The organism is Kineococcus xinjiangensis, assembly GCF_002934625.1.
Classification (GTDB): Bacteria; Actinomycetota; Actinomycetes; order Actinomycetales; family Kineococcaceae; genus Kineococcus_A; species Kineococcus_A xinjiangensis.
In genome coordinates, this window is sequence record NZ_PTJD01000001.1 from 169,276 (window position 1) to 226,946 (window position 57,671).

Below are 57,671 nucleotides of genomic sequence, written 5' to 3' on the forward strand. Positions count from 1 at the left end.
CCGGGAGCTCATCGCCCTGCGCAACGACCACCCCGCGCTCCAGGAGGGCGGGATGCGCTGGCTGCTCGTGAGCCAGGACGCCCTCGCCTACCTGCGCGAGGACGAGAGCGAGTCGCTGCTGGTGCTCGCCGCGCGCGCGGAGTGGGAGGGCGCAGAGCTGCCCGCGGACCTGCCCGGCCTCGACTCCGCCGTCCTGCTGCGGGGCGGGCCCGACCTGCAGCGCGACGGGACGGCGGTGCGGCTGCCCGGGACGGGCCCGGCGCTGTCGGTGTGGCGGCTGCGGTGAACGTCACCCCGAACCAGGTCGTCACGGCGACGTCGCTGACGGAGGACCTGCGCCGCCTCGGCGTGCAGCCCGGCTCCGTCCTCCTCGTGCACGCCTCCCTGTCCGCGCTCGGCTGGGTCGCCGGCGGCGAGCAGGCCGTGCTGGAGGCCCTGCGCACCGCCGTCGGCCCCGAGGGCACCCTCGTGATGCCGGCGCAGTCCTGGCAGCTGTGCGACCCCGCCTACCTCAACGACCCGCAGGTCCCCGAGCGGTGGTGGCCCGCCGTGCGCAACAACCTGCCCGTCTTCGACCGCCACCGGACGCCGACGCGCACGATGGGCGCGGTGGCCGAGCTCTTCCGCAGCCAGCCGGAGAGCCTGCGCAGCGACCACCCGCACCGCTCCTTCGCGGCCGCCGGTCCGCACGCGGAGACCGTGGTGGCCCGGCACGAGCTGGCCGAGCCCGTCGGCGAGGGGTCCCCGCTGAAGCCCCTGTACGACCTCGGCGCGCAGGTGCTGCTGCTGGGCGTCGGCTACGGCAAGTGCACCGCGCTGCACCTGGCCGAGGAGCGCTGCGACTACCCGGGCAAGCACCGGGTCCGCAACGGCGCCGCCCTGAAGCGCGAGGGCCGGCGGGTGTGGGTGAGCTGGGAGGAGCTCTGGGTCGCCGACGACGACTTCACCGAGGTCGGCAGGGCGTTCGCGGAGGCGACCGGCCTGGAGCGCCGCGGGGCGGCGGGGCGGGCGGAGGCGGTGCTGGTGCCGATGCGCGACCTCGTCGACTTCGCCGCCTCGTGGTTCCCCGCCACCCGCTCCGCGGAGGTCTTCGGCACCGACCCCACGGCGAGCTGAGCCCGGCGGCGAGCTGCGGCGCAGTGCCGGTCAGCGGCGCTTCGGCCGCTCCCGGCCCCACCGCCGCTCCGCCGGCACGTCCATGGCCTCGCAGAGGGCGAACCACACGTCCCGGGGCTCCAGGCCGTCGGAGAGGGCCTGCGCGGGGGTGCGGTCCCCCAGGGCGAACAGCACCTGGTCGACGGTCAGCGAGCGCCCGTAGGCGGGCCCGAACTCCTCGTCCACCAGCCGCCAGAAGTCGCTGAGCCGCATGGGAGGAGCCTCGCACGCCGCGGCGCGGGCGGCGGCGGGCGGGTGTCGGGGGCGCGTGCTTCCATGCAGGAGTGCCAGCCCGCCCCCGCCGCGAGGAGCCGCCCCGACCGGCCGGCCCCGACCCCGAGGCCGTCCTCGCGCGGTTCTCCCCCGCCACCCGCGCCTGGTTCACCGGCGCCTTCGCCGCCCCCACCGCCGCCCAGCTGGGGGCCTGGGACGCCGTCAGCCGCGGCGAGCACGCCCTCGTCGTGGCCCCGACCGGCTCCGGCAAGACGCTCTCGGCGTTCCTGTGGGCGCTGGACCGCATCGCCAGCGAGCCGGTGCCGGAGGAGCGCGCCCACCGCTGCCGCGTCCTCTACGTCTCGCCGCTGAAGGCGCTGGCCGTCGACGTGGAGCGCAACCTGCGCAGCCCGCTGATCGGCATCCGGCAGGCCGCGCACCGCCTCGGCGAGCCGCAGCCGGACGTGCGCGTCGGGGTCCGCTCCGGCGACACCCCCGCCGACGAGCGCCGCGCCTTCGCCAAGACGCCGCCCGACGTGCTCATCACCACGCCCGAGTCGCTGTTCCTGCTGCTGACGTCGAAGGCCCGCGAGCAGCTCGCCGGGGTGCGCACGGTCGTGCTCGACGAGGTGCACGCCATGGCCGGGTCCAAGCGCGGCGCCCACCTGGCGCTGTCGCTGGAGCGCCTCGACGCCCTGGTGGCCGCCGCCGGGGGCGCCCCGACCCAGCGGGTGGGCCTGTCCGCGACGGTGCGGCCGGTGGAGGCGGTGGCGTCCTGGGTCAGCGGCGGGCGGCCCGTGACGATCGTGCAGCCGCCGTCGACGAAGGAGTTCGACCTGCGGGTCGTCGTGCCCGTGCCCGACATGAGCGACATCGACGCCGGGACGACCGACCCCGCGGTGGACGACCTCACGGGCCTCGCGGCGGGAGAGCCGCGCCGCGCGAGCATCTGGCCGCACGTGGAGGAGCAGGTCGTCGACCTGGTCGCGCAGCACCGCTCCACCATCGTCTTCGCCAACTCCCGGCGGCTGTCGGAGCGGCTGACCGCCCGCCTCAACGAGGTGTGGGACCAGCGGCTGAACCCGCCGGAGGACGCGGCGGCGCCGCCCGACCCCGGCTCCGTCCAGCCGGCGCAGGTGATGGCCTCGGGCGCGGCCACCGGCGCGGCCCCCGTGCTGGCCCGCGCCCACCACGGCTCGGTGAGCAAGGAGCAGCGCGCCCTCATCGAGGAAGACCTCAAGGCCGGGCGCCTGCCCGCCGTGGTCGCCACGTCGAGCCTGGAGCTCGGCATCGACATGGGCGCCGTCGACCTCGTGGTGCAGGTGGAGTCCCCGCCCAGCGTCGCCAGCGGCCTGCAGCGCGTCGGCCGCGCCGGCCACCAGGTGGGCGCCGTCTCCCGCGGGGTGCTGTTCCCCAAGTACCGCTCCGACCTCGTGCAGACGGCGGTCGTCGTGGAGCGCATGCGCGACGGGCGGATCGAGTCGCTGCGGGTGCCCACCAACCCCCTCGACGTCCTCGCCCAGCAGATCGTCGCCATGGTCGCCATGGACGAGTGGACCGTCGACGACCTGCACGAGACGGTCCGGCGGGCCGCGCCCTTCGCACAGGTCAGCCGCGCGGTCCTGGAGGCCGTGCTCGACATGCTCTCCGGCCGCTACCCCAGCGACGAGTTCGCGGAGCTGCGGCCGAGGCTGGTCTGGGACCGCGTCACCGGCACGCTCACCGGCCGCCCCGGCGCCCAGCGCCTCGCCGTCACCAGCGGCGGCACCATCCCCGACCGCGGCCTGTTCGGGGTGTTCCTCGCCGGCGGCGAGGGGCCCGGCCGCCGCGTCGGCGAGCTCGACGAGGAGATGGTCTACGAGTCCCGGGTGGGCGACGTCATCACCCTCGGCTCCACGTCGTGGCGCATCGAGGACATCACCCACGACCGGGTGCTCGTCACCCCCGCGCCGGGCCTGCCCGGGCGGCTGCCGTTCTGGCACGGCGACGCCCTCGGCCGCCCCGCCGAGCTCGGCCGCGCGCTCGGCGCCTTCGTCCGGGAGCTGGGCACCCTGGACGGCGGCTTCGGCGGCGAGGCGGCCCGCGAGCGTGCCCGGACGGCGGGGCTGGACGAGTGGGCCACCGACAACCTCCTCGCCTACCTCGGCGAGCAGCAGGAGGCCACCCGCCACGTGCCGGACGACCGCACGATCGTCGTGGAGCGCTTCCGCGACGAGCTGGGCGACTGGCGGGTGTGCATCCACTCGCCCTTCGGCGGGCAGGTGCACTCCCCGTGGGCGCTGGCCGTCGCCGTGCGGATGCGGGAGCGCTACGGCGTCGACGTGCAGGTGATGCCCGGCGACGACGGCATCGTGCTGCGCCTGCCCGACGTGGAGCTGCCCGAGGGGCAGGCCCCGGACGTCTCCGACCTGGTGCTGCTGGAGCCGGACGAGGTCGAGGAGCTGGTGACCGCCGAGATCGGCGGCTCCGCCCTGTTCGCCTCCCGCTTCCGCGAGTGCGCCGCCCGCGCGCTGCTGCTGCCGCGGCGCACCCCCGGCAGGCGCCAGCCCCTGTGGCAGCAGCGGCAGCGCTCCGCCCAGCTGCTGGAGGTCGCCAGCCGCTACGCCAGCTTCCCGATCGTGCTGGAGACCGTGCGGGAGTGCCTGCAGGACGTCTTCGACGTGCCGGGGCTCGTGCAGCTCATGCGCGACCTCGCCGGCCGCAGCGTGCGGGTCGTCGAGGTGGAGTCGCAGCAGCCCTCCCCCTTCGCCCGGTCGCTGCTCTTCGGCTACGTGGCGCAGTTCCTCTACGAGGGCGACTCCCCCCTCGCCGAGCGCCGCGCCGCCGCGCTGGCACTCGACCCGAGCCTGCTCTCGGAGCTGCTGGGCCGCGGTGAGGGGGCCGCGCTGCGCGACCTCCTCGACCCCGACGCGGTGCAGCGCACGGAGGACGAGCTGCAGCGGCTGGCCCCCTCCCGCCGCTGCCGCGACGGCGAGGACGTCGCCGACCTCCTGCGCGTCCTCGGGCCGCTGAGCACGGCGGAGGTCCACGCCCGCAGCGGCCCGGACCCCGAGCAGCCGGTCGCCGAGGGGGAGGTGGCGCGCTGGCTGGTGGCGCTGGAGGACGCCCGCCGCGCCATCCGGGTGCGCATCGCCGGGGAGGAGCGCTGGGCGGCGATCGAGGACGCCGGGCGGCTGCGCGACGGCCTCGGCACCCCCCTTCCCGTGGGCGTGCCGGAGGCCTTCACCGAGCCCGTTCCCGACCCGCTCGGGGAGCTGCTCGGCCGCTACGCGCGCACCCGCGGGCCGTTCGGCGCCGACGACGCCGCGCGCCGCTTCGGCCTCGGCCGGGCCGTGGTGACCGACGCGCTGGCACGGCTGGTGCGCTCCGGCCGCCTCGTCGAGGGGGAGCTGCGCCCCGGCGGAGCCGGCACCGACTTCTGCGACGCCGACGTCCTGCGGATCCTGCGTCGCCGCTCCCTGGCCGCGCTGCGCGCCGACGTCGAGCCGGTGCCGCCGCGCGACCTCGCCCGCTTCCTGCCCGCCTGGCAGGGCGTGGGCACGGGACTGCGCTCGCGCTGGCGCGGCACCGACGGGGTGCTGCGGGCCGTGGAGCAGCTCGCCGGTGCGGTGCTGCCCGCGAGCGCGCTGGAGACGCTCGTCCTGCCCGCCCGGGTGGACGGCTACTCCCCCGCGATGCTCGACGAGCTGACCGCCGCCGGCGAGGTCCTCTGGGCCGGGCACGGCAGCCTCCCCGGCGACGACGGCTGGGTCTCGCTGCACCCCGCGGACGTCGCCCCGCTCACCCTGCCGCTGCCGGGCGAGGCCGCCCCCGGAACCGATGGCCCGGACGGCGAGGGCGAGGCCGGCGGCGGGCACCGCGACGTGCACCGGGCGGTGCTGGACGCCCTCGGCGGCGGCGGGGCGTACTTCTTCCGCGCGCTGGCCGACGGGGTCGGCAGCACGGACGACGCGGAGCTCACCGCCGCGCTGTGGGACCTGCTGTGGGAGGGGCGCGTCACCAACGACACCCTCGCGCCGCTGCGGGCGCGCCTGGCCGGCGGGAAGGGCGCCCACAAGGCCCGGGCGAGCGCGCCCCGGGCGCGCTACGCCCGCTACGGCGCCCGACCGGGGCGCGGCGGGATGCGGGCGGCACGCCTGGAGCTGCCCAGCCGCAGCGGCCCCCCCACCGCCGCGGGGCGCTGGTCGCTGCTGCCCCAGCCGGAGGAGGACGCGACGCTGCGCGCCCACGCCGGCGCGGAGATCCTGCTGGACCGGCACGGCGTCGTCACCCGCGGGGCGGTGGGCGCCGAACGCGTCCCCGGCGGGTTCGCCGGCGTCTACCGGGTGCTGGCCGCGTTCGAGGACGCAGGCCGGGCCCGGCGCGGCTACTTCGTCGAGGGCCTCGGCGCCTCCCAGTTCGCCACGACCGGCGCCGTGGACCGGCTGCGGGAGGCCGCGCGCCCGGTCGGCGGCGGCAGGGCGCGCGACGCGGCCGGTCCGGGGGCCGTGGTGCTCGCCGCGACCGACCCGGCCAACCCCTACGGCGCGGCCCTGCCGTGGCCGGAGCGACAGGTGGCCGGACAGGACGGTCCGGCGGTCCCGGCGGCTGCGGACGGCCCCGGCACGAAGCCGGCGCGCGCCGCAGCGTCCGGGCACAAGCCGGGGCGCAAGGCCGGCGCGCTCGTGGTGCTGGTGGACGGCGAGCTGCTGCTCTACGTCGAGCGCGGCGGGCGGACCCTGCTGTCCTGGCCGCCGCAGCCGGAGGAGGCCGAGGAGGCGGGCACCGGCGGAGCCCCGGCGGCGCTGCAGGCGGCCGCGGACGCCCTGGCCCTCGCGGTGCGCGACGGGGCGCTGGGGCGGCTCACCGTGGAGAAGGCCGACGGGGAGCAGGTGCTCGGCTCCGACTCGGCGCTCGGGCGGGCCCTCGCCGCGGCGGGCTTCCACGCCACCCCCCGCGGGCTGCGCATCCGCGCGTGAGGCGCGGATCCGGCGGGCGGGGGATGCTGCCACCGGCACGACGCCGGCAGGACCCACGACGAAGGAGGGCAGTCGGTGCCCGAGGGTGACACCGTCTGGCGCACCGCCCGCCGCCTGCACCAAGCGCTCGCGGGGCGGGAGCTGACGGGCTGCGACCTGCGCTGGCCGTCGCTGGCCGCCTCCGACCTGACCGGCTGGCACGTCGGGGAGGTGGTCAGCGCGGGCAAGCACCTCCTGATGCGGGCCTCGCCCCCCGCCGGTTCCCCCGAGCCGCCGCTGACCCTGCACAGCCACCTGCGCATGGAGGGGTCGTGGCACGTGCACCGCACCGGCCAGCCGTGGGCCACGCGCCGCGCCGAGCACGGCGTGCGGGCGGTCCTCACCACGGCGGAGTGGACGGCCGTCGGGCACCTGCTGGGGATGCTGGACCTCGTGCCCTCGGCGGAGGAGGACCGCCTCGTCGGGCACCTCGGCCCGGATCTGCTCGGCCCCGGCTGGGACGCCGAGGAGGCGCTGCGCAGGCTGCTGGCGGAGCCGGACCGCGAGGTCGGCCAGGCGCTGCTCGACCAGCGGGTCCTCGCCGGTGTCGGCACGCTCTACATGGCCGAGGCGCTGTTCCTCGCCAAGACCACGCCGTGGACGCTCGTGCGGGACCTGACCGACCCGGCCGCGCTCATCGCCCTGCTGCACCGCCTGCTCGACGTCAACAAGGACCGGGCCGCGCAGGTCACCACCGGGGACCTGCGCCCCGGGCGCCAGCACTGGGTGCACCCGCGCTCGGGCAAGCCGTGCCTGCGCTGCCGCGGCACCATCCGGGTCGCGCGGCTCGGGGAGCCGCCGCAGGACCGGGTGGCCTTCTACTGCCCCGGCTGCCAGCGCGGACCCGCCCCCACCGACGACGGGCGACGCCAGACGCCGCTGGGGCACGCGCGGCCGCGGGCGTCCGGGCCGCGCTACCGCTGAGCGGATCGGCAGCGCCGATCAGGCAGCGCCGCTGAGGCAGCGCCGGTCAGGAAGCACCGCTGAGGCAGCGCCGGTCAAACAGCCCCGGTCAGGCGACGGAGACCAGGCGACGACGGCGGCGGCACTCCAGGGCCCGGCTGAGCTCGTGGGGGTCCAGCTCGGGCAGGACCTCCACGAGGGCGTCCAGCACGTCCGCAGGCAGCCCCGCGGGCATCAGCTCCGCGACCAGCTCGTCCGGCAGCACGTCCGGCACCACGCCGGAGACGTCGTCCGACGCCCCGCCGGACGCCACGACCGCGGGGTCGGCGACCGCCGCAGCGGCCTCGGACGTCACCGGCACCACGCCCTCGGCCGCGTAGGGAGCGCGGGCGCTCTCCGCGTCGGCGACGCGCTGGGTGACCTCGTGCAGCACCAGCGAGAGCGGCAGGTCCAGGGCGGAGCAGATCGACGCCAGCAGCTCGCTGGAGGCTTCCTTCTGGCCGCGCTCGACCTCGCTCAGGTAGCCCAGGGACACCCGCGCGGTGGACGAGACCTCGCGCAGGGTGCGGCCCTGACGCCGGCGCTGGTCGCGCAGCACGTCACCGATCTCGCGTCGCAGGACGACCATCCGGTGCCCCCCTTCCCCTGCCCGCGCCGGCGGCCGCTGCACGGCCGCTGTTGAGCGCTCCCCCACTGCCGCTCGGTGGCTGCTTGTGACGGGGTGACTACCGTACATCGAGGAGAGCGTGAGGGTCGGGGTGGAACGAGGGCTGAGCACAACTGGCTCAACTCCCCGGGGCGGGCGCCTGTTCCGCCGGGGCCCGCTCCACGGCCACCGCCAGCAGCGCCAGCGCCGCCGCAACGGCCCCCGAACGCACGGCCGCCCGGTCCCCCGCGAGGTCGCAGTGGCGCACCAGCCCGGCGGGGCCGAGCCAGTCCGCCGCCACCGCCACGAACACCGTCCCCGGCGCCTGCCCGTCCTGCGGGTCGGGGCCCGCCACGCCCGTGGTCGAGACGCCGACGGCCGCGCCGAGCAGCGTCCGCACCCCGGCGCACATGCCCGCCGCGACGTCCGCGTCCACCGCGCCGCGCTCCGCCAGCAGGTCCTCCCGAACCCCGAGCACCTGCGCCTTCAGGTCCGTCGCGTAGGCCACGACGGCGCCGCGCAGGACCCGCGAGGCGCCGGGGACGTCCACGAGCGCCGAGGACAGGGCACCCCCGGTCAGGGACTCCGCCACGGCGACGGTCAGCCCACGGCGCGCGCAGGCCTCCACCACGGCTGCCGCCGCCGGGGCCCCCGTCCCGCTCACGGGGTCAGCGCGCCGTCGTGCCCGGACGCCACAGGCGGTAGGCGGCGACGAAGTACTCCCACGCCGTCACCAGGGTCAGGACCACCGCCGCCAGCATGATCGCCGTCGCGACCGGCTCCAGCACCTGCGGCAGCGGCAGGACGTAGGCGCCCAGCGCCACCGACTGCACGACCGTCTTGATCTTGCCGCCCTTGCCGGCCGGGATGACGCCGCGCCGGATCACGAGGAAGCGCACGAGCGTCACCAGGCCCTCGCGGGCCAGGATCAGCCCGGTCGCCCACCAGCTCAGCTCCCCCAGCCAGGACAGCACCACCAGGCCGCCGCCGATGAGCGCCTTGTCGGCGATCGGGTCGGCCATCTTCCCGAAGTCGGTGACCCGGTTCCACCGCCGCGCCAGGTAGCCGTCGTAGCGGTCCGTGATGATCGCCGCGAGGAAGACCGCGAACGCCCCCAGGCGCCAGCGGACGTCGTCGCCGCCGTCGTGGGCGAGCAGCCACACGAAGAGCGGCACCGCCACGATCCGCAGCACCGTCAGGGCGTTGGGCAGGTGGTACCAGTGGGCCGTGCGCCAGTCCCGGGACTGCCGGCGCGCCGCACCGGCGGTCACGCGCCACCCCCCGCCACGGACGCGGCGCCGGCGGGGAGCAGGTCCGCCACCAGGTCCACGCCCTCGGACCCGACGACCTCCGCCGCCAGCAGGTCCCCCACGGCTGCCCGGGCACCGGCGGGCAGCCGCACGCGCGTGGTGCCGTCGACCTCCGGGCCCTGGTGGTCCGCGCGCCCGAGCGCCGAGCCGTCCTCCTCCAGCGACTCCACGAGCACCTGCAGCCGCTCCCCGAGGCGCTCCTCCGCCCGCTGGGCGACGAGTTCCTCCACGAGGCGGCCGACGTGCTGGACGCGGGCGGCGACCTCGTGCTCCGGCAGGTGCCCGTCGAGGTGCTCGGCCTCGGTGCCGTCCTCGTCGGAGTAGCCGAAGACGCCCACCACGTCCAGGCGGGCCTGCTCCAGGAAGGAGCACAGCTCCGCCACGTCGTCCTCCGTCTCCCCGGGGAAGCCCACGATGACGTTGGAGCGGACCCCCGCCAGCGGAGCGCGGGCGCGGACCTGCTCCAGCAGTCCCAGGAAGGGCTCCGTGCCCCCGAAGCGCCGCATCCGGCGCAGCACCTGCGGGGCCGAGTGCTGGAACGACAGGTCGAAGTAGGGCACCACGCCGGGGGTGGAGGTGAGGGCCTCCAGCAGCCCGGGACGGACCTCCGCCGGCTGCAGGTACGAGACCCGCACCCGCTCGACGCCCGGCGCCGCGGCGACCTGCGGCAGCAGCGCCTCCAGCGCCCGCACGTTGCCGAGGTCCTTGCCGTAGGAGGTGGTGTTCTCGCTGACCAGGAAGAGCTCCTTCACGCCCTGCTCGCCCAGCCAGTGCGCCTCGGCGAGCACCTCCTCCGCGGGGCGGGAGAGGAAGGAGCCGCGGAAGGCGGGGATGGCGCAGAACGTGCAGCGCCGGTCGCAGCCGGAGGCGATCTTCAGCGGCGCCCAGGGGCGGCCGTCGAGGCGACGGCGCACCACGCGCGGCCCGGAGGCCGGGGCGATCCCCTCGGGCAGGTCCGCCACCGCCTCGGCGGGCGGCTGCGCGGCGGGTCGGGTCGAGCGGCCGCGCTGGCGCTCGGCCGGGGCCAGCGGCAGCAGGGAGCGGCGGTCGCGCGGGACGTGGGAGGCGGGCCGCTCCCCGCGCAGGATCCCGTCGAGGTGGCCCGCGAGGTCGGAGTAGGAGTCGAACCCGAGCACCGCGTCGGCCTCGGGCAGCTCCTCCGCGAGCTGCGTGCCGTAGCGCTCGGCGAGGCAGCCGACGGCCACGACCGCCTGGGTGCGGCCGGTCTCCTTGAGGTCAGCGGCCTGCAGGACCGTGTCGATGCTGTCCTTCTTGGCCTGCTCGATGAAGCCGCAGGTGTTGACGACGGCGACGTCGGCCTCCCCCGCGTCGTCGACGAGGGTCCAGCCGGCGTCGGACAGCCGCCCGGCCAGCTCCTCGGAGTCGACGTCGTTGCGGGCACAGCCCAGGGTGATCAGCGCGACGGAGCGGGGAGGCACCTGGTAAGGGTACGCATCGCGCGAGCCACCCGTGCGCGATGCGTACCCGCGCCTCTCGCGCGGCGGGACGGCGGCGCCCACGGGTCAGGGTTCGGCGCGCGCCGGGAGCGGCCGGGGGGCGGCCGGGCGGCCGTTGAGCCCCGGCTGCGGAACGGCCGCGACCGGGGTGACCGGGGTGACCGAGGTGGCCGGGGTGACCGTCACGCCCACCTCGGTCCCGGCCTCGCTGAGGTCGACGTGCGCGGTGACGCTCGCGTGGGTGGTGATCCCCGTGGGGGCGACCGGCGCCTCCTCCAGCAGCGCGCGCATCGGCCGGGTGGGCCGGAACCAGCCGCCACCGGGCGGCAGCGACGTCAGGCGGGTGCGGCCCAGCGGCATCTGGAAGGCGCCGGGGACGTCCTCGAGGTCCACGAACTCGATGAGCTCGGACTCCTGGGCGTAGCCGGCCACCTCGGAGAACGACAGGACGGTGCAGTGCACGCCGGCGCGGGCCAGGGCCTCGAGCGGCTGGTGGAAGTTGCGCCCGTCACCGCTGGCCACGACGAGGCGGCGCAGCCGGTGCGTCTCCTGGCGGGTGGCGATGTGCTGGAGCATGTCGGCGTCGACGTCGTCGTCGGCCTGCAGCTTGGGCCGGGCGAAGACCGCGTAGCCGAAGTTGCGCAGGGCCTCGATCCAGCCGCGCATGGTGACGGCGGAGCTGGGCTGGACGTTGGTGAAGACGCACCCCTCCACCTCGCGATCCCCGGCGCCGGAGAGGAACCAGCGGGCGATCGCGTCGAAGCGGGGCCGGGAGGCGGGCGAGGGTCGGCTCCCGAGGATGGTGGAGAGGGTCATGTCGATGTTGGGCGCATCCCAGACGAGCAGGTCGAGCTCAGCTCCGCTGCCGTCCGTGCCCTGCTGCTCCGCCATGCGCACATAGTTGCACCCAGAGTCACCAATTGCGACGCAACGCTCGCACTGTGTGACACCTCGCGTGTCGCGGAGACACCCTCGCCGCAGTGTTCCCGCTGGTCACAGGCGTGCGAGGGTGGCCGCCACCGCTGCGACGGGTCCGGATCAGGCGCGGTCGGTCAGGTCCCAGGCGTCCTCGGAGCCCTCGTCGTCCTCGACGACCTCGTCGGCGCGGGAGACGTCCAGCTGCGCCGTCGGCGGGTCCTCGCCGCGGATCTGCGCCAGGGTGGCCGCCAGGTCCTCCGGCTTCACCAGCACGTCACGCGCCTTGGAGCCCTCGCTGGGGCCGACCACCCCGCGCGACTCCAGCAGGTCCATCAGCCGGCCGGCCTTCGCGAAGCCGACCCGCAGCTTCCGCTGGAGCATCGACGTGGATCCGAACTGCGTGTTCACGACCAGCTCGGCCGCGGCCAGCAGCACCTCCAGGTCGTCGCCGATCTCCTCGTCGACCTGCTTCTTCTCCGCCGGCGCGATGACGTCGAGGCGGTACGACGGCTTGAGCTGCTCCTTGACGTGGGAGACGACCGCCTCGACCTCCGACTCCGAGACCCAGGCCCCCTGCACGCGCATCGGCTTGCTGGAGCCCATCGGCAGGAAGAGCGCGTCGCCCTGCCCGATGAGCTTCTCCGCGCCCGGCTGGTCCAGCACGACGCGGGAGTCGGCCAGCGAGGAGGTCGCGAAGGCCAGGCGGCTGGGCACGTTGGCCTTGATGAGGCCGGTGACGACGTCCACGCTCGGGCGCTGGGTGGCCAGCACCAGGTGGATGCCGGCGGCGCGGGCCAGCTGCGTGATGCGCTGGATCGAGGCCTCCACGTCGCGGGGGGCGACCATCATCAGGTCGGCGAGCTCGTCGACGATCACGAGCAGGTACGGGTACGGCTGCAGCACCCGCTGGCTGCCCGGCGGGACGCTCACGTTGCCGGCGCGCACCTCGCGGTTGAAGTCGTCGATGTGCTTGAACCCGAACGCGGCGAGGTCGTTGTAACGGGTGTCCATCTCCTTCACCACCCACTCCAGGGCCTCCGCGGCCTTCTTGGGGCTGGTGATGATGGGCGTGATCAGGTGCGGGATGCCCTCGTAGATCGTCAGCTCGACCCGCTTGGGGTCCACCAGCACCATCCGCACCTCCTCGGGCGTGGCCCGCATCAGGATGGAGGTGATCATGGAGTTGATGAAGCTCGACTTGCCCGCGCCGGTGGCCCCCGCCACGAGCAGGTGGGGCATCTTCGCCAGGTTCGCGACGACGAAGCCGCCCTCGACGTCCTTGCCGACACCCATGACCATCGGGTGCTCGTTCTTGCGCGCCACGCCGCTGCGCAGCACGTCGCCCAGGGAGACGGTCTCCCGGTCGGTGTTCGGGATCTCGATGCCGATCGCGGACTTGCCGGGGATCGGGGACAGGATCCGGACGTCGGCGCTGGCCACGGCGTAGGCGATGTTCTTCGACAGCGCCGTGACCCGCTCGACCTTGATGCCGGGACCCAGCTCCACCTCGTAGCGCGTCACCGTCGGCCCGCGCATGAAGCCGGTGACCTTCGCGTCGATCTCGAACTGGGTCAGCACCGTCGTCAGGGCCTCCACGACCCGGTCGTTGGCGGCGCTGCGGGTCTTGTGCGGCGTGCCCGGCGTGAGCACCTCGTCGGAGGGCAGCGTGTAGGGCACGTCCCCGGCCAGGGCGAGCTGCTCGACGCGGATGGGCAGCGGCTCGGACGGAGGGTCGGGGTCCTTGGGGGCGGCCGCGGGCACCCGGGCGGCGGGCACGGGCGCCGCAGCGGCCCCCGCGACCTCCGCCTCGTCGGCGGGCGCCTCGTCCGCGGCCTGGGCCTTCGGGCGCGGCCGGCCCCGCTCCCGCCCCGTCGCCACGGCCTGCTCGAACGCCTCGTCGCCGGGGCGAGCCTCGTCCGCCTCGGCCTCCGGTGCCCGCCGGCGCTTGCGGGCCCGGGCGAGCGCGGCCGCAGCGGCGTCCCTGGCGCCGCCGTCCGCCTCGTCCTCGCCGCTGTGCCCCGAGTGGTGCGTCAGCCACTCGTAGAGCTCCCGCAGGCGGCGGGGGATCGCGTGGACGGGGGTCGCGGTGAGCACGAGGACGCCGAAGAAGGCGAGCAGCGACAGCAGCGGCACCGTCACCCAGGCGGTGAGGGCGCTGGTCAGCGGCGTCGCGGCGAGGAAGCCGAGCATGCCGCCCGCCCCGCCCACCCACGGGTCGTCGGGCTCGGTCGGGCTCGGCGACCCCGAGCCCAGGTGCACCAGGCCGCACGCCGCCAGCACGAGGGCGCCGCTGCCGATGACGGCGCGGGCGGTCGTGCGGGTGCGGTCGGGGTGGCGCAGCAGGTGCACCGCCAGCCCGAGCAGGACCAGGGGCAGCGCGAGGGCCACCTTGCCGAACGTGCCGGCGGCGACGACGTGGATGACCTGGCCGGCCGCGCCGCGCAGCCCCCACCACTCCCGCGCGGCCACCACGAGGGCCAGGGCGAGCAGCAGCAGCCCCACCCCGTCGCGGCGGTGCGCGGGGTCGAGCTCGCGGGCACCGTCCCCGATCCGGCGCGCGGCCCCGCCGACCAGGTGGGCCACGCCCATGTAGCAGGAGGTGACGGCCCGCACGGGCCAGGAGGGGCCGCTGGGCCGGGCGGCGCGCACGGGTCCCCGGGTCGGGGCCGGCCCGCGGGCCGGGGTGCGCGCGGCCGGGCGACCGCCCTTGCCTGCTCCCGCCCGGCTCCCGCCCCCCTTCGCGGGGGTCCTGCCCCGCTCGGACGTGGTGCGGGAGCTCGTCCGAGTGGCCATGGGCACACCGTACCCGGGCGCACCCCGCCCGCCCGGCTGCTGCGCCCGCGGCGCGTCCCGCCCCACCCGCCCCGCCGGCCCCGCCGGCCCCGGCGCTCCCACCACCGCCGGCGTCCCGCGCCACCCGGGGGCCCGTGGCGCCCGGCGCGCGGCCGGGGCAGCAGACTGCGGGCATGACGGCGAACGCTGCGGCGGCCGGGCGGCTCGCCGGTGTGGACCTGGCGAGGGCGCTGGCGATCGTGGGCATGATGACCGCGCACATCGTGACCGCCTCGACGCCCGGCCTGCCCGGCCTGGCCTACGAGCTCTCCTCCGGCCGCGCCTCCGCGCTCTTCGGGGTGCTCGCCGGGGTCTCGCTGGGGCTGCTGACGCGGCGGGAGCTGCGGCTGCCCCCGGGGCCCGCCGCCCGCAGGGAGCGCGCCGCCGCGGCACTCGGGGTGCTGGTGCGCGCGCTGCTCATCACCCTGCTGGGGCTGTGGCTCGTGGGCCGGCAGTCGGTGGTCGCTGTGATCCTGCCCTACTACGGCCTCGCGTTCCTGCTGCTGCTGCCGGTGCTGTGGTGGCCGCTGCGCCGCCTCGCGGTGCTGGCCGGGGCGTGGCTGCTGCTGGCCCCCGTCGCCGGTCACGCCCTGCGACGGGACCTGCCCATGGGGCCGGGGCCCCAGCCCGGGCTGGCGGCGCTGGCGGAGCCGGTGGACCTGCTGACCACACTGCTCCTCACCGGGTACTACCCGGTGATCGTGTGGGCGGGCTACCTGCTGCTCGGCCTGGCCGTCTCCCGCCTCGACCTGCGCTCCGGGCGGATCGCGCTCGGCATGGCCGGGGCGGGTGCGGTCCTGGCGGCGGGCGCCGACCTCGCCGGCCGCCTGCTGCTCGGCCCCGCGGGCGGGGCCGCCGAACTGGTCGCCGCGGACAGCCGGGCCGCGGCGCTGCTCGCCCAGCCGCACGGCTTCTACGGCACCACGCCGGCCACCTCGTGGTGGTGGCTGGCCGTGGGCGCCCCCCACTCGGGCACCCCGGTGGACGCGGTCGGCACCGCGGGCGCGGCGCTGCTGCTGCTGGCGGCCGCCCTCGCGCTGCCGGCGGCGGTGACGCGGTGGCTGGTGCCCCTGACGGCGGTGGGCAGCATGCCGCTGACCGTCTACACGGCCCACGTCCTGGCCATCGGCCTGCTGTACGTGCAGGCGGCCTGGCTGCTGGGGCTGCACCTGCTGGTGGCGCTCCTGCTGGCCACCGCCTGGCGGATGGCTCTGGGGCGCGGGCCGCTGGAGGAGGTCGTGGGCGCTGCCGCCCGGGGTGCGGGCGCCCTGCTGCGGCGGGGGTGGGCCGGACCCGGACAGCCCGGCCCTCCCCCGCACGCTCCGCTCAGGCGGTGACGACCACCGGGATGATCATCGGGCGGCGGCGGTGGACCTGGGCGACCCAGGTGCCCACCGTGCGGCGCAGCACCTGCTGCAGCCGGTAGGCGTCCACGTTGCCGTCGGAGGTGGCCTCCGTCAGGGCGTTGACGATGCGGGTGCGCACCTGCGCGAAGCGCTCCTCGCCCTCGCCCGGGAAGCCGCGCGTGTTGAACTCCGGACCGGCCACGACCTTGCCGGTGGCGGCGTCGACGACGACGAAGACGGAGATGAACCCCTCCTCGCCGAGGATGCGCCGGTCCTTCAGGTCCGCGTCGGTGATCTCCCCGACGGTGGAGCCGTCGACGTAGACGTAGCCGCAGGGGACGTTGCCCGCGATGCGCGCGACGCCGTCGACGAGGTCCACGACCACGCCGTCCTCCACGATCACGACGCGCTCGCGCGGGACGCCGGTCTGCACCGCCAGCTCGGCGTTGGCGACCAGGTGGCGGTACTCCCCGTGCACCGGCATCACGTTGCGCGGGCGGATGATGTTGTAGCAGTACAGGAGCTCCCCGGCGCTGGCGTGGCCGGAGACGTGCACCTTGGCGTTGCCCGAGTGCACGACCTTGGCGCCGAGGCGGATGAGGCCGTTGATGACGCGGAAGACGGCGTTCTCGTTGCCCGGGATGAGCGAGGAAGCCAGCACGACCGTGTCACCCTCACCGACGACGATGCGGTGGTCCCGGTTCGCCATCCGCGACAGCGCCGCCATCGGCTCACCCTGCGAGCCGGTGCACATGAGCACGACCTGGTCCTCGGGCAGCTCGTCGACGCGCTTGACGTCCACCAGCACCCCCGGCGGCACGTTGAGGTAGCCCAGCTCCGCGGCCACGCCCATGTTGCGCACCATCGAGCGGCCCACCAGCGCCACCTTGCGGCCGTGGCGGTCGGCGGCGTCGAGGACCTGCTGCACCCGGTGCACGTGGCTGGCGAAGGACGCGACGATGACGCGCCGCTCCGCGCGGCCGAACACCTGGTCCAGCACCGGGCCGATGCCCCGCTCCGGGGCGGTGAACCCCGGGACCTCCGCGTTGGTGGAGTCGACCATGAACAGGTCCACGCCCTCCTCGCCGAGGCGGGCGAAGGCGCGCAGGTCCGTGATGCGCCCGTCCAGCGGGAGCTGGTCCATCTTGAAGTCGCCGGTGTGCAGCACCAGGCCGGCGCTCGTGCGCACCGCCACGGCGAGGGCGTCGGGGATCGAGTGGTTGACCGCGATGAACTCGCAGCCGAAGGGCCCGATCTGCTCCACCTGCCCCTCGCGCACGGGGAGCGTGTAAGGCGTGATGCGGTGCTCCTTCAGCTTCGCCTCGATGAGCGCGAGGGTCAGCTGGGAGCCCACCAGCGGGATGTCCGGCTTCAGGCGCAACAGGTAGGGCACGGCGCCGATGTGGTCCTCGTGGCCGTGCGTGAGCACGATGGCGACGACGTCGTGGAGGCGGTCCGCGATCGGCGAGAAGTCGGGCAGGATCAGGTCGACGCCCGGCTGGTTCTCCTCCGGGAAGAGGACCCCGCAGTCGATGACGAGCAGCTTGCCGCGGTGCTCCAGGACGGCCATGTTGCGGCCGACCTCGCCCAGGCCGCCGAGCGGCAGCACGCGCAGCGCACCGTCCGCGAGCGGGGGCGGCGGTGCGAGCTCCGGGTGGGGATGACTCATGCAGTTCCTCCTGGCGCGGCGCTCGCCGCGCGGGTCCGGGCCTCGAGCAGACCGGCGGAGTCGAGGTCGGCGCGAAGGGCGGCGACCTCCTCCTCCGTGGCGTCGATGAGCGGCGGTCGGGTGGTGCGGGTGCTGAGGGCCCCGGTCAGCTCCAGGGCGGCCTTGACGGCGATGACCCCCTGCGTGCGGGTCATCACGGCGCGCACCGCCAGCAGGAGCCGGCGGTGCAGTGCGACGGCGGTGGCGAGGTCGCCCGAGTCCACGGCGCGCACCATGGCGGCGTACTCGGGACCGGCGACGTGGCTGACGACGCTGACGAGCCCCGCAGCGCCGGAGGTCAGGAACGCGAGGTTGAGGGCGTCCTCACCGCAGTAGTAGGCCAGGTCGGTGCGGGCCTGCACCCAGGACGTGGCGTACAGGTCGCCCTTGGCGTCCTTCACCGCCACGATCCGCGGGTGCTCGGCGAGGCGCACGAGCGTCTCGGTCTCGATCGGCACGCCGGAGCGGCCGGGGATGTCGTAGAGCATCACGGGCAGGCCCGTGGCGTCCGCCGCCGCGACGAAGTGCCGGCGCAGCGCCTCCTGCGGCGGCTTGGAGTAGTACGGGGTGACGACCAGCAGGCCGTGGGCGCCGACGCGCTCGGCGGCCCGGGCCAGCTCCACGGTGTGCTCGGTGTCGTTGGTGCCGACCCCGGCGAGCACGCGCGCCCGGTCGCCGACGGCCTCCAGCACCGCGGCCAGCAGCCGCTCCTTCTCCGTGTCGGAGGTGGTCGGCGACTCCCCCGTCGTCCCGCTGACGAGGATGCCGTCGTGGCCCTCGGACACCAGCCGCTGCGCCAGCGACTGCGCCGCGTCGACGTCCAGCTTCCCGTCCACCGAGAAGGGGGTGACCATGGCGGAGCAGACCGCGCCGAAGGGGCGCGCGGGAGGCAGGGCGGGCGCGACGGGCATGGGGGTCACGCTACCCCTGTGGAGCCCACCACCCCGTCAGGAGGCGCGGCGGCGGCACCGCGGGTGCCGACCCGCCCGCATCCGGACGTGGATGGACCCGGTGCCCGCCCGCTCGGGGTTCGGGCCGGCACCGGGTCCGCCTGCTCCATCGCCGCGTCCGGCGGGGGCGTTACACCGCTGCAGACGGCCGCCCTGCCCCCGTCGGCGGGACGAGGCGCACGCCCGCCCGCGCGACCTCCACGGCGACGTCGGCGAGGGACGCCACGATCGCGTCGGCGACCAGCTCGCCCGGCGCGTGCGTGGTGGTCACGGCCAGCGTCGCGCAGCCGGCGGCGCGGCCCGAGAGCAGCCCCGCGGGGGCGTCCTCCACGACGAGGCAGCGGGCCGGGTCCACACCCAGGCGCCGCGCCCCGAGCAGGTACGGCTCCGGGTCGGGCTTGCCGCGGCGCACGTCGTCGAAGGTGACCCAGGCGCCGGGCTCGGGCAGCCGCGCCGCGCCCGCGCGGGCCCGCGCCAGCGGCAGCGTGCAGGACGTGACGATCGCCCAGCGCTCCCGCGGCAGCGCCGCCAGCAGCTCGGCCGTGCCCGGCAGGCGCACGACCCCCTCGACGTCCTCGACCTCCAGGTCGGTGATCCGCTGGGTGCCCGCCGCCACCAGCTCCGGCGGCAGCAGGTCGGCGACGATGTCGGCGGCCGGGCGGCCGTGGCCGTGGGCCCTCGCGAACGCCTCCTCGCCCACGGCGTGCTCGATCGCCCAGCGCGTCCAGCACCGCACGATCGCGGCGGTGGAGTCGATGAGGGTGCCGTCCATGTCGAAGAGGACGGCGTCGAAGGAGGAACCGGCCAGGGTCTCGAGGGTGCTGTCCACCCACCGACCTTAAGCAGCCGGCGTCGGGCCCGGGTCGGCGGGACCGGAGCGGTGCAGGCGCACGGCGTGGCGGGCCGCGGCGCGCCCCCGCCTGCGGTCGCCGGCGGCGTCGTAGGCCAGCGCCAGGCGGTACCAGGCGCCCGCGTCGTCCGGGCGGCGCTCCACCTCCGCACGGTGCACCTCGAACATCGCCCGCCCCGCGGCGCGGTCGATGCGACCGCCGGGCGTGCGCTCCAGCTCGTCGGCGGGCAGCTCGCCGCGGGCGGCGAGCTCTCGGCCGAGGCGTTCCGTGGCCGCCCCGAAGCTCAGCTCCCGGGCCACCGCCCACGCCGCCACCAGCGGCAGCACCAGCAGCGCCAGGCCGTAGGCGACAGCGACGAGGCCGCCCTCGCGGATCAGCTCCACGCCCACCCGCCCCAGCGTGACGCCGTAGAAGGCGATGACCAGCACACCACCCGCGACGAGCAGCTTCGTGCGCACGCGGACTCAGTCCCCGGCGCGGCGGGGGGCGCCGTCGAGGTCCAGGTAGTTCTCCAGGCCGACGGTCAGACCCGGGTGGTCCGCCACCTTGCGCACGCCCACGAGGACCCCCGGCATGAAGGAGGCCCGGTCGTAGGTGTCGTCGCGCAGGGTCAGGGTCTCCCCCGGCCCGCCGAGCAGCACCTCCTGGTGGGCCAGCAGGCCCCGCAGGCGCACCGCGTGGACGCGGACGCCGTCGACGTCGGCGCCGCGGGCGCCCTCCAGCGCCTCCACCGTCGCGTCGGGCACCGGGTCGAGCCCGGCCTCGGCCCGCGCCGCCGCGATGAGCTGCGCGGTGCGGACCGCCGTGCCGGAGGGGGCGTCGAGCTTGTCCGGATGGTGCAGCTCCACGACCTCGACGGACTCGAAGAAGCGGGCCGCCTGCTGCGCGAACCTCATGACGAGGACCGCGCCGATGCCGAAGTTCGGCGCCACGAGCACGCCGAGAGCCGGCGCCTGCGTGCACCACTGCCGCACGGTGTCCAGGCGGTCCGCGGTCCAGCCCGTCGTACCCGTCACCACGTGCACGCCGTGGCTGAGGCACCACTCGACGTTGCCCATCACCGCGGCGGGGACGGTGAGGTCCACCGCGACCTGCGCGCCGGCCTCGGCGAGCGCGTCCAGGCGGTCGCCGCGGCCGATCTCCGCGACCAGCTCCAGGTCCGGCGCGGCGTCCACCGCGGCGCACGCCTGCCGGCCCATCCGCCCGCGGGCGCCGAGCACCGCCACCCGCAGCGGCTCCTGCCCGCTCCCGGCGCTCACGAGAGGACCTTCGAGAAGTCGTGGTCGGTGTCGAACGGGCCCACGGCGACGATCGAGCGCGGCCGGGAGACGAGGTCCGCCGCCAGCGCCTGCACGTCCCGCGCCGTCACGGCGCGCAGCCGGGCCAGGGCGGTGTCCAGGCCGGTGAACTCCCCGTGCACGAGCTCCGCCTTGCCCAGGCGGCTCATCCGCGACCCGGAGTCCTCCAGGCCCAGGCAGAGCCCGCCGGCGAGCTGCCCGATGCCCCGGCGCAGCTCCTCCGCGTCCAGCCCGTCGTCCGCCAGGCGCACCAGCTCGGCGAGCATCAGCTCGGCCACCTGGTCCGCCTTCGCCGGGGAGCACCCCGCGTAGAGGCCCACGTAGCCGCCGTCGGAGTAGTTCGCGTTGAAGGAGTACACCGAGTACGCCAGGCCGCGCTTCTCCCGGACCTCCTGGAAGAGGCGGCTGCTCATCCCCCCGCCGAGGACGGCGTTGAGGACCGACAGCGTGAAGCGACGCCCGTCGGTGGCGGTGACCCCCGTGCAGCCGAGCACGAGGTGCGCCTGCTCCGTGGGCCGGGAGACCACGAGGCTGCGCCCGGCGCCGCCGGGCACGGGGCCCTGCACCGCCGCCCGCCGCTCCGCCGGGGCCGCCGAGGGCAGCGCCCCGGCCGCGCGCTCCAGCTCCGCCTGCACGCGGGCGCAGACGTCCTCGTGCTCCAGGCCGCCGGCGGCGGTGAAGACGAGGTGGCGCGGCTCGTAGTGCTGCCGGTAGTGCGCCCACACGTCGTCGCGGCCGACGCCCCGGATGGCTTCCGGGGTGCCGCCGATCGGACGGCCCAGCGGGTGGTCGCCGAGCACGACCTCCGCGAAGCGCTCGTGCGCGACGTCCGCGGGGTCGTCGTCGTTCATCGCGAGCTCCTCGAGGATGACCTCGCGCTCGGAGTCGAAGTCCTCGGGGTCGAGCACCGCCGACGTCACCATGTCCGTGACGACGTCGATGGCCATCGGCAGGTCCTCGTCGAGGATCCGGGCGTAGTAGGTCGTGTGCTCCTTGCCCGTCGCCGCGTTCGCCTCGCCACCGACCGCGTCGAAGGCGGTGGCGATGTCCATGGCGTCGCGCCGCGACGTGCCCTTGAAGAGCAGGTGCTCGAGGAAGTGGGTCGAGCCGTGCTGCCCGCGCGTCTCGTCGCGGGAGCCGACCCCGACCCAGCAGCCGAAGCTGACGGAGCGCTGACCGGGCATCGACTCGGTCAGCACCCGCGCCCCGCTGGGCAGGACGGAGCGGCGGACGACCGCGCCGCCACCCTCGTCCTCGACGGTGGTGGTGCGCGGTCCGTCCGTCGCCGGACCCAGCGGGAGCGGGATGCCCGTCACGTCAGGCGTCGGCCCCGACGGCGTCCTCGGACGCGCCCTCGGCCCCGTCCTCGGCCGCACCCTCGCCGGCCTCGTCCTCGGCCACGACCGGCACCAGGGACAGCTTGCCGCGGGGGTCGATCTCGGCGATCTGGACCTGGACCTTCTGCCCGACCGAGAGGACCTCGTCGACGTTGTCGACGCGCTTGCCGCCCACCAGCTTGCGCAGCTGGGAGATGTGCAGCAGACCGTCCTTGCCCGGCAGCAGCGAGACGAACGCGCCGAAGGTCGTGGTCTTGACCACGGTGCCCATGTAGCGCTCGCCGACCTCCGGCATCGTCGGGTTGGCGATGGCGTTGATCGCGCTGCGCGCGGCCTCGGCCGACGGACCGTCGACGGCGCCGATGTAGACGGTGCCGTCGTCCTCGATGCTGATGTCGGCCCCGGTGTCCTCCTGGATCTGGTTGATCATCTTGCCCTTGGGGCCGATGACCTCACCGATCTTGTCGACGGGGACCTTCACCGTGATGACGCGCGGCGCCGTCGGCGACATCTCGTCGGGGGCGTCGATGGCCTCGTTCATCACCGCGAGGATGTGCAGGCGCGCGTCGCGGGCCTGCTTCAGCGCGCCGCCGAGCACCGAGGCCGGCAGGCCGTCGAGCTTGGTGTCGAGCTGGATCGCGGTGACGAACTCCGGGGTGCCCGCGACCTTGAAGTCCATGTCACCGAAGGCGTCCTCGGCGCCGAGGATGTCGGTGAGCGCCGCGTAGCGGGTCTCACCGTCCACCTCGTCGGAGACGAGACCCATCGCGATGCCCGCGACGGGCGCGCGCAGCGGCACGCCGGCGTTGAGCAGGGACAGCGTGGAGGCGCACACGGAGCCCATCGAGGTGGACCCGTTGGAGCTGAGGGCCTCGGAGACCTGCCGGATCGCGTAGGGGAACTCCTCGCGGGCGGGCAGCACCGGCATGAGCGCGCGCTCGGCGAGCGCCCCGTGGCCGATCTCGCGGCGCTTCGGCGAGCCGACCCGGCCCGTCTCACCGGTGGAGAAGGGCGGGAAGTTGTAGTTGTGCATGTAGCGCTTGCGCGTCACCGGGGACAGGGTGTCGAGCTGCTGCTCCATGCGGAGCATGTTCAGCGTCGTGACGCCGAGGATCTGCGTCTCGCCGCGCTCGAAGAGGGCGGAGCCGTGCACGCGGGGCAGGACCTCGACCTCCGCGGACAGCGTGCGGATGTCGGCCAGGCCGCGGCCGTCGATGCGGACGCCGTCGGTGAGGATGCGCTGGCGGATGAGCTTCTTCTGCAGCGAGCGGTAGGCCGCGGAGATCTCCTTCTCGCGGCCCTCGAACGCCTCGCCCAGCTTGTCCTTGAGCTCCGCCTTGATGGCGTCGATGCGGTCCTGGCGCTCCTGCTTGCCGCCGATGGTCAGCGCCTCGCGCAGGTCGGCCTCGCCGGCCGCGGTGACGGCCTCGAGGACGTCGTCGGCGTAGTCGGGGAAGACCGGGAACTCGGCGGTCGGCTTGGCCGCGCGCGAGGCGACCTCCTGCTGGGCGCGCACCAGGGCCGCGATGTGCGGCTTGGCGGCCTCCAGGCCCTCGGCGACGACCTCCTCGGTGGGGGCCTGCGCGCCGTTCTCCTTGATCAGGACCCAGGCGTTGTCGGTCGCCTCGGCCTCGACCATCATGATCGCGACGTCCTCGGTGCCGTCGGCGCCGGTGATGACGCGGCCGGCGACGACCATCTCGAAGACGGCGCGCTCGGACTCGGAGTAGCGCGGGAACGCCACCCACTGCCCGTCGATGAGGGCGACGCGCACGCCGCCGATGGGGCCGGAGAAGGGCAGGCCCGCGAGCTGGGTGGACAGCGACGCGGCGTTGATCGCGACGACGTCGTAGGCGTCGTCGGGGTGCAGCGCGAGCACGCTGACGACGACCTGGACCTCGTTGCGCAGGCCCTTGACGAAGCTCGGGCGCAGCGGCCGGTCGATGAGGCGGCAGGTCAGGATCGCCTCGGTGGACGGGCGGCCCTCGCGGCGGAAGAACGAGCCGGGGATCTTCCCGGCGGCGTAGCTGCGCTCCTCCACGTCCACCGTGAGCGGGAAGAAGTCGAACTGCTCCTTCGGGGACTTGCCGGCGGTCGTGGCGCTCAGCAGGAAGGACTCGCCGTCGAGGTAGACCCCGGCGGAGCCGGCGGCCTGGCGGGCGAGGCGCCCGGTCTCGAAGCGGATGGTGCGCTTGCCGAACGCGCCGTTGTCGATGACGGCTTCGGCGGCGGTGATCTCAGGACCCTCCACGGGTTCCTCCGTTCGTCTCTCGGAGGACCGCGCACTCGGGGACTGCCCGGCCTTCGATCGAGGCCCTCGGGGGCGCTTTCGCGCGTACCCGGGAGCCACTACCGAGGACCGGCCGGTGCTGCAGGTCGCTCCTGGTCTTCGCGGCCCTCGTGGCCGCGGAGTCGTGCTCGTACGTTCGTGCGGGTGGTGCCGTGCCGGTGGTGCTGTGCCGGCGGGTGCCGGGTGGCGCCCGCCGTCCCCGGCGGGCGCCTCGTGGGGGCCGGCGCGTGCCGGCCACCACGAAGGACGGGGCGGCCCCCCGGTGGGGAGCCGCCCCGCGGGGTCAGCGACGGATGCCGAGCCGCTCGATGATCGAGCGGTAGCGGTTGATGTCCTTCTTCGCCATGTACTGCAGCAGGCGACGACGCTGGCCGACCAGGAGCAGCAGGCCCCGACGGCTGTGGTGGTCGTGCTTGTGCTGCTTCAGGTGCTCCGTCAGGTCACGGATCCGCTGCGTCAGCATCGCGACCTGGACCTCCGGCGAGCCGGTGTCGCCCTCGACCGTCGCGTACTCGGTCATGATCTGCTTCTTCGTGGCAGCGTCGAGCGGCATCTGCTCTCCTCGGTGTCGTTGCGCGGTGCCTCGGGGCAGGTCCACCCGGGCGCTCTGGAGTCCGCGGCCGATCGAACGGCGAGATCAGGCTAACAGGCGCCGGCACTGCTCCACATCCCGGGCCATCTGCGCCACGAGGGCCTCCACGCCGTCGAAGCGCAGCGTCGGGCGCAGCCGGTGCGTGAACTCCACCGCCACCCGCTCCCCGTAGAGGTCCAGGCCGGTGCGGTCCAGGGCGTAGGCCTCCACGCGCCGCTGCACCCCGTCGAACGTGGGGTTGGTGCCCACCGACACCGCCGCGGGCAGGCGCGCGTCCGGGCCCTCCGCGTCCAGGCGCACCAGCCAGCCGGCGTAGACACCGTCGGCGGGCACGACCCCCTCCGCCTCGGCGGACAGGTTGGCCGTGGGGTAGCCGAGCTCCCGGCCGCGGTGGTCGCCGTGCACGACCGTGCCCACCACGCGGTGCGGACGGCCCAGCACCGCGGCGGCGTGGTCCACCGCCCCCGCGCCGAGGTCGCGGCGCACCCGCGTCGAGGACCACGGGCGCACGCCGTCGCCGCCGTCGGCGGGCTCCGGGGAGACGTCGTCCAGCGCGGTCACCGCGAAGCCGCAGGAGCGGCCGAGCTCCTGGAGGGTGCCCAGGTCCCCGGCGTTGCCCCGCCCGAAGCGCACGTCGCGCCCGACGACCACCTCCACCACGCCCAGGGTCTCCACGAAGACCGTGCGCACGAAGCGCTCCGGGGTCCAGGACGCCAGCTCCCGGGTGAAGTCCATGACGAGCACCCCGTCGAGGCCCGCCTCGGCCATCCGGTGCAGGCGCTCCTGCAGGCCGCACAGCAGCTCCGGGGCGCGCTCGGGGTGCAGCACGGCCAGCGGGTGCGGGTCGAAGGTCACCGCGACGGCACGCGCTCCCCGTCGCCGGGCCGCGGCCACGACGGTGGCCAGCACGGCGCGGTGGCCGCGGTGGACGCCGTCGAAGTTGCCGAGCGCTGCGACGGTCCCCGCCTCGGCGGGGGGGACCTCGTCGAGGGAGTTCCAGCGGTGCACGACGCCACTGTGCCAGCACGGGCGGTGCGCCCCCGCACCCGCCTCACCCGCTCAGCGCGGGGGCAGCACCAGCAGCGGCCGGGCGCGGCCGTCGGCGGCGTGCAGCAGCGCCAGCAGCTGCCCGCCGGGCGAGATCGCCGCCGTGGGGCTGCCGGGCACCTCCGCGCGCAGGTCCAGGGCCCGGCCGTGGCCGAGCGCCGCGGCCTCTTCCCCGTCCACCTCGCGGACGGGGAAGAGCAGCCGCGCCGCCTCCGCCAGGGGAAGGGCGCACGGCCGCGCGGCCAGGTCCTCCAGCGTGCTGGTCGCCGCCACGGGGAACGGGCCCGAGCGGGTGCGGCGCAGCGCCGTGAGGTGCCCGCCGACCCCCAGGGCGCGCCCCAGGTCGCGCGCCAGGGCCCGCACGTAGGTGCCCGCCGAGCACTCCACGACGACGTCGACGTCCAGCACCGCGGAGCCGTCCGCGCTTCCGCGGCGCACGTCCAGCACGTCGAAGCGGCTGACCGTGACGGGGCGGGCGGCCAGCTCGACCTCCTCACCACCGCGCACGCGGGCGTAGGAGCGGCGGCCGTCGACCTTCACCGCGCTGACGGAGCTGGGGACCTGGAGCTGGGGCCCTCGCAGGGCCGCGACCGCCGCGCGCAGGTCCTCCTCCGCGACGTGCGCGGCGTCGGCCCGGCTGACGACCTCCCCCTCGGCGTCGTCGGTGACGGTCGCCGCACCGAGGCGGACGGTGGCCGCGTACTCCTTGTCGTGGCCCACCACGTACGTCAGCAACCGGGTGGCGCGCCCCGTCCCGAGCACCAGGACACCCGTCGCGGCCGGGTCGAGGGTCCCGGCGTGCCCGACGCGACGGGAGCCGACGATGCGCCGGCAGCGGGAGACGACGTCGTGCGAGGTCATGCCGGCGGGCTTGTCGACGAGGAGCAGGCCCTCCAGGTGCTCGGCGACCGGAGCGGCGCCCCTGCTCACGAGTGCCCGGAGGCGGGGCCGTCCCCGTCGACGTAGTCCTGCTCGAGCTCCTCCTCGGAGGCCTCGTCGGAGTCCTCGTCGACGGCGCCGGAGTCGGCGCGGAAGTCGTCGTCCAGGTCGTCCGCCGCGTCGTCCTCGTCCTCGTCGACCTCCTCGTCCCCGAGGTCCTCGTCCTCCGCGGGCTTGCGGTAGGGATCGGCGTCCCCGGCGGGCCGGGCGGTCGCAGCGAGGGCGGCGACGCGGGCGTCCTGCTCGGAGGCCACCCGCAGCAGGTCCTCGATGTGGGCGGCGGTCTCCGGCACCACGTCGGCGGAGAAGGTGAGCGTCGGGGTGAGGCGGACGCCGGTGCGCCTGCCCACCTCGGCGCGCAGGACGCCCTTGGCGCTCTCCAGCGCGGCGGCGGTGGCCGCGCGCTCCTCGTCGTCCCCGAGGACGGTGTAGTAGAGCGTCGCGTGCTGGAGGTCGTTGGTGACGCGCGCGTCGGTGATGGTGATGAAGCCCAACCGGGGGTCCTTCACGCGCTTCTCCAGCGCCTCCGCGACCACGACCTTGATGCGGTCGGACAGCTTGCGGGCGCGGGTGGGGTCGGCCACGGCGTGCTCCTCACGTCGGGCGGCGCCCCGCAGGGCACCGGAGGGTGGTCGCTCCGCCCGGCCGGGACCCGGCAGGGCGGAGCGTGCGGGCAGGCGCCCGCACGGGGTGCGGTTCGTTCCCGCTCGGGATCAATCCTCGTCGCTGTGCAGCACCTGGCGAGCCGAGAGCAGCTGGAACTCCGGGTGGGCCGCCACGGCCCGCTCGCAGCGGTCCAGGACGTCGCGGCAGTGCGCGGCGTCGGCGGCCACGACGGCTACCGACACCTCGGCGCGCCGGTGCAGGTCCAGGTGCCCCGTCTCGGCGGCGGCCACGTCGAAGGTCCTGCGCAGCTCGGCCACCAGCGGCCGCACGATGCTGCGCTTGCCCTTGAGGGAGTGGACGTCGCCGAGGAGGAGGTCGACGGTCAGCGTTCCTGCGTGCATGTGTGGGGTGCGCCCTCCCGCGCGGAGTGAGTGTGCCGCCGCCGCCCGCGGTCGCGGGCACCGGCTGGAGCCGGCGGCGGGAGGGAGGTCCCGCCGCCGGCCGGGGACGAGCGGGCCCGGCCGGGCGACCCCTTCAGGTCGCACCGGCCGGGCCGGTCAGCCGCTCAGCCGCGCGGCTTCTCCTGCATCTCGTACGTCTCGATGACGTCGTCGATCTGGATGTCGTTGTACGACCCGAGGCCGATACCGCACTCGAAGCCCTCGCGGACCTCCGTGGCGTCGTCCTTGAACCGGCGCAGCGACTCGATCGCCAGGTTGTTGCCGTGCACCACCCCGTTGCGCAAGACGCGCGCCCGGGAGTTGCGGCGGATGAGCCCGGAACGGACCAGGCAGCCGGCGATGTTGCCGAACTTGGAGGAGCGGAACACCTCGCGCACCTCGGCGCTGCCGAGCTGCACCTCCTCGAACTCCGGCTTGAGCATGCCGCGCAGGGCGCTCTCGACCTCTTCGATCGCCTGGTAGATGACCGAGTAGAACCGGATGTCGACGCCCTCGCGCTCGGCGTAGTCCCGCGTCTGCCCCTCGGGGCGGACGTTGAAGCCGATGATGATCGCGTTGGACGCGACCGCGAGGTTCACGTTGTTCTTCGTGATGGCGCCGACGCCGCGGTCGATGACGCGCAGCTCGACCTCCTCGCCGACGTCCAGCTGCAGCAGCGCGTCCTCGAGGGCCTCGACCGAACCGGCCACGTCGCCCTTGAGGATGAGGTTGAGCGTCTCCACCTTGCCCTGCTTGAGGGCGTCGGTGAAGTCCTCCAGGCTGATGCGCCGGCGGACCTTGGCGAGCAGCGCGTTGCGCTCCGCGGCCTCGCGCTTCTCGGCGATCTGACGGGCGGTGCGGTCGTCGGGAGCCACGATGAACGTGTCCCCGGCGCCCGGCACCGACGTGAGGCCGAGGACCTGCACCGGACGGGCCGGCGTGGCCTCCTGGACCGTCTCGCCGTACTCGTCGAGCATCGCGCGGACGCGGCCGTAGCCCGTGCCGGCGACGATCGCGTCGCCGACCCGCAGCGTGCCGGACTCGACGAGGACCGTCGCGACGGGGCCGCGGCCCTTGTCGAGGTTGGCCTCGATCGCGATGCCGCGGGCGTCCTTGTTGGGGTTGGCCCGCAGGTCGAGTGCCGCGTCGGCCGTCAGCAGGACGGCCTCCAGCAGCTGGTCGAGCCCCATGCCCTGCTTCGCGGACACGTCGACGAACATCGTGTCGCCGCCGTACTCCTCGGCCACCAGGTTGTACTCGGTGAGCTGCTGCCGGACCTTCGCCGGGTTCGCGCCCTCCTTGTCCACCTTGTTGACCGCGACGACGATCGGCACGTCGGCCGCCTGGGCGTGGTTGAGCGCCTCGATCGTCTGGGGCATCACGCCGTCGTCCGCCGCGACCACGAGGATCGCGATGTCCGTCACCTTGGCACCGCGGGCTCGCATGGCCGTGAAGGCCTCGTGACCCGGGGTGTCGATGAAGGTGATGGCGCGCTCGACGCCCTCGTGCTCCTTGTGGACCTGGTAGGCACCGATGTGCTGGGTGATGCCGCCGGCCTCCTTCGCCACCACGTCCGTGGAGCGGATGGCGTCGAGGAGCTTGGTCTTGCCGTGGTCGACGTGGCCCATGACGGTCACGACCGGCGGGCGGGGCTCCAGCTCGTCGTCGCCCTCGGCCTCGAGCTCCGCGTCCAGGTCGATGGAGAACGACGCGAGCAGCTCGCGCTCCTCGTCCTCCGGGGAGACGACCTCGACGACGTAGCCGAGCTCCGAGCCCAGCAGCTGGAAGGTGTCCTCGTTGAGGGACTGGGTGGCCGTGGCCATCTCGCCCAGGTGGAAGAGCACCGTGACCAGCGACGCCGGGTTGGCGCCGATGCGGTCGGCGAAGTCGGTCAGCGACGCACCGCGGCGCAGCCGCAGCACGGTCGTGCCGTCCCCGCGGGGGACCTGCACGCCGCCGACGCTCGGCGCCTGCATCGCCTCGTACTCCTGGCGCTTCGCACGCTTGGACTTGCGCCCGCGGACGGGACGCCCGCCCTGACGGCCGAACGCACCCTGGGTGCCGCCGCGACCACCGCGGCCACCGGGACCACCGGGGCCACCACCGGGACGGCCGGCGAAGCCGCCGCCACCGCCACCGGGACCGCCGGGGCCACCACCGGGCGCGCCGGGGCGGCCCGCGAAGCCACCGCGACCACCGGGGCCGGGACGGCCCGGCGCACCGGGACGACCGGCACCCGCGCCGGGCCGGTTGACCGAGGGGCGCTGCGGCATCATCCCCGGGTTGGGACGGGGACCGCCCGCGCCCGGCGCACCGGGACGGGGACCACCCGGACGGGGACCACCGGGGCCCGCCGCACCGGGACGGGGACCACCGGGACCGGCCGCGCCACCGGGACGGGGACCGCCCTGCGGGCGCGGCATGCCCTGGTTGGGAGCGAACGGGTTGTTCCCCGGTCGCGGGGCACCCCCGCCGGGACGCGGCATGCCCTGGTTGGGGGCGAAGGGGTTGTTGCCGGGGCGCGGGGCGCCGGGACGACCGCCCGGGGCGCCGCCCGGGGCGGGACGGCCGGGGCCAGCGGAGCCACCGGGAGCGGGACGCTCGCCGGGACGGCCCTGCGGACGGGGACGCTCACCGGGGGCGGGGCGCTCGCCGGCGCGCTCGTCGCGAGCAGGACGCTCGTCGCGAGCAGGGCGCTCGCCGGGAGCGGGGCGCTCGCCGGGAGCGGGGCGCTCGCCGGGGCCGGGACGCTCACCGGGGCCGGGACGCTCGCCGGGACGGCGCGCGGCCGGACCGGGAGCACCGGCACCGGGACCACCGGGGCGGGAGCCCGGGCGGGTGGGAGCCGGCGCGGGGCCGGGACGCACCGCCGGGCGCTGCTCGGCGGCGGGGGCCTCGGCCGCACGCTGCGGAGCGGCCGGAGCCTCCGGAGCGGGCTGCGCGGCGGGGGCCTGCCGCTCGGGCGCGGGCCCGGGGCGGACGGGTGCCTGGAACGCCGGGCTCGGGGCGGCCGACGGGGCGGGGCGCTCGGCAGGTGCCGACGCGGGGTCGGGGGACGGCGTGGGAGCCGGACCCGGACGTGCGCCGGGCGTGGGAGCCGCGGCGCGCGGCCCCGGCTTCGCCGGCGGAGGGGTGGGCCGACCGGCGCCACCCGGCTTCGCGGACCCACCGGCGGTGGGGAACTTGTCCTTCAGCCGCCGCACGACGGGGGGCTCGATGGTCGACGATGCCGACCGGACGAACTCACCCATCTCCTGCAGCGTCGTGAGGACGACCTTGCTCTCGACCCCGAACTCCTTGGCGAGTTCGTAGACCCGGACCTTTGCCACATCTCTCCTGTCTCGGTCCGGGCCATCCTGGGCGGCTCGAACCGTCGTTACTGGGGGGTGCTCATCGCTGCGAACTCATCGGGTGCTCATCAGCTGCTCGACCCGCTTCCATCGGTGACGGTGGTGTTCTGAGAATCCTCGACGTACGCGCGGAGCCTCGAGAGGTCGAGGTCCGCCGTGCGCCGCAGTGCCCGTCCGAGCGCCTTCCGGCGTTCGGCGGTGTCGAGGCACGCAGGTCGCGGATGCAACCACGCGCCTCGGCCAGGCTGCCGGGCTCGAGGATCCGGAGCGGCGGAGAGGACTCCACCGGCCTCCTCGGCCACGACCCGCAGCAGTACCGACCGGGTGTCCCGTTGACGGCAACCCACGCACGTGCGCACGCATTCCGTCGGGAGCCCCGAGGACTCCGCGCCGGTCCCGGTGCGGGACCGGTCACGCGGTGCGGTGGATCGCCGGTCACGGGGACCGGGCGGCGTCAGTGTAGCGATGGCGCAAGTCTAGCCCTGATCGCCGCCGGCACGCTCGGACGGGGCCCCGGACGCGCACCGGACGGGCGGCGGGGCCCGCCGCACGGGACGAGCGGGGATCCGGAAGGGCGTCGGCTCAGCGACCTGCGCCCTGCCCTCCGCCCTGCCCTCCGCCCTGGGTGCCCTCCGCGTCGGAGCGGATGTCGATGCGCCAGCCCGTCAGCTTCGCGGCGAGGCGGGCGTTCTGCCCCTCCTTGCCGATGGCCAGGGAGAGCTGGTAGTCGGGCACGACGACGCGGGCCGCGCGCGCCGCGGCGTCGACGACCTCGACCTTCGAGACCTTCGCCGGCGAGAGGGCGTTGCCCACGAAGGCCGCGGGGTCGTCGCTGTGGTCGACGATGTCGATCTTCTCCCCGCGCAGCTCAGCCATCACCGAGCGCACGCGCTGCCCCATCGGCCCGATGCAGGCGCCCTTGGGGTTGATGCCGGGCACGGTGGCCCGGACCGCCATCTTCGTGCGGTGCCCCGCCTCCCGGGCCAGCGCGGAGATCTCCACCGACCCGTCGGCGATCTCCGGGACCTCCAGGGCGAACAGCTTGCGCACGAGGCTGGGGTGGGAGCGGGACAGCACGATCGCCGGCCCCTTGGCCCCCTTGCGCACCGAGACGACGAAGCAGCGCAGGCGGCTGCCGTGCACGTAGGTCTCCCCCGGCACCTGCTCCTGCGGGGGCAGGACCGCCTCCACCGAGCCGAGGTCCACCTGCACCATGCGCGGGTCGCGACCCTGCTGCACCACGCCGGAGACGATGTCGCCCTCCTTGCCGGCGAACTCGCCCAGGACCTGCTCGTCCTCGGCGTCGCGCAGCCGCTGCAGGATGACCTGGCGGGCCGTCGTGGCCGCGATGCGGCCGAAGCCGGTGGGCGTGTCGTCGTACTCGCGGAGGACCTCGCCGTCCGCGCCCCGCTCCTCCGCCAGGACGGTGACCTCGCCCGTGGAGCGGTCGAGGCGGACCCGCGCGTGCTTCTGCGAGCCCTCCTCGCGGTGGTAGGCGATGAGCAGCGCCTGCTCGATCGCCCGCACCAGGGTCTCGAAGGGGATCTCCCGCTCGCGCTCCAGCATGCGCAGAGCGGCCATGTCGATGTTCACGTCAGTCCTCCTCGCGAGGGGCCGCAGCCGTCTCGCCGTCAGCGGTGGGCCGGGCGCCCTCGTCGTCGTCCGCGCCGTCCTCGTCGTCCCACGCGTCGTCCCAGCCGTCCTCGGGGTCCTCCTCGGAACCGTCGTCGAGGTCGTCGTCAAGGTCCTCGTCCAGGTCGTCCTCGCCCGGGCGGGAGAACTCCACCTGGACCTCCCCGCGCACCAGGTCCGCCCACGCGAGCAGGTGCTCCCCGCGCGGCGCCGACTTCGACGGCGGGCGGCCCTTGACGGACTGCGGCTGCACGTCGAGGACCACGCCGTCGTCGCCGACGTCGAGCACCCGGCCCACGAGCACCCTGCCGTCGGCCAGCACCGCGCGCACCAACCGGCCGCGGGCGCGGCTCCAGTGCCTGCGCTCCACCAGCGGGCGCTCGACCCCCGGGGAGGTCACCTCGAGCACGTAGGGGGTGGCGCCGAGGACGTCGGAGGAGTCCAGCGCCTCGGAGACCGCGGTGGAGGCGGCGGCCACGGCGTCGAGGTCGACCTCACCGGCCCGGTCCTCGGGCAGGTCCACGACGACGCGCACGATGCGGCGGCGGCCCGCGGTGGTGATCTCGACGTCGTCGAGGACGAGCCCCACCCCGGCCACGGCGACGGAGAGCACCCCGGCGACCTCCTGGGTCAGCGGGGGCTTCGCGGACGGTCCCGACGGCGGCACGGGGGTGCTCCTCTCCTGGCGGTCGGCTGCGCGGCGCAGCACGTGCGCGAGCACGCTCCCGACCACGGGAGCGGCTGGGGCGCGCGGGCGCCGCGGCGACTGCCCAGCCTAGCCGTGCGGCGGGGAGCCGAGGGCCCGCCCGTCCCGCCCCGGACCCCGTGCGACGATCACCGCGTGCCAGCACCACCGCCGCGGGAGGAGCCCCCCTCCCCGCCGGGCCCCCGGGGCGTGAGCCGGCGCACCGCGTTGCGCCACGGCCTGGCGGGCACTGCGCTGCTGGCGGCGGCCCTGCTCGGCGGCTGCGGCGTGCGCTGGGTTCCGCACCCGGAGCCGACCCCGACCCTGACCCCGGGCCCCGACGACCTGGCCCGGGAGCAGGCCGTGGCCGACGCCCGCGAACTGCTCGCCCTGTCCCTGGCGCTGGCGGCGGAGCCGGTTCCGCAGCCCCTGGCCGCGGCGCTGGAGGAGGCCGTGCAGGAGAGCCGGGCCCACCTGCGCGCCCTGGGCGCCGAGCCGGCCGCGACGCCGGGCCCGGCCGAGGCAGGGGCCGGGGAGCCGTCCCCGACCGGCCCGGTAGCGACTCCCCCACCGCCGTCGCCCGCCCCGCCGCCCGCACCGGCGGAGGTCGTGGCGGTCGCAGCCGACGGCGCCCGGCGGGCCCTGGAGGCCACCGCGGACACCGGCCCCGGGACGGCGCGGCTGCTGGGCTCCCTGGCCACGGCCCGCGCCACCCGGGCCCGCGCGCTGGCCGCCGCCGCCGGCCTGCCGCTGCCGGAGCCGCCGCGGCCCCCCGCCCCCGGCTTCCCCGGCGCGGCCTCCGGCCCTCCGGCGCCCGGCGCAGGAGCGGCTCCGGACGCGGTGCCCGACGCCCTGCAGCGGGCACTGGCCGGGGAGCACTCCGCGGTGCACGCCTTCGGCCTCATCGCAGGGCGCCTGCCCCCGGAGCAGCGCCCCGCCGCGCTCGCGGCCCGGGAGGCGCACCTGGCCGCACGGGGCCGGCTCGCGGCGCTCGTCGCCGCCGGCGGCGCCGTGCCCACCCCCGCCGAACCCGGCTACGACGTGGAGGTCGCGGACCCGGGGGCGGCCGCCGCGCTGGCCGTCGGGGTGGAGCAGCGCCTCGCCGCCGCCTACGCCGACCTCGTCGCCACCCCCTGGCCCCTGCGCGGCGCCGGGCTGGACGGGCTGCTGCGGGCCTGGGCCGCGTCGCTGGACTGGGGCGGCATCCCCCACGCCTTCCCCGGTCTGCCGGAGCTGCGGGGCTGAGCGGCCCGGTGGCGCGACCCTGCGCCGCTGCGGGCGGCGGGGGCTGCCACACTCCGGGAGCCATGAGCAGCGCATCGCCCGGTCCCCTCCCGAACCCGCGGGGATCGCTGCGGGTGCTGACCTGGAACCTGTGGTGGCGCTTCGGGGACTGGCGCGCCCGCCGGGAGGCGATCCTGGCGGTGCTGGCGGAGCTGCGCCCGGACGTGTGCGGCCTGCAGGAGGTCTGGGGCACCGACGAGGAGGACCTCGCGGGCTGGCTCGGGGAACGGCTGGGGATGCGCTCGGTCTTCGCCGCGTCCCCCTCCCCGGGCCGCTGGCAGCAGCGCCTGGCCGGCGGGGAGGCCGAGGCGGCCTTCGGCAACGCCGTGCTGAGCCGCTGGCCCATCCTCGCCAGCAGCGTGACCCACCTGCCCGAGGGCCCGCGCCCGGAGGGCCGCACCGCGCTGCACACGCTGCTCGACGTGCCCGGCGGGCCGCTGCCCTTCACCACGACCCACCTGAGCTCCTCCCCGGCGGAGTCGGCGCTGCGGGTGGCGCAGGTGCGGGCGCTGGTCCCCGCCGTCGCACGGCACGCGGCGGACGTGCCGGGCGCGCGCCGGCCGGTGCTGACGGGCGACTTCAACGCCGAGGCCGGCTCCGACGAGATGCGCCTGGCCGGCGGCTACGAGACCGCGTCCGTGGTGGACGGCTTCGTCCTCGTCGACGCGTGGCGCTACGCAGCCGACGGCGCGGAGGGGCGCACCTGGGACCGGCGCAACCCGCACGTGGCGCGGGTGCACCAGCCGAGCGCGCGCATCGACCACGTCCTCGTGGGGCTGCCCGAGTTCAGCGGGCGCGGCGCCGTGCTGGACGTGCGGCGGGTGGGGGCGGAGCCGGTCGACGGCGTCTGGCCGTCGGACCACGCGGCGGTGTGCGTGGACCTGGCGCTCTAGGGACCGCGGGGACGCACCGCCCGGCTGCGGCGCCGGGCGGTGGGTCCCTGATCAGCCCCGGACGGTGGAGACGACCGAGGCCACCACGTCGGCCAGCGGAACCTGCTCGCTGTCGCCGCTGCGGCGGTCCTTGACCTCCACCACGCCCTCGGCGAGGCCCTTGCCCACCACGACGATCGTCGGCACGCCGATCAGCTCGGCGTCCTTGAACTTCACCCCGGGCGAGACCTTGCGGCGGTCGTCGTAGAGGACGTCGAGGCCCTGGGCGCCCAGCTCGGCCGCGAGCCGCTCGGCCTCGGTGAAGACCGCCTCGTCCTTGCCGGTCGCGACGAGGTGGACGTCGGCCGGCGCCAGCGAGCGGGGCCAGACGAGGCCCTTGTCGTCGTGGTTGCCCTCGGCCACGGCGGCCAGCGCCCGGGTGACGCCGACCCCGTAGGAGCCCATCGTCACCACGACCTGCTTGCCGTTCTCGTCCAGCACCTTCAGGTCGAGGGCCTGCGCGAAACGGCGGCCCAGGGCGAAGATGTGCCCGATCTCGATGCCGCGCGCCAGCTCCAGCGGGCCGGAGCCGTCCGGCGCGGCGTCGCCCTCGCGGACCTCGGCGGCCTCGATGACCCCGTCGGCGCCGAAGTCGCGACCCTTGACGAGGTCGAAGACGTGCCTGCCCTCCTCGTTCGCGCCGGTGATCCAGCGCGTGCCGTCCACCACGCGCGGGTCCAGCAGGTAGCGGATGCCCGAGTCGGACTCCGCACCGAGGACCTGCGGGCCGATGTAGCCCCGCACCAGCGCGGGGTGCTTCGCGAAGTCCTCCGGCCCGAACGCCGCCACCTCGGCGGGCGAGACGGCCGCCTCCAGGCGCTTGGCGTCGACCTCCCGGTCCCCGGGCAGCCCGATCACGAGGGGCTCGCGGGTGCCGTCGGGGTGGACGAGGGTGACGACGACGTTCTTCAGCGTGTCGGCGGCCGTCCAGGGGCGGTCCGCGCGGGGGAAGCGCTCGTTGGCGCAGGCGACCAGCGACTCGATGGTCGGGGTGTCCGGGGTGTCCTCGACGTGCGCGGCGGGGGCGTCGTCGAAGGGCAGCGCGTCGGGCACGGGGGTGGTGACGGCCTCGACGTTGGCGGCGTAGCCGCCGGGCGAGCGCACGAACGTGTCCTCCCCGATCTCGCTGGGGTGGAGGAACTCCTCGCTGCGGGAGCCGCCCATCGCCCCGGACATCGCCGAGACGATGACGTACTCCAGGCCGAGGCGGTCGAAGAGGCGGACGTAGGCGTCGCGGTGCGCCTGGTACGAGCGCTCGAGCCCGGCGTCGTCCACGTCGAAGCTGTAGGAGTCCTTCATGATGAACTCCCGGCCGCGGATCAGGCCGGCGCGCGGGCGGGCCTCGTCGCGGTACTTCGTCTGGATCTGGTAGATCGACAGCGGCAGGTCCTTGTACGAGGAGTACAGGTCCTTCACCAGCAGCGTGAACATCTCCTCGTGGGTCGGCGCGAGGAGGTAGTCGGCGCCCTTGCGGTCCTTGAGGCGGAAGATGCCGTCGCCGTAGTCCGTCCAGCGGTTGGTGGCCTCGTAGGGCTCCCGCGGCAGCAGCGCCGGGAAGTGGACCTCCTGGAAGCCCGCGCCGTCCATCTCCTCGCGGACGATGTCCTCCACCCTGCGCAGCACCCGCAGGCCCAGCGGCAGCCACGTGTAGATGCCCGGGGCGGCGCGGCGGATGTAGCCGGCGCGCACCAGCAGCTTGTGACTGGCGACCTCCGCGTCGACCGGGTCCTCCCGGAGGGTCCGCAGGAACAGGGTCGACATCCGCAGCAGCACGCGGGGAGCCTACCCGCGGCCGGGACCCCGCCCGCGCCGCGCCCGCCCCGACCGCCGTGGTCCGCCGGGGGACACCGGGGAACGCTCAGAAGAGGACGGTCGCGAAGGTGCCGACGTCGCGGAAGCCCACGCGGCGGTAGGCGGCGATGGCGCGCGCGTTGTAGTCGTTGACGTAGAGGGACACGTACGGCGTGCCGCTGTCCCGGGCGAGGGCGACGACGGCGGCCATCCCCGCCACGCTGAGCCCCTCCCCGCGCCGGTGGGGGGCCACCCACACGCCCTGCACCTGGGCGACCTTGGAGGCCACGGCGCCCAGCTCGGCCTTGAACACGACCTCCGGCCCGCGCGGGCCGGGGTCGATGCGCACGAACGAGCGCCCTGCGGCCACCAGCTCCGCCACTCGCGCGCGGTAGGTCGTGCCCCCGTCGGGCGGCGAGGGCGCGTAGCCGATCTCCTCGGTGAACATCGCCACGCACGCCGGCACCACGACGTCGAGCTCCGACAGCCGCGAGCGGCGCACCGCCGGGTCCGGCGCGACGGCGGGCGCGGTGTCGCACAGCATCAGCGGCTGCCGCGCGCGCACTTCCCGCACACCCCGCCAGTGCGGCTCCAGCCGCTCCCACAGGCCGAGCACCGCGTCCGCGGGCCCCACGATCGACGAGCAGCGCCGCCCCTCGACGCGGGCGCGGGCGGCGAAGGCGTCCAGGGCCTGGGGCGTGGCCTCGATGGGCACCAGGTTGGCCCCCGCCCAGCAGGCGGAGACGAGGTCGTCACCCTCGAACCAGCCCCACACCTGCCCGCCGACCTCCGCCCCGGGGCGGGCCAGCAGGCCGAGCAGGCGGGCGGAGACGAAGACGTTGCCCACGGGGTCGCGCTCGCACAGCCTCAGCAGCGCGGGGCCGTCGCGCCCGTCCAGCACGCGCAGCGCACCGCGGCGGTCCCCGCGGGACGGCGGCGCTGCGGGCGGAGAGGGGCGGTGCACGCTCGCATCCTGTCGCCTCGTCGCAGCCGCGTCGAGGCGACCCGCACCGCGCCCGTCCGCGCCCGCGGCCCCCGCCCCGGGGCCCCGCGCCCCGGCGGCGGGCCACCACTCCGGCGGCCACCACCACGGCCGCCGGCTCACCGGGAGCCGCGAGGGCAGGCGCACGGGACCGTTCCGCTCAGCCGACGGTGACGACCGGGGCCGCACCCTCGTCGGGCACGTCCATCTCCGCGGCCAGGCGCTCGGCCTCCTCGATGAGGGTCGCCACGATCTCCGCCTCCGGCACCGTCTTGATGACCTCGCCCCTGACGAAGATCTGGCCCTTGCCGTTGCCGCTGGCCACCCCGAGGTCGGCCTCGCGCGCCTCGCCCGGCCCGTTGACGACGCAGCCCATGACCGCCACCCGCAGCGGCACCGTCATGCCCTGCAGCCCCTCGGTCACGGCGTCGGCCAGGCTGTAGACGTCGACCTGGGCGCGCCCGCAGGAGGGGCAGGAGACGATCTCCAGCTTGCGGGGGCGCAGGTTGAGCGACTGCAGGATCTGCAGGCCGACCTTCACCTCCTCCGCGGGCGGCGCGGACAGGGAGACCCGGATCGTGTCGCCGATGCCCTTGGACAGCAGGGCCCCGAAGGCCACCGCGGACTTGATCGTGCCCTGGAAGGCCGGTCCCGCCTCGGTGACGCCCAGGTGCAGGGGCCAGTCACCGCGCTCGGCGAGCATCTCGTAGGCCTTGACCATGACCACCGGGTCGTTGTGCTTGACGGAGATCTTGAAGTCGTGGAAGTCGTGCTCCTCGAAGAGCGAGGCCTCCCACACCGCGGACTCCACCAGCGCCTCCGGGGTGGCCTTGCCGTACTTGGCCAGCAGGCGCGGGTCGAGGGAGCCGGCGTTGACGCCGATGCGGATCGAGACGCCGGCGTCCTTGGCCGCCCGCGCGATCTCCTTCACCTGGTCGTCGAACTTGCGGATGTTGCCCGGGTTGACGCGCACCGCCGCGCAGCCGGCGTCGATGGCGGCGAAGACGTACTTCGGCTGGAAGTGGATGTCCGCGATCACCGGGATCTGCGACTTCTTGGCGATGATCGGCAGGGCCTCGGCGTCGTCGGCGCTCGGGCAGGCCACGCGCACGATGTCGCAACCGGTCGCCGTCAGCTCCGCGATCTGCTGCAGCGTCGCGTTGATGTTGGTGGTGGGCGTCGTCGTCATCGACTGCACCGACACCGGCGCGTCCCCACCCACCTCCACCTTCCCGACGCGGATCTTGCGCGACTTGCGGCGGGGGGCGAGGACGGGCGGCGGGAGGGCGGGAAGGCCGAGGCTGACGCTCACGCGACCAGTATCGCCCGCCCGCCGCCCCGCTCGCGCCGGACGCCGCGCGGCCCGTCCCGGACGTTCACCGGATGCGCACCGGCCGGTTCAGCCGCTGATGCGCACCGGCCGGACGATGTCGGCGTAGAGCAGCAGCAACGACATCCCGATCAGCAGCACGGAGACGGCGTACGCCACGGGCAGCGCCTTGGCCACGTCCACCGGCCCCGGGTCGGGCCGGCGCAGCAGCCGGGCCACACCGCGCTTGACGGCCTCCCACAGCGCGCCGGCGATGTGCCCGCCGTCGAAGGGCAGCAGCGGGATCATGTTGAACACGAACAGCGCCACGTTCAGCGACGCCAGCAGCATGAGGAGCCGAGAGGCCCGCTCGGCGAGCGCGTCGGAGGCCACCAGCGGCGGGAGCTGGTTGAGCTCGCCCGCGACCCGCCCGATGCCCACCACGCCGATCGGCCCGTTCGGATCCCGCTCGGCCGTGCCGAAGGCCGCCTCCGCGACCCCGTAGAGGCGCTGCGGCAGGTTGATGACGATGCCCGCGACGGCGACCGTCTGGTCCCAGACGAGCGCGGGCACGGCGGACAGCGGCTCGCGCACCAGCTCCAGGCTCGGGCTGACGCCGAGGAAGCCCACCCGGCGCGTCTCCCCCGTCGGCATGCCCCGCTCGTCGTAGACGGGGCGCTCGGTGAGCACCGGCGTCGCGCTCAGCGGCACCCGCCTTCCGTCGCGCTGCACCAGCAGCTCCAGGGGCTCGCCCCCGGAGGCGCGGATGACGGCGGTCACCTGCTGCCAGCCGGCGACGGGACGGCCGTCGACCTGGAGGATGCGGTCCCCGGGCAGCAGCCCGGCCTCGGCGCCCGGCGCGACCGGGTCCCCGGGAGCGCAGTCGCGGTCGGCCGCCGCGGTGGCGGGCAGCACGCACTGCGACACCGACGACACCAGGGGGGGTGCTCTGCGGGGTGCCGATCCCCACCAGCGCCACGGCGAGCAGCACGAACGCCAGCACGAGGTTCACGAACGGGCCGCCGAACATGATCGCGAGCCGCTTGGGGACGCTGAGGCGGTAGAACGCCCGGTGCTCCTCCCCCGGCTCGATCTCCTCCAGGCTCTGGCGGCGGGCGTCCTCGACCATCAGCCCGAAGCGGCCCGTGGACGTCGCGCGCAGGGTCCCGGGTGCGTCACCGGCCCGCGGGGCGAACATCCCGATCATGCGGATGTAGCCGCCCAGGGGGATGGCCTTGACGCCGTACTCGGTCTCGCCGCGGTGCCGGGACCACAGCGTCGGGCCGAAGCCGACCATGTACTGCGTCACCTTCACGCCGAAGCGCTTGGCGGGCACCAGGTGGCCCACCTCGTGCAGTGCGATGGAGACGCCGACCCCGACCGCGGCGACGAGCACCCCGATGAGGACGAGCAGCGCGCTCACCGCGACACCCCCACCGCGGCGGTCAGCTCCCGGGTGCGGCGGCGCGCCCACCCCTCCAGCGCCAGCACCTCGCCGACGTCGCGGGGGGCGCCCGCGGGGTCGTGCTCGGCGACGACGCGGGTCACGGTGTCCACGATCCCGCAGAAGGACAGGGCCCCGGAGAGGAAGGCGTCGACGCACTCCTCGTTGGCCGCGTTGTAGACGGCCGGCGCGCCCCCGCCGCGGCGGGCGCACTCGGCGGCGAGGGACACCGCGGGGAACGCCTCGTCGTCGAGGGGCTCGAAGTGCCAGCTGGTGGCGCGGGTCCAGTCGCAGGCCGGCGCGGCGGCGGGCACCCGCTCCGGCCAGGCCAGCCCGAGGGCGATGGGCAGGCGCATGTCCGGCGGGGAGCACTGGGCGATCGTGGAGCCGTCGGTGAACTCCACCATCGAGTGCACGACGGACTGCGGGTGGACGACGACGGCGATGCGGTCCACCTCGACGGCGAAGAGGAGGTGCGCCTCGATCAGCTCCAGCCCCTTGTTGACGAGGGTCGCGGAGTTGCAGGTGACCACCGGCCCCATGGACCACGTGGGGTGGGCGAGGGCCTGCGCCGGGGTGACGTCGGCGAGCTCCTCGCGCCGGCGGCCGCGGAACGGGCCGCCGCTGGCCGTGAGCACCAGGCGGGCGACCTCCTCGGCGCGGCCCGCGCGCAGGCACTGCGCCAGCGCGGAGTGCTCCGAGTCCACGGGCACGATCTGCCCCGGCGCCGCGGCGCGGGAGACGAGCTCCCCGCCGGCCACCAGGGACTCCTTGTTGGCCAGGGCCAGGGTGCTGCCCGCGGCGAGCGCGGCGAGCGTCGGCTGCAGGCCCACGCTGCCCGTCATGCCGTTGAGGACGACGTCGCACGGGTGACCGGCCACCTCCGCGGCGGCCTCGGGCCCGGCGACGATCCGGGGCGCGCTGCCGGGGCGCCCGGCCCGCCGCGCCTCCTCGGCCAGCGCCTCGCGCAGCGGCCCGGCGGACTCCCGCCGCGCCACGGCCACCACCTCGACGTCGTGGCGCACGGCCTGGCGCGCGAGGGTGGCGACATCGGCGCCCCCGGCCGCCAGCGCCACGACGCGGAAGCGGTGGGGGTCCGCCTCGACGACGTCCAGCGCCTGGGTGCCGATGGAGCCGGTGCTGCCGAGCAGGACGACCCTCCGCTGCCGGCCGGCCGGTCGCGAGGGCTCGGCCGGCTGGGCGTCGGCCGCGGGGGAAGAGGGGCTCACCACCCCATTCTCGCCTCCCGGCGCACCCCCCGGCGCCGCACCGGCGTGGAGGCTGCGCGCAGGTGCCGTGCCCGCCGCCGGGACCACCCGGGGTGACCGGGGGTGACGGGAACCCACCCGCCATGATGAGGTGACTCTCCGCAGCACCCGCGACGCTGACGGCCACCGGGCTCCGCCCTGCAACCGCCGCACTCCCGCGCCGCCGCACGACGGAAGGACGAGCAGGATGCCCGCACCCACCCGCACCCCGCTGGCCGCGCTGGCCGCGGGCCTGCTGAGCAGCGCCACCGCCCTCGTCCTCACGGCCGCCCCGGCGAGCGCCGAGCAGGTGGGAGCCGACCGCGGCGCGGCCGGCGCGCTGCTCTCCGCGGCGGGCACCGCGGCCGAGCAGCAGCGGGCCACCGACCACTGGACGCCGGAGCGGATGCGCGCGGCGGTTCCGGCCGACGTCGCGCGCCCGGCCGTGCGCGGGGTGCGCGCCCCGGCCGGCGCCGCCCCCTCGGTCGCGCGCCTGGCCCCGGGGCGGCGGACCGCGGCCGTCGCGGCCTCCGACGAGCTCGCCCGCGGCCAGCGCGTCGCGGCACCGACCGCCGAGCCGGTGGGCGTGCGGTGGTCGCAGGGCGGGGCCGTCGCCACGGCCACCGGGCGGATCTTCTTTGTGCGCGACGGCGAGAGCTACGTCTGCTCCGGCAGCAGCGTCGCCAGCGCGAACCGCAGCACCGTCGTGACGGCCGGTCACTGCCTCACCGAGCAGCGGGCCGACCGCACGCCGGCGGACTCCACCGAGGTCGTCTTCGTGCCCGGCTACGCCGACGGAGAGCAGCCGCACGGCGTGTGGCCGGTGACGGTGCTGGCCCCCGCGCCGCAGTGGCGCGACGGTGCGCAGGGCACCACCGAGGCCGCGAACCACGACGTGGGCTTCGCGGTGGTCGCCCCGCGCGCGGACGGCAAGCGGCTGGCCGACGTCGTCGGTGCGCTGCCCATCGCCTTCGACACCCCGCCCGGGCAGCGGGTGGCTGTGTTCGGCTATCCCGCCGCCCCGCCCTTCGACGGCGCACGCCTGCAGCACTGCCGCGGCATGCGCTTCGCGAACACGGTGCCGGGCAGCACCGTCGAGGGCGTCAACTGCTTCATGACCGGTGGCTCCAGCGGCGGGCCGTGGCTGTCCCGCTTCGACGGCCGCACCGGCACCGTGACGTCGGTCGTCAGCTTCAGCTACGAGGGCGCCGACCAGGTGATGTACGGGCCCCGCTTCGACGACTCGGTGCGAGCCCTGCACGCCAGCGCCGGCCGCTGACCCCGCCGGCCGCTGACCTTGCTGGGCGGGGCCCGGCCGGACGTCCCCGCCCCGGGGCGGCACCCGGGACGGGGACGGGGCGCGGTCAGGACCGGGCGATCCCGACGTACTTGGTGGACAGGTACTCCTCGATGCCCTCGAAGCCCCCCTCGCGGCCGAAACCGCTGGCCTTGACCCCGCCGAAGGGGGCGGCCGCGTTGGAGACCACGCCCTGGTTGAGGCCCACCATGCCCGTCTCCAGGCCCTCGGCCACCCGCAGCGCGCGGTCGAGGCCCTGCGTGTAGGCGTAGGCCACGAGGCCGTACTCGGTGTCGTTGGCCAGGCGCAGAGCCTCCTCCTCCGTCTCGAAGGCGACCACCGGCGCGACGGGCCCGAACGTCTCCTCGGTGAGCAGGCGGGAGTCCCCGGGCACCCGGTCGAGCACCGTGGGGGCGAAGAACCAGCCCTCCTCGCCCACCGGCCCACCGCCGGTGAGCACCCGCGCCCCGGCGCCGACGGCCTCCTCGACCCGCTGCGCGACGCCCTCCCGGGCCCGGGCGTCGATGAGGGGGCCGACCTGCACCCCGTCCTCGGTGCCGCGCCCCAGCCGCAGCGCACCCATCCGCTCGGCGAGGCCGCGGGCGAAGTCCTCGGCGATGCCGCGCTGGACGTAGAAGCGGTTGGCGGCGGTGCACGCCTCGCCGATGTTGCGCATCTTGGCGAGCATCGCGCCGTCGAGGGCCGCGTCGAGGTCGGCGTCGTCGAAGACGAGGAACGGCGCGTTGCCGCCGAGCTCCATCGACAGCCGCAGCAGCTGCTGGGCGGACTGCTCCACGAGCGTGCGGCCCACGGGCGTGGAGCCGGTGAAGGTGAGCTTGCGCAGGCGCGGGTCGCGGACGAGCGGCTCCACCACCTCCCCCGTCGAGGTGGTGGTGATCACGTTGAGGACGCCGGGCGGCAGGCCCGACTCCGTGAGGATCTGCGCCAGCGCCAGCATGGTCAGCGGCGTCTGCGTCGCGGGCTTGACCACCATCGTGCAGCCCGCCGCCACCGCCGGGCCGATCTTGCGGGTCCCCATCGCCAGCGGGAAGTTCCACGGTGTGATCATGAGGCAGGGCCCGACGGGCTGCTTCATCGTGAGGAAGCGGCTGCCGCCCGCAGGGTTGACGGACCAGCGGCCGGAGATGCGCACCGCCTCCTCCGAGAACCAGCGGAAGAACTCCGCCCCGTAGGTCACCTCGCCGCGGGCCTCCGCGAGCGGCTTGCCCATCTCCAGGGTCATGAGGAGGGCGAGGTCCTCGCTGCGCTCGGTCACCAGCTCGAACGCCCGCCGCAGGATCTCCCCGCGCTCCCGCGGCGGGGTCGCCGCCCACGCCGGCGCCGCCGCCACCGCCGCGTCCAGGGCCGCGGTGCCGTCGGCGACGGTCGCGTCGGCCACCCGCGCCAGCTCCCGGCCCGTGGCGGGGTCCTCGACGCCGACCGTGGCGCCCGCCCCGCTCTCGCGCCAGTCCCCGCCGATGAAGAGGCCCTTCGGCACGGCGCCGACGACGACGGCCTCCCGCTCTGCGCTGCTCACGTCTGCTCCTCCGCTCGGCGCGTTCTCACGACTCGATGTTGGCCATGACGTGCTTGATGCGGGTGTAGTCCTCCAGCCCGTACACGGACAGGTCCTTGCCGTAGCCGGAGTGCTTGAAGCCGCCGTGCGGCATCTCCGCGACGAGCGGGATGTGGGTGTTGACCCAGACGCAGCCGAAGTGGAGGCGCTTGGTCATCCGCATCGCGCGGCCGAAGTCCTTCGTCCAGACGCTGGAGGCCAGCCCGTAGCGGGTGCCGTTGGCCCAGCGCACGGCCTCGTCCTCGTCGCCGAAGCGCTGGACGGTGATGACGGGCCCGAAGATCTCGTCGCGCACCGCCTCGTCGCCGGGCTGGAGCCCCGCCACGACGGTGGGTGCGTAGAAGTAGCCCGGGGCGAGGTCGCCGCCGAGGCGGGAACCGCCGGTGACGAGCTGCGCGTGGTCGGGCAGGCGGTCGACGAAGCCGCCGACGTGCGCGAGCTGGCGCTCGCTGTTGACGGGGCCGACGGCGGTGTCCTCGTCGTCGGGCATGCCGACCCTGGTGGACTTCGCCTGCTCCGCGAGGGCCGCGACGAGGTCGTCGTGGATGCGGGGGGCGGCCAGCACGCGGGTGGCGGCGGTGCAGTCCTGCCCGGCGTTGAAGTACCCGGCGACCGCGATGGCCTCGGCGGCGGCCTCCAGGTCGGCGTCGTCGAAGACCACGACGGGCGCCTTGCCGCCGAGCTCCAGGTGGACGCGCTTGACGTCGCGGCTGGCCGCCTCGGCCACCTGCATCCCGGCGCGCACGGAGCCGGTGATGGCCACCAGCTGGGGCACCTCGTGCTCGACGAGGGCGCGGCCGGTGTCGCGGTCGCCGCAGACGACGTTGAGCACGCCCGGCGGCAGGACCTCCTGGGCCAGCTCGGCCAGCAGCACCGTCGAGGCGGGCGTGGTGTCGGAGGGCTTGAGGACGACGGTGTTGCCCGCGGCCAGCGCCGGCCCGATCTTCCAGACCGCCATCATCAGCGGGTAGTTCCAGGGCGTGACCTGCCCGACGACGCCGATCGGCTCGCGCCGCACGAAGGACGTGTGCCCGGCGAGGTACTCCCCCGCGGCGCGACCCTCCAGCACCCGGGCGGCGCCGGCGAAGAACCGCAGCTGGTCCACCGAGGGCGGCAGCTCCTCGGAGCGGGTCAGGGCGACGGGCTTGCCGGTGTTCTCCACCTCCGCGGCGATGAAGTCCTCGGCGCGCTCCTCCAGGCGGTCGGCCAGCTTCAGCAGGGCTCGCTGCCGTTCCGCGGGGGTCGTCTCGCCCCAGCTCTCGAACGCCCGTGCGGCCGCGGAGTAGGCGGCGTCGACGTCCTCGGGTCCGGAGAGCGGAGCGGTGGCGTAGGCCCGGCCGGTGGCCGGGTCCAGCACCTCGCTGGTGCGCCCGTCCCGGGCCCCGACCGCCTGACCGTCGATGATGTTGCGCAGTGCGCGCAGCTGGCTCACGGGAGTGCTCCTTCGCCTCGGCCCGTCCTTCTCGCGCACGACCCTAGCCCCCGCGGACTCCTCCAGCACAGGCAGCGCGGACACGGGAAGCGCGGATTCGGACCCGTCAAGCCACCGATTCGCCGGTTCGGGGTCCCGTGACCGAGGATCCGGTGGCGTGCGGGCGCCCCGGGTACGGTGCGGCGGTGGGCTACGACGTCACCGACCTGCCAGCCGCCGCGCTGGAGTTCCTCACCGAGCGGCACCTCGCGACCCTGACCACGCTGCGCGGCGACGGCAGCCCGCACGTGGTGCCCGTCGGTTTCACCTTCGACGCGGGGTCGGGGCTGGTGCAGGTGATCACGAACGGCCGCTCCCGCAAGGCCGCGCACGCCGCCGCCGGGGGGCGCGCGGCCGTCAGCCAGGTGGACGGGCGGCGCTGGCTGACCCTGGAGGGCCGCACGCACGTGCTCACCGCCCCCGACGACGTCGCCGACGCGGAGGAGCGCTACGCCCGCCGCTACCGGGTGCCGCGGCCCAACCCCGAACGCGTCGTCGTCGTGCTCACCGTCGACCGGGTGCTGGGGTCCGTGCCGCCCTGGGCCTGAGGGCCGCGGCCCGCCGGAGCGGCCCTCAGCCGCCGCGGGTGCGGGCGGCCTCGTCCAGGGCCGCGATGAGCTCCACGACCCGGTCGAAGAAGGCGTCCACCGGCACCTCGCGGTAGCCGCGGCGGCCGCGGCGGGGGCGGAACAGCGCAGAGCGCACGTCGGCGGGGCGCAGCCTGCCCCGCCCCGCGAGGTGGTCCGCGACCAGCCGGCACAGCTGGTCCACGTCGGAACGGTCGTAGGTCCGCTCCAGCCACCTCCCGCGGGGGAACCGGTCGCCCCCCGGGCCTGCCAGGCGTCCCCGCACGGCCGCCATCACCGCGGAGACCTGCTCGCTCCACACCTGCCGCCGGGGGCCGGCCAGCGCACGGCCGGCGGCCTGCGCGGCGAGGGCGTCCTCGATGCCCGCCAGAACGGCGTCGGTCGCGCTGATGTCGTAGCCGCCGAGGGCGAAGCGGAAGCCGGCCGAGCGGACGTGCTGCGGCGCGACCTGGGGCGCGGGCCCGGCACAGCCGCGCCGCACCCGCTCGAGGAAGTCGTCCACCTCCGCCACGGCGTAACCGCGGCGCAACCGCGAGGTGCGGTGGGGTGCGGCGTGCAGGGCCCGCCGCAGCCGGTCGTCCACGTCGGCGCCGTCAGGCGGGTGCGACGGCGGGCGAGACGCCCGGCTCGTCCTCACCCGTGGCGGCGAGCTGGCCGCACGCCCCGTCGATCTCGCTGCCGCGGGTGTCGCGCACGGTCGTCGGGATGCCGCGCGCCTCCAGCGCCGCGACGAAGGCCCGCTCCACGGCCGGGTCGCTGGCCGTCCACTTCGACCCCGGCGTCGGGTTCAGCGGGATCGGGTTGACGTGGACCCACCCGCGGCCCCGGGCGTTGAGCAGCTTGCCGAGGCGGTCCGCGCGCCACGCCTGGTCGTTGATGTCGCGGATGAGGGCGTACTCGATGCTGACCCGGCGGCCCGTGGCGTCGAAGTAGCGGCGGGCGGCGTCGAGCGCCTCGCCGACCTTCCACCGGGTGTTGATCGGGACCAGCTCGTCGCGCAGCTCGTCGTCGGGGGCGTGCAGGCTCAGCGCCAGCGTCACGGGGACGCCCTCGCCGGCGAGCTTGTCGATGGCGGGGACCAGCCCGACCGTCGACATCGTCACGCCGCGCGCGGAGATGCCGAGACCGTCGGGCGCCGGCTGCGTGAGGCGGCGGATCGCCGCGACGGCGGCCTTGTAGTTGGCCAGGGCCTCGCCCATGCCCATGAAGACGACGTTGTTGACCCGGCCCGGCCCGCCGGCGATCTCGCCGCGGTGCAGGGCGCGGGCCGCGGCGAGCACCTGCTCGACGATCTCCGCGGTGGACATGTTGCGGGTCAGCCCCGCCTGGCCGGTGGCGCAGAACGGGCAGTTCATCCCGCAGCCGGCCTGGCTGGAGATGCACACGGTGGCCCGGCCGGGGTAGCGCATGAGCACCGACTCCACCAGGGCCCCGTCGAAGAGCCGCCACAGCGTCTTCACCGTCGTGCCGCCGTCGCACTCCTGGGTCCGCACGGGCGTCAGCAGTCGCGGCAGCAGCCCGTCGGTGAGGCGCTGCCTGCTGGCGGCGGGCAGGTCGGTCATCGCCTCGGGGTCGTCCTCGAGCCGCTCGAACCAGTGCATGGCGAGCTGCTTCGCGCGGAACGGCTTCTCACCGAGCTCCTCGACCGCGGCGCGCCGCTCGGCGGGCTCGAGGTCGCTGAAGTGCCGCGGCGGCTTGCCCCTGCGCGGGGCGGACATCACCAGCTTGCCGGGGCCCGCGGGGGCGAGCGGCAGGGGCGGGCGCTGGTCGCGGTCGGGCGCGGGCACATCGGTCGCGGGCACGGCGGGAGCGGGGATCTGGGCAGCCATCGTGCCTCCATGGTCGCACGCGGGGACGCCCCCGGGCAGCCGTCGCCCGCGCTGCGCGCGCGGACGGCTCAGGTGGGGACGGCGAGGTGGAGCACCAGGTAGATGACGGGTGCCGTGGGCAGCAACGAGTCGAGGCGGTCCATGATTCCGCCGTGCTCGGGGATGAGGTTGCTCATGTCCTTGATGCCCAGGTCCCGCTTCAGCAGCGACTCCGACAGGTCGCCCACCGTGGCGCTCAGCACCGCCGCGACGCCGAGGAGGGCGCCGACCCACCACGACCCGTGCAGGGCGAGCGGCACCGCAACCGCCCCGGTCACCGCACCCAGCACGACGGAGCCCGCCATCCCCTCCCAGGACTTCTTCGGGCTGACGGAGGGCGCCATGGGGTGCCTGCCGAAGAGGACCCCGGCGACGAAGCCCCCGATGTCGCTGGCCACCGCGCACAGGATGAAGACGAGGATCCGCCACGGCCCGTCCGGCTCCGCCAGCATCAGCATGGCGAAGCCCGCGAGGAACGGGGCGTAGGTGGTGATGAACACCGCGCCCGCCACGTCGGCGACCGGCAGGACCCGCGCCACCCCCGGCTCCGGCGAGGTGTGCCCGGTCAGCCGCCACAGCAGCACCGCCGCGACGGTCAGCGCGTAGGAGACGAAGAGGCTCTCCGGCCCGCCCACGTACGCCGCGGGGACGATGGCCACCGCCCCCGCCACGAGCGGGACGACCGGCACGTCGAGGTGGCGGGCGCGGAAGGCGACGGCCATCTCGCGCACGGCCAGCACGACCGCCACGGTCGCCAGGACGACGAAGGCCTCCTTGCGGATGACGAGGCAGGCCACCACCAGGGCGATGAGGCCGATCCCGACCCCGCTGGCCACCGGCAGGTTGCGTCCCGCCCGGGGGCGCCGCCTGCCCCCGGGCGCGCTCGTGCTGCCGGCCGGAGCCGGCGGGACTGCGCCGCTCACACCGCCAGCAGCTCAGCTTCCTTGTTCTTCAGCAGGTCGTCGATGGCCTCGACGTGCTTCTTGGTGCTCGCCTCGAGCTCCTTCTCCGCACGCGCCACCTCGTCCTCGCCCGCCTCGCCGTCCTTGACGATGCGGTCGAGCTCCTCCTTCGCCCGGCGGCGGATGTTGCGGATGGAGACGCGGGCGTCCTCGGCCTTGTTGCGGGCGAGCTTGATGTAGTCCTTGCGCCGCTCCTCGGTGAGCTGGGGCAGGACGATGCGGATGACCTGGCCGTCGTTGCTCGGGTTCACCCCGAGGTCGGAGTTGCGCAGCGCCTTCTCGATCTCGCCCATCGCGCCGCGGTCGAACGGTGCGATGAGGACGGAGCGGGCCTCGGGGATCTGGAACGAGGCCAGCTGCTGCAGCGGCGTCGGGGCGCCGTAGTAGTCGACGAGGATCTTGTGGAACATCGCGGCGTTCGCCCGGCCGGTGCGGATGCCAGCGAAGTCCTCCTTCGCGACCTCGACCGCCTTGTCCATCTTCTCCTCTGCCTCGAGGAGGGTGTCGTCGATCACAGTCGTCCCTTCGTCCACCGCGCGAGCGTCGAGTTCACCGCCCGCGCCGCCCCGGGGGGTCAGCCGGGCGTGACCAGCGTGCCGATCCTCTCACCCCGCAGCGCGGCCGCCACGTTGCCCTGCCCGTCCATGCCGAAGACGACCATGGGCAGGCGGTTCTCGGCGCAGAGGCTGAAGGCGGTGTTGTCCACGACCCGCAGCCCGCGCTTCATGGCCTCGGCGTGGGTGATCTCGTCGATCTTCGTGGCGCTCGCGTCCGTGCGCGGGTCGCCGGTGTAGACGCCGTCCACGCCGTTCTTCGCCATGAGGACCACGTCGGCGCGCACCTCCAGCGCACGCTGGGCGGCGACGGTGTCCGTGGAGAAGTACGGCATGCCGGCGCCGGCGCCGAAGATGACGACCCGGCCCTTCTCCATGTGCCGGATGGCGCGGCGGGGGATGTACGGCTCCGCGACCTGCCCCATCGTGATGGCCGTCTGCACGCGCGTGTCGACCTTCGCCTGCTCCAGGAAGTCCTGCAGGGCGAGGCAGTTCATGACCGTGCCGAGCATGCCCATGTAGTCGGCGCGGGTGCGGTCCATGCCGCGCTGGGACAGTTCCGCGCCGCGGAAGAAGTTGCCGCCGCCCACGACGATCGCCACCTGCACGCCCTGCCGCACGGGCACGGCGATCTCCCGGGCGATGCGCGAGACGACGTCGGGGTCCACGCCGACCCGGCCCGCGCCGAACATCTCCCCCGACAGCTTCAGCAGGACGCGGCGGTAGGTAGGTGCCGGTTCCACGGTCCCTGCGTCGAGGTCGACGGTCACGGTGGTCTCGGGCACGCATGCTCCTGCTCGTCGGGCGGCGCGGTGGCCGGCTGCTGTGGTGTGGACGGGCCGGCGCGGGGCTGCGCGGCCGGGGCGAGGGGGCACCCCGGGGTCCACGGTCCGCGGGCGTCCTCGGCCGCGGGCACACCCAGTCTGCCGCACCGGCAGGGTTGCGGGCTCCCCCCGGTGCCGCGCCGCTGCGCCGATGGGGTGTGCGGGGGCTCACGCCGGCGCCCGCCGCGCTCACCCGCCCGCGCGCAGCGCGACCGCCGCCCGCTCCGGGCACACGTGCGACGGCTCCCCCCGCCGCGCTCCGGGCGGGAGCGCGACGGGGGGAGCCGGGGGGTGCTGGGTCAGGCGCCGACGCGGAAGCGCGCGAACGCGGTGGCGTTGGCGCCGGCCGACTTCAGGACCTGGGCGACGGTCTGCTTCGGGTCCTTGGCGAACGCCTGCTCCAGCAGGACGTTGTCCTTGAAGAAGCCGTTGACGCGGCCCTCGACGATGCGCGGCAGGGCCGCCTCGGGCTTGCCCTCCTCGCGGGAGGTGGCCTCGGCGACGCGACGCTCCTTCTCCACGACGTCGGCGGGCACGTCCTCGCGGCTGAGGTACGTCGGCGACATGGCGGCGGCGTGCATGGCGACGTCCTTGCCCGCCTCGGTGGCCTCGGAGTCCAGGGCCACGAGCACGCCGATCTGCGGCGGCAGGTCGGCGCTGGTGCGGTGCAGGTAGGACGCCACGAAGGGGCCCTCGACGCGCGCGACGCGACGCACGACGATCTTCTCGCCGATGGTGGCGTTGGCCTCGTCGAGCACGTCCTGGACGGTCTTGCCGCCGACGTCGCTGGCCAGCAGGGCCTCCGCGTCGGTGGACTTCGTGTCCACGGCCTGCTGCAGCACCTGCTGCGCCAGCTCCTGGAAGCGCTCGCCCTTGGCGACGAAGTCGGTCTCGCAGTTGACCTCGACGAGCACGCCGACGCCACCGCCGACGTGGGCGGCGACGAGGCCGTTGGAGGCGTCGCGGCCCTCGCGCTTGGTCACGCCCTTGAGGCCCTTGACGCGCAGGATCTCGACGGCCTTGTCGAAGTCGCCCTCGGCCTCGACGAGAGCGTTCTTGCAGTCGAGCATCCCTGCGCCGGTCTTCTCGCGCAGCGACTTGACGTCGGCGGCGGTGTAGGCGGCCATATCGGTCCTCTCCTCGTGCGTCACGGGTGTGTGGCCGCGCGGCACGGCGCGGCCGGTGCTCCCCCGTCCGGCGGCCGGGAGCGGTCGGCGGCCGGGGTGCACGGGACGGGCTGACGCCCCCGCGCCGGGCCGTCCGCGGGTGCGGACGGCCCGGCGCGGGGGCGGGGGGGGGTCAGGCCTGGTCGGTCGACTGCGCAGCGGCGGCCGCGTCGCCGGTGGCGAGCTCCTCGGCCGGCGCGGTGCTGCCGCTGGCGACCTCGGCCTCGTGGACCTCGGGCGCCTGCGCGGCGTCGGCGGTCGCGCCCTCGCCGGCGCCGGACTGCACGCCGCCGGGAGCCGGGTTGTCGAGCAGCTCCTGCTCCCAGGACGCCAACGGCTCCTCGCCGGAGGCGTCGCCGCCGCCGTGGCGGACCTGGAGCCCCTCGGCGACGGCGTCGGCGATGACGCGGGTCAGCAGGTTGATGGCGCGGATCGCGTCGTCGTTGCCGGGGATGCGGTAGTCCACGACGTCGGGGTCGCAGTTGGAGTCGACGATCGCGACGATCGGGATGCGCAGCTTGCGCGCCTCGTCGACCGCCAGGTGCTCCTTGTTGGTGTCGACGATCCACACGGCGCTGGGGACCTTCGACATGTCGCGGATGCCGCCGAGGGTCTTGTCCAGCTTCTCGTACTCGCGGCGGAGGACGAGCAGCTCCTTCTTCGTCATGCCGGAGCCGGCGACGTCGTCGAAGTCCATCTCCTCCAGCTCGCGCAGGCGCTGCAGGCGCTTGGAGACGGTCTGGAAGTTGGTCAGCATGCCGCCGAGCCAGCGCTGGTTGATGTAGGGCATCCCGACGCGACGGGCCTGCTCCGCGATCGACTCCTGCGCCTGCTTCTTCGTCCCGATGAAGAGCACGGAGCCGCCGTGGGCGACGGTGTCCTTCACGAACTCGTAGGCGCGGTCGATGAACGACAGCGACTGCTGCAGGTCGATGATGTAGATGCCGTTGCGCTCCGTGAAGAGGAAGCGCTTCATCTTGGGGTTCCAGCGGCGGGTCTGGTGCCCGAAGTGCACGCCCGACTCGAGCAGCTGGCGCATCGTCACGACGGCCATGGGTGTCCTCCTGGTGCCCGGCCGGAGCCGGGTTCGGTTGTCGCGGACGGCCGGTCGGCCGCCGCCCTGGCCCCCGCGGCGCGCCCCACCGCGACCACCCGCGCGAGCGGGTGCCGTGGACCGGGGACGCGCCCCGAGGCTCCCGGCGCGGCGGCCACCGGGGCCACCGTCCGCGGGCCCGGTGAGCGGGGACGCGAAGTCGCCCGGCACAGACCGGGCGCAGCCGTATCCTACGGGCCGTGAGCAGCCCCCTCCACACCGGCCCGGACCGTCCCTCCGCCGCCCCTGCCGGTGCCCGCCGCGGGGTGCGGCGGATGCAGGGCTTCGGGCCCACGATCTTCGCCGAGATGTCCGCGCTGGCGGCGCGCACCGGCTCGCTCAACCTCGGGCAGGGCTTCCCCGACTCCGACGGCCCCTCCTCGCTGCTGGAGGACGCCGTCGATGCGATCCGGGCCGGGCGCAACCAGTACCCGCCGGGCTCCGGCGAGCCGGAGCTGCTGGCCGCCGTCGCCGAGCACCAGCACCGTTTCCACGGCCTCGCCGTGGACCCGGCCACCGAGGTCCTCGTCACCACCGGGGCCACCGAGGCGGTCGCCGCGAGCGTGCTGGCGCTGTGCGAGCCCGGTGACGAGGTCATCGTGCTGGAGCCGGCCTACGACGCCTACGCCGCGGCGATCGCGCTGGCCGGCGGGGTCCAGCGCAGCGTGCCGCTGCGGGCCACCGCCACCGGCTTCACCGTCGACGCCGACGCGCTGCGCGCCGCCTTCTCCGAGCGGACGCGGCTGCTGCTGCTCAACACCCCCCACAACCCCACCGGCGCGGTCCTCACCGCCGCCGAGCTGGCCGTGGTGGCGGAGCTGGCCGCCGCGCACGACGTGGTCGTCGTCACCGACGAGGTCTACGAGCACCTGGTGTACGACGGGCTGCGGCACCTGCCGATCGCGACGCTGCCCGGCATGGCCGAACGCACCCTGACCGTCTCCTCGGCGGGCAAGACCTTCTCGGTGACGGGCTGGAAGGTCGGCTGGCTGACGGGGCCGGCGGACCTGGTCACGGCCGTGCGGACGGTCAAGCAGTTCGTCACCTTCTCCGGTGGGGCGCCGTTCCAGCCCGCGGTGGCGCGGGCCCTGGCGCTGCCCGACGCCTTCTTCGCGGAACTCGCGGGCGACCACCAGCGCCGCCGGGACCTGCTGTGCGAGGGGCTGCGCGCCGCAGGGTTCGAGGTCCGGGTCCCCGCGGGCAGCTACTTCGTCGTGGCGGACCCGCGCCCGCTCGGCTTCGACGACGGCACGCAGCTCTGCCGGCGGCTGCCCGAGCTCGCCGGGGTCGTGGGCGTGCCGGTGTCGGCGTTCTGCACCCCGGGCGGGGAGGCGGCCGCCGAGGTGCGCCCGCTGGTCCGCTTCACCTTCTGCAAGCGGGACGCGGTGCTCTCCGAGGCCGTGGAGCGGCTGCAGCGGCTGCGCACGCACTGAGCCTCTGCGGCGCGGCGTCCACAGGGTCCGCCGGCCCGCCGCCGTCCCCAGCGGCGGCAGCGGCGGTCCCGCCGCACCCGGTGGCGCGGCAGCCTGCCGCCGTGCCCGCCGCCCCCAGCGCCACCCTCCTCGCCGGTGCCGCGACCGCCGCCCTCACCGTCGCCGCCCTCGCCTCGCCCTGGACCGCCGGCGCGCCCGCTGCCGGCCCCGCGCCCGACACGGTCGCGGCGGCCGCCCCGGCCGGGACCGCCACCGCGCAGCCCGCCCCGGTGGACGCCCCGGCGGGAGCCGCCACCGCCTACGACTGGCCGCTGGCGCCGGCTCCGCGGGTCCTGCGCGGCTTCGACGTCCTGGCCTCCCCGTACGCGCCCGGCCACCGCGGGGTCGACCTGTCGGCGTCGCGGGGGCAGGAGGTGCTCACGGCGGGTGCGGGCACCGTGACCTTCGCGGGGGCGGTCGCCGGGCGCGGCGTCGTGGTCGTGGCCCACGCCGACGGGCTGCGCACGACGTACGAGCCCGTGGTCCCCGCCGTCGGCGCCGGGACGCCGGTGCGCGCCGGGGCCGTCGTGGGCGTGCTCGCCGACTCCCCCGCACACTGCCCGGCCGAGGGCTGCCTGCACTGGGGGGCCCGGCGGGGGGAGCAGTACGTCGATCCCCTCGCCCTGCTGCGCCCGCCCGCCCCGCCGGTGCTGCTCCCGCTGGGCCGCCCGGGCTGAGCCCGGGCCCCGCGGGGATCGACCGGCGGGCAGGCCGGCCGGTGGGTCAGCTGGCGTCGCTGAGCTTGCCGCGCAGCTGCAGCACGGCCTTGGTGTGCATCTGGCAGATGCGCGACTCCGTCACCCCGAGGACGCGGCCGATCTCCGCGAGGGTGAGGCCCTCGTAGTAGTAGAGGGTGACGACGATCTTCTCCCGCTCGGGCAGCTGGTTGATGGCCCGCGCGAGGATGAACTTCGTCTCCTCCGACTCGAAGGCCGCCACCGGGTCCTCGGCCTTGGTGTCCTCGAGGGTGTCCACCAGGGAGAGCTTGTCGCCCTTCTCCCCGGAGACGGTGAGCAGCTCGTCGAGGGCCACCACGTTGACGTAGGACACCTGGCTGAAGATCGCGTGCAGGTCGCCGAGGGGGATCCCGAGGCGCTCGGCGACCTCCACCTCCGTCGGCGTGCGGTGCAGCTCGGCCTCGAGCGTGGCGTAGGCCCGCTCCACCTCGCGGGCCTTGCTGCGCACCGAACGGGGGATCCAGTCGATGGCGCGCAGCTCGTCGATGATCGCGCCGCGGATGCGGGAGATGGCGTACGTCTCGAACTTGATCGCACGCTCGATGTCGAACTTCTCGATCGCGTCGATGAGGCCGAAGATCCCGTAGGACACGAGGTCGGCCTGCTCGATGTTCGGCGGCAGTCCCACGCCGACCCGGCCCGCGACGTACTTGACCAGCGGGGAGTAGTGCAGGATCAGCCGCTCGCGCAGGGCCGCGTTGCCCGTCGCCTTGAACTCCTCCCACATCGCGCGCAGGGCGGCCTCGGCCGCCTCCTGCTCGGGCGTGGGGGTGCCCCGGCCGGCCCGGGTGGCGAACCGGGCGTTGGCCCGGGGCCGACCCGCCGGCTGCACCTCCTCCACCGGAGCCGGTGCGTCCTGCACCACCGTCAGGTCGGCGTCGGTCGCTGCGCCCGTCGGCGTGGCCTCTTGCGACCTGGCTGCTGCGTCCATCTCCACCCCCGGCTCCCGCTAGGCCCGGGGATGGGCCTGGCGGTACGACCTCCGCAGGCGTTCTACGGAGACATGCGTGTAGATCTGCGTTGTTGAAAGCGTAGCGTGACCGAGCAGTTCCTGAACGCTACGTAGGTCAGCTCCTCCGTCCAGCATGTGGGTCGCCGCGCTGTGGCGCAGCCCGTGCGGGCTGGTGTCCGGCACCTCCTCCAGGGACCCCAGCAGGGCGTGCAGCACGGCCCTGACCTGGCGTTGTCCCAGGCGGGAGCCCCGCCGGCCCAGGAACAGCGCCGGGCCGGACCCCTCGCGGGCCAGTTGCGGACGTGATCGCGACAGGTGCGCGGCCAGCGCCTCGGCCGCCGGGACGCCGAACGGAATCACCCGTTCGCGGGAGCCCTTCCCCAGCACCCGGAGCGTGCGCCGGCCCAGGTCGAGGTCGTCGACGTCCGCACCGACCAGCTCCGCCACCCGGCAGCCGGTGCCGTAGAGGACCTCCAGGACCGCCACGTCCTGCAGGTGCACGGGGTCCCCGTCGAGGGCGCGCTGCGCGGCGGCGTCCAGCAGGGCGGCGACCTGCTCCGCCCGCAGCACCTGGGGCAGCTCCCCCGCGCGCCGCGGCGCCCGCAGCCGCAGCGCCGGGTC

At 75.5% G+C, this 57,671-nt stretch carries 49 protein-coding genes and 3 pseudogenes (2 of these 52 only partly in view); 11 read left to right on the forward strand and 41 right to left on the reverse strand.

What is annotated here, in order from left to right:
- Window positions 1-286, forward strand: the final stretch of a protein-coding gene (locus tag CLV92_RS00805) for a glycoside hydrolase family 13 protein (protein WP_211290742.1). It extends 1,538 nt beyond the left edge of the window; only the last 286 of its 1,824 coding nucleotides appear in the window; its start codon lies beyond the left edge, outside the window; its stop codon occupies window positions 284-286.
- Window positions 283-1,116: an AAC(3) family N-acetyltransferase gene (locus CLV92_RS00810; RefSeq protein ID WP_104431242.1), complete on the forward strand. Its 834-nt coding sequence runs from the start codon at window positions 283-285 to the stop codon at window positions 1,114-1,116. Before CLV92_RS00805 ends, CLV92_RS00810 begins: the two co-directional genes overlap by 4 nt.
- 30 nt (window positions 1,117-1,146) lie before the next feature.
- On the opposite strand, the gene CLV92_RS00815 is transcribed toward CLV92_RS00810, so the two are convergent.
- Entirely contained in the window at window positions 1,147-1,368 is a 222-nt protein-coding gene (locus CLV92_RS00815; RefSeq protein ID WP_104430884.1) for a DUF3046 domain-containing protein, read from the reverse strand.
- A 71-nt stretch (window positions 1,369-1,439) separates the two neighbouring features.
- On the opposite strand from CLV92_RS00815, the gene CLV92_RS00820 reads away from it, so the two are divergent.
- Together CLV92_RS00820 and CLV92_RS00825 are read left to right on the forward strand one after the other, a co-directional pair.
- On the forward strand, window positions 1,440-6,326 hold the full coding sequence (locus CLV92_RS00820; RefSeq protein WP_104430885.1) for an ATP-dependent helicase: 4,887 nt from the start codon (window positions 1,440-1,442) through the stop codon (window positions 6,324-6,326).
- Window positions 6,327-6,401: 75 nt separating this feature from the next.
- Window positions 6,402-7,289, forward strand: coding sequence for a DNA-formamidopyrimidine glycosylase family protein (locus CLV92_RS00825; protein ID WP_104430886.1), 888 nt, complete (start codon window positions 6,402-6,404; stop codon window positions 7,287-7,289).
- A gap of 244 nt (window positions 7,290-7,533) precedes the next feature.
- On the opposite strand, the pseudogene CLV92_RS23015 reads toward CLV92_RS00825, so the two are convergent.
- The 6 genes and pseudogenes from CLV92_RS23015 to CLV92_RS00855 all read right to left on the reverse strand — a co-directional run.
- Window positions 7,534-7,896 (reverse strand): annotated as a pseudogene (locus CLV92_RS23015) (helix-turn-helix domain-containing protein); the annotation flags it as partial.
- 157 nt (window positions 7,897-8,053) lie between these two features.
- Complete coding sequence (locus tag CLV92_RS00835) at window positions 8,054-8,578, reverse strand: CinA family protein (RefSeq protein ID WP_104430887.1); 525 nt, start codon at window positions 8,576-8,578, stop codon at window positions 8,054-8,056.
- Window positions 8,579-8,582: 4 nt separating this feature from the next.
- Window positions 8,583-9,185, reverse strand: coding sequence for a CDP-diacylglycerol--glycerol-3-phosphate 3-phosphatidyltransferase (gene pgsA, locus CLV92_RS00840; RefSeq protein ID WP_104430888.1), 603 nt, complete (start codon window positions 9,183-9,185; stop codon window positions 8,583-8,585).
- Window positions 9,182-10,663: a 30S ribosomal protein S12 methylthiotransferase RimO gene (rimO, locus tag CLV92_RS00845; protein ID WP_104430889.1), complete on the reverse strand. Its 1,482-nt coding sequence runs from the start codon at window positions 10,661-10,663 to the stop codon at window positions 9,182-9,184. The genes pgsA and rimO overlap by 4 nt, the downstream gene beginning before the upstream one ends.
- 84 nt (window positions 10,664-10,747) lie before the next feature.
- Window positions 10,748-11,572, reverse strand: coding sequence for an NYN domain-containing protein (locus tag CLV92_RS00850; protein WP_245886293.1), 825 nt, complete (start codon window positions 11,570-11,572; stop codon window positions 10,748-10,750).
- A gap of 147 nt (window positions 11,573-11,719) precedes the next feature.
- Complete coding sequence (locus CLV92_RS00855; RefSeq protein WP_104430890.1) at window positions 11,720-14,392, reverse strand: DNA translocase FtsK; 2,673 nt, start codon at window positions 14,390-14,392, stop codon at window positions 11,720-11,722.
- A gap of 173 nt (window positions 14,393-14,565) precedes the next feature.
- On the opposite strand from CLV92_RS00855, the gene CLV92_RS00860 reads away from it, so the two are divergent.
- The gene (locus tag CLV92_RS00860; RefSeq protein WP_104430891.1) at window positions 14,566-15,768 is read left to right on the forward strand and encodes a heparan-alpha-glucosaminide N-acetyltransferase domain-containing protein; all 1,203 of its coding nucleotides are present in this window, start codon (window positions 14,566-14,568) and stop codon (window positions 15,766-15,768) included.
- Here the strand turns inward: CLV92_RS00860 and CLV92_RS00865 are convergent.
- The 17 genes and pseudogenes from CLV92_RS00865 to rimP all read right to left on the reverse strand — a co-directional run bounded on the left by CLV92_RS00865 (window position 15,758) and on the right by rimP (window position 33,484).
- Window positions 15,758-17,446 (reverse strand): ribonuclease J, encoded by a 1,689-nt coding sequence (locus tag CLV92_RS00865; RefSeq protein ID WP_104430892.1) that lies wholly within the window; start codon window positions 17,444-17,446, stop codon window positions 15,758-15,760. The genes CLV92_RS00860 and CLV92_RS00865 overlap by 11 nt on opposite strands.
- Window positions 17,443-18,396, reverse strand: a complete 954-nt coding sequence (dapA, locus tag CLV92_RS00870) for a 4-hydroxy-tetrahydrodipicolinate synthase (protein ID WP_104431243.1) — start codon at window positions 18,394-18,396, stop codon at window positions 17,443-17,445. The genes CLV92_RS00865 and dapA overlap by 4 nt, the downstream gene beginning before the upstream one ends.
- A 169-nt stretch (window positions 18,397-18,565) precedes the next feature.
- Window positions 18,566-19,264: an HAD-IA family hydrolase gene (locus CLV92_RS00875; protein WP_245886295.1), complete on the reverse strand. Its 699-nt coding sequence runs from the start codon at window positions 19,262-19,264 to the stop codon at window positions 18,566-18,568.
- A gap of 9 nt (window positions 19,265-19,273) precedes the next feature.
- Complete coding sequence (locus tag CLV92_RS00880) at window positions 19,274-19,744, reverse strand: hypothetical protein (protein WP_104430893.1); 471 nt, start codon at window positions 19,742-19,744, stop codon at window positions 19,274-19,276.
- 6 nt (window positions 19,745-19,750) lie between these two features.
- Window positions 19,751-20,518: a 4-hydroxy-tetrahydrodipicolinate reductase gene (gene dapB, locus CLV92_RS00885; protein ID WP_342762171.1), complete on the reverse strand. Its 768-nt coding sequence runs from the start codon at window positions 20,516-20,518 to the stop codon at window positions 19,751-19,753.
- A gap of 23 nt (window positions 20,519-20,541) precedes the next feature.
- Entirely contained in the window at window positions 20,542-21,900 is a 1,359-nt protein-coding gene (locus CLV92_RS00890; protein ID WP_245886298.1) for a M16 family metallopeptidase, read from the reverse strand.
- A 1-nt stretch (window position 21,901) separates the two neighbouring features.
- The gene (locus tag CLV92_RS00895; RefSeq protein ID WP_104430894.1) at window positions 21,902-24,172 is read right to left on the reverse strand and encodes a polyribonucleotide nucleotidyltransferase; all 2,271 of its coding nucleotides are present in this window, start codon (window positions 24,170-24,172) and stop codon (window positions 21,902-21,904) included.
- A gap of 322 nt (window positions 24,173-24,494) precedes the next feature.
- Entirely contained in the window at window positions 24,495-24,764 is a 270-nt protein-coding gene (gene rpsO, locus CLV92_RS00900; protein ID WP_104430895.1) for a 30S ribosomal protein S15, read from the reverse strand.
- Between the two features lie 84 nt (window positions 24,765-24,848).
- Window positions 24,849-25,811, reverse strand: coding sequence for a bifunctional riboflavin kinase/FAD synthetase (locus tag CLV92_RS00905; RefSeq protein ID WP_104430896.1), 963 nt, complete (start codon window positions 25,809-25,811; stop codon window positions 24,849-24,851).
- A 51-nt stretch (window positions 25,812-25,862) separates the two neighbouring features.
- Complete coding sequence (truB, locus tag CLV92_RS00910) at window positions 25,863-26,780, reverse strand: tRNA pseudouridine(55) synthase TruB (protein ID WP_170112702.1); 918 nt, start codon at window positions 26,778-26,780, stop codon at window positions 25,863-25,865.
- Entirely contained in the window at window positions 26,777-27,373 is a 597-nt protein-coding gene (gene rbfA, locus CLV92_RS00915) for a 30S ribosome-binding factor RbfA (protein WP_104430897.1), read from the reverse strand. The genes truB and rbfA overlap by 4 nt, the downstream gene beginning before the upstream one ends.
- A 129-nt stretch (window positions 27,374-27,502) precedes the next feature.
- Window positions 27,503-27,796: a DUF503 domain-containing protein gene (locus tag CLV92_RS00920; RefSeq protein WP_104430898.1), complete on the reverse strand. Its 294-nt coding sequence runs from the start codon at window positions 27,794-27,796 to the stop codon at window positions 27,503-27,505.
- A gap of 164 nt (window positions 27,797-27,960) precedes the next feature.
- Window positions 27,961-30,702 (reverse strand): translation initiation factor IF-2, encoded by a 2,742-nt coding sequence (gene infB / locus CLV92_RS23020; RefSeq protein WP_425433551.1) that lies wholly within the window; start codon window positions 30,700-30,702, stop codon window positions 27,961-27,963.
- 324 nt (window positions 30,703-31,026) lie between these two features.
- A pseudogene (locus tag CLV92_RS23175) lies at window positions 31,027-31,164 on the reverse strand (translation initiation factor IF-2 N-terminal domain-containing protein); the annotation flags it as partial.
- An 89-nt stretch (window positions 31,165-31,253) separates the two neighbouring features.
- Complete coding sequence (locus tag CLV92_RS00930) at window positions 31,254-31,544, reverse strand: DUF448 domain-containing protein (RefSeq protein WP_104430900.1); 291 nt, start codon at window positions 31,542-31,544, stop codon at window positions 31,254-31,256.
- 223 nt (window positions 31,545-31,767) lie between these two features.
- Entirely contained in the window at window positions 31,768-32,778 is a 1,011-nt protein-coding gene (nusA, locus tag CLV92_RS00935; protein ID WP_104430901.1) for a transcription termination factor NusA, read from the reverse strand.
- A gap of 1 nt (window position 32,779) precedes the next feature.
- Window positions 32,780-33,484 carry a ribosome maturation factor RimP gene (rimP, locus tag CLV92_RS00940; RefSeq protein WP_211290744.1) on the reverse strand — a complete coding sequence of 235 codons (705 nt, stop codon included), beginning with the start codon at window positions 33,482-33,484 and terminating at the stop codon, window positions 32,780-32,782.
- Window positions 33,485-33,658: 174 nt separating this feature from the next.
- Here rimP and CLV92_RS22705 point away from each other — a divergent pair, with 174 nt between their 5' ends.
- Window positions 33,659-34,747 (forward strand): DUF4439 domain-containing protein, encoded by a 1,089-nt coding sequence (locus tag CLV92_RS22705; protein WP_146099365.1) that lies wholly within the window; start codon window positions 33,659-33,661, stop codon window positions 34,745-34,747.
- A 62-nt stretch (window positions 34,748-34,809) separates the two neighbouring features.
- Complete coding sequence (locus CLV92_RS00950) at window positions 34,810-35,679, forward strand: endonuclease/exonuclease/phosphatase family protein (RefSeq protein WP_104430903.1); 870 nt, start codon at window positions 34,810-34,812, stop codon at window positions 35,677-35,679.
- 51 nt (window positions 35,680-35,730) lie between these two features.
- On the opposite strand, the gene CLV92_RS00955 is transcribed toward CLV92_RS00950, so the two are convergent.
- The 6 genes and pseudogenes from CLV92_RS00955 to dxr form a co-directional block, all read right to left on the reverse strand.
- Window positions 35,731-37,491 (reverse strand): proline--tRNA ligase, encoded by a 1,761-nt coding sequence (locus tag CLV92_RS00955; protein WP_104430904.1) that lies wholly within the window; start codon window positions 37,489-37,491, stop codon window positions 35,731-35,733.
- 85 nt (window positions 37,492-37,576) lie between these two features.
- Complete coding sequence (locus tag CLV92_RS00960) at window positions 37,577-38,473, reverse strand: GNAT family N-acetyltransferase (protein ID WP_245886302.1); 897 nt, start codon at window positions 38,471-38,473, stop codon at window positions 37,577-37,579.
- A gap of 178 nt (window positions 38,474-38,651) precedes the next feature.
- Window positions 38,652-39,803, reverse strand: coding sequence for a flavodoxin-dependent (E)-4-hydroxy-3-methylbut-2-enyl-diphosphate synthase (ispG, locus tag CLV92_RS00965; RefSeq protein ID WP_104430905.1), 1,152 nt, complete (start codon window positions 39,801-39,803; stop codon window positions 38,652-38,654).
- A gap of 87 nt (window positions 39,804-39,890) precedes the next feature.
- The gene (locus tag CLV92_RS21840) at window positions 39,891-40,727 is read right to left on the reverse strand and encodes a M50 family metallopeptidase (protein WP_211290745.1); all 837 of its coding nucleotides are present in this window, start codon (window positions 40,725-40,727) and stop codon (window positions 39,891-39,893) included.
- Between the two features lie 91 nt (window positions 40,728-40,818).
- A pseudogene (locus tag CLV92_RS23025) lies at window positions 40,819-41,274 on the reverse strand (site-2 protease family protein); the annotation flags it as partial.
- Window positions 41,220-42,473 (reverse strand): 1-deoxy-D-xylulose-5-phosphate reductoisomerase, encoded by a 1,254-nt coding sequence (gene dxr / locus CLV92_RS00975; protein ID WP_211290746.1) that lies wholly within the window; start codon window positions 42,471-42,473, stop codon window positions 41,220-41,222. The pseudogene CLV92_RS23025 and the gene dxr, both read right to left, overlap by 55 nt.
- 226 nt (window positions 42,474-42,699) lie before the next feature.
- Between dxr and CLV92_RS00980 the strand changes: the two genes are divergently transcribed.
- On the forward strand, window positions 42,700-43,770 hold the full coding sequence (locus tag CLV92_RS00980; protein WP_104430907.1) for a trypsin-like serine peptidase: 1,071 nt from the start codon (window positions 42,700-42,702) through the stop codon (window positions 43,768-43,770).
- Between the two features lie 85 nt (window positions 43,771-43,855).
- On the opposite strand, the gene CLV92_RS00985 is transcribed toward CLV92_RS00980, so the two are convergent.
- Together CLV92_RS00985 and CLV92_RS00990 are read right to left on the reverse strand one after the other, a co-directional pair.
- Window positions 43,856-45,325, reverse strand: coding sequence for an NAD-dependent succinate-semialdehyde dehydrogenase (locus CLV92_RS00985; protein ID WP_104430908.1), 1,470 nt, complete (start codon window positions 45,323-45,325; stop codon window positions 43,856-43,858).
- A 25-nt stretch (window positions 45,326-45,350) separates the two neighbouring features.
- Window positions 45,351-46,787, reverse strand: coding sequence for a gamma-aminobutyraldehyde dehydrogenase (locus CLV92_RS00990; RefSeq protein ID WP_211290803.1), 1,437 nt, complete (start codon window positions 46,785-46,787; stop codon window positions 45,351-45,353).
- A 194-nt stretch (window positions 46,788-46,981) separates the two neighbouring features.
- Between CLV92_RS00990 and CLV92_RS00995 the strand changes: the two genes are divergently transcribed.
- Window positions 46,982-47,383, forward strand: a complete 402-nt coding sequence (locus tag CLV92_RS00995) for a TIGR03618 family F420-dependent PPOX class oxidoreductase (protein ID WP_104431250.1) — start codon at window positions 46,982-46,984, stop codon at window positions 47,381-47,383.
- A gap of 25 nt (window positions 47,384-47,408) precedes the next feature.
- On the opposite strand, the gene CLV92_RS01000 is transcribed toward CLV92_RS00995, so the two are convergent.
- From CLV92_RS01000 to rpsB, 7 genes are all read right to left on the reverse strand, one after another.
- Window positions 47,409-48,005, reverse strand: coding sequence for a DivIVA domain-containing protein (locus CLV92_RS01000; protein ID WP_104430910.1), 597 nt, complete (start codon window positions 48,003-48,005; stop codon window positions 47,409-47,411).
- 10 nt (window positions 48,006-48,015) lie between these two features.
- Window positions 48,016-49,251, reverse strand: a complete 1,236-nt coding sequence (rlmN, locus tag CLV92_RS01005; protein WP_104430911.1) for a dual-specificity RNA methyltransferase RlmN — start codon at window positions 49,249-49,251, stop codon at window positions 48,016-48,018.
- Between the two features lie 68 nt (window positions 49,252-49,319).
- Window positions 49,320-50,126, reverse strand: a complete 807-nt coding sequence (locus tag CLV92_RS01010; RefSeq protein ID WP_245886303.1) for a phosphatidate cytidylyltransferase — start codon at window positions 50,124-50,126, stop codon at window positions 49,320-49,322.
- A gap of 83 nt (window positions 50,127-50,209) precedes the next feature.
- On the reverse strand, window positions 50,210-50,767 hold the full coding sequence (gene frr, locus CLV92_RS01015; RefSeq protein ID WP_104430913.1) for a ribosome recycling factor: 558 nt from the start codon (window positions 50,765-50,767) through the stop codon (window positions 50,210-50,212).
- Window positions 50,768-50,826: 59 nt separating this feature from the next.
- The gene (gene pyrH, locus CLV92_RS01020) at window positions 50,827-51,576 is read right to left on the reverse strand and encodes a UMP kinase (RefSeq protein ID WP_104431251.1); all 750 of its coding nucleotides are present in this window, start codon (window positions 51,574-51,576) and stop codon (window positions 50,827-50,829) included.
- 353 nt (window positions 51,577-51,929) lie between these two features.
- A complete protein-coding gene (gene tsf / locus CLV92_RS01025) occupies window positions 51,930-52,757 on the reverse strand; it encodes a translation elongation factor Ts (protein WP_104430914.1) in 828 nt (275 codons plus the stop codon).
- Between the two features lie 172 nt (window positions 52,758-52,929).
- Window positions 52,930-53,850 carry a 30S ribosomal protein S2 gene (rpsB, locus tag CLV92_RS01030; protein WP_104430915.1) on the reverse strand — a complete coding sequence of 307 codons (921 nt, stop codon included), beginning with the start codon at window positions 53,848-53,850 and terminating at the stop codon, window positions 52,930-52,932.
- Window positions 53,851-54,164: 314 nt separating this feature from the next.
- Here rpsB and CLV92_RS01035 point away from each other — a divergent pair, with 314 nt between their 5' ends.
- Window positions 54,165-55,322 carry a pyridoxal phosphate-dependent aminotransferase gene (locus CLV92_RS01035; protein ID WP_104430916.1) on the forward strand — a complete coding sequence of 386 codons (1,158 nt, stop codon included), beginning with the start codon at window positions 54,165-54,167 and terminating at the stop codon, window positions 55,320-55,322.
- A 101-nt stretch (window positions 55,323-55,423) separates the two neighbouring features.
- A complete protein-coding gene (locus CLV92_RS22710) occupies window positions 55,424-56,038 on the forward strand; it encodes a M23 family metallopeptidase (protein WP_211290747.1) in 615 nt (204 codons plus the stop codon).
- A 46-nt stretch (window positions 56,039-56,084) separates the two neighbouring features.
- Here CLV92_RS22710 and whiG read toward each other — a convergent pair whose 3' ends face one another.
- Window positions 56,085-57,029, reverse strand: coding sequence for an RNA polymerase sigma factor WhiG (whiG, locus tag CLV92_RS01045; protein ID WP_104431253.1), 945 nt, complete (start codon window positions 57,027-57,029; stop codon window positions 56,085-56,087).
- 18 nt (window positions 57,030-57,047) lie between these two features.
- Window positions 57,048-57,671, reverse strand: the 3' portion of a protein-coding gene (locus CLV92_RS01050) for a tyrosine recombinase XerC (RefSeq protein ID WP_104431254.1). It continues 318 nt past the right edge of the window; 624 of the gene's 942 nt are visible here — the last part of the coding sequence; the start codon falls outside the window, past its right edge; it ends in the stop codon at window positions 57,048-57,050.

Coding starts and splice junctions, on each gene's coding strand:
- CLV92_RS00815 (WP_104430884.1), bottom strand. CDS start 1,368: ATGCGGCTCAGCGACTTCTGGCGGCTGGTGGACGAGGAGTTCGGGCCC.
- CLV92_RS00850 (WP_245886293.1), bottom strand. CDS start 11,572: ATGGCGGAGCAGCAGGGCACGGACGGCAGCGGAGCTGAGCTCGACCTG.
- CLV92_RS00855 (WP_104430890.1), bottom strand. CDS start 14,392: ATGGCCACTCGGACGAGCTCCCGCACCACGTCCGAGCGGGGCAGGACC.
- CLV92_RS00860 (WP_104430891.1), top strand. CDS start 14,566: ATGACGGCGAACGCTGCGGCGGCCGGGCGGCTCGCCGGTGTGGACCTG.
- CLV92_RS00865 (WP_104430892.1), bottom strand. CDS start 17,446: ATGAGTCATCCCCACCCGGAGCTCGCACCGCCGCCCCCGCTCGCGGAC.
- dapA (WP_104431243.1), bottom strand. CDS start 18,396: ATGCCCGTCGCGCCCGCCCTGCCTCCCGCGCGCCCCTTCGGCGCGGTC.
- rpsO (WP_104430895.1), bottom strand. CDS start 24,764: ATGCCGCTCGACGCTGCCACGAAGAAGCAGATCATGACCGAGTACGCG.
- CLV92_RS00920 (WP_104430898.1), bottom strand. CDS start 27,796: ATGCACGCAGGAACGCTGACCGTCGACCTCCTCCTCGGCGACGTCCAC.
- CLV92_RS00950 (WP_104430903.1), top strand. CDS start 34,810: ATGAGCAGCGCATCGCCCGGTCCCCTCCCGAACCCGCGGGGATCGCTG.
- CLV92_RS00980 (WP_104430907.1), top strand. CDS start 42,700: ATGCCCGCACCCACCCGCACCCCGCTGGCCGCGCTGGCCGCGGGCCTG.
- rlmN (WP_104430911.1), bottom strand. CDS start 49,251: ATGGCTGCCCAGATCCCCGCTCCCGCCGTGCCCGCGACCGATGTGCCC.
- tsf (WP_104430914.1), bottom strand. CDS start 52,757: ATGGCCGCCTACACCGCCGCCGACGTCAAGTCGCTGCGCGAGAAGACC.
- rpsB (WP_104430915.1), bottom strand. CDS start 53,850: ATGGCCGTCGTGACGATGCGCCAGCTGCTCGAGTCGGGCGTGCACTTC.
- CLV92_RS01035 (WP_104430916.1), top strand. CDS start 54,165: ATGCAGGGCTTCGGGCCCACGATCTTCGCCGAGATGTCCGCGCTGGCG.
- whiG (WP_104431253.1), bottom strand. CDS start 57,029: ATGGACGCAGCAGCCAGGTCGCAAGAGGCCACGCCGACGGGCGCAGCG.